50 protein-coding genes and 1 pseudogene (1 of these 51 cut by a window edge) are annotated in these 56,781 nt (G+C 71.1%); 18 read left to right on the top strand and 33 right to left on the bottom strand.

Going from position 1 to position 56,781, the window contains the following annotated elements; genetic code table 11:
* From ileS to HB662_RS01860, 6 genes are all read left to right on the top strand, one after another.
* Nucleotides 1-203 carry the 3' end of an isoleucine--tRNA ligase gene (gene ileS / locus HB662_RS01885; protein WP_168046561.1) on the top strand. 2,617 nt of this gene lie to the left of the window's left edge, so the window shows 203 of its 2,820 coding nt (coding positions 2,618-2,820); the start codon falls outside the window, past its left edge; its stop codon occupies nucleotides 201-203.
* 130 nt (nucleotides 204-333) lie between these two features.
* Nucleotides 334-831, top strand: coding sequence for a signal peptidase II (gene lspA, locus HB662_RS01880; RefSeq protein ID WP_168046559.1), 498 nt, complete (start codon nucleotides 334-336; stop codon nucleotides 829-831).
* Nucleotides 828-1,385 (top strand): DUF3035 domain-containing protein, encoded by a 558-nt coding sequence (locus HB662_RS01875; protein ID WP_168046557.1) that lies wholly within the window; start codon nucleotides 828-830, stop codon nucleotides 1,383-1,385. The genes lspA and HB662_RS01875 overlap by 4 nt, the downstream gene beginning before the upstream one ends.
* A 194-nt stretch (nucleotides 1,386-1,579) precedes the next feature.
* Nucleotides 1,580-2,566 carry an Hsp33 family molecular chaperone HslO gene (gene hslO, locus HB662_RS01870; protein ID WP_168046555.1) on the top strand — a complete coding sequence of 329 codons (987 nt, stop codon included), beginning with the start codon at nucleotides 1,580-1,582 and terminating at the stop codon, nucleotides 2,564-2,566.
* Nucleotides 2,567-2,645: 79 nt separating this feature from the next.
* Complete coding sequence (locus HB662_RS01865) at nucleotides 2,646-3,302, top strand: hypothetical protein (RefSeq protein ID WP_168046553.1); 657 nt, start codon at nucleotides 2,646-2,648, stop codon at nucleotides 3,300-3,302.
* Complete coding sequence (locus HB662_RS01860; protein ID WP_168046551.1) at nucleotides 3,299-3,685, top strand: RidA family protein; 387 nt, start codon at nucleotides 3,299-3,301, stop codon at nucleotides 3,683-3,685. The genes HB662_RS01865 and HB662_RS01860 overlap by 4 nt, the downstream gene beginning before the upstream one ends.
* Before the next feature lie 117 nt (nucleotides 3,686-3,802).
* Here the strand turns inward: HB662_RS01860 and folE are convergent, their stop codons facing one another.
* From folE to HB662_RS01835, 5 genes are all read right to left on the bottom strand, one after another.
* Nucleotides 3,803-4,444 (bottom strand): GTP cyclohydrolase I FolE, encoded by a 642-nt coding sequence (gene folE / locus HB662_RS01855; RefSeq protein WP_168046549.1) that lies wholly within the window; start codon nucleotides 4,442-4,444, stop codon nucleotides 3,803-3,805.
* A gap of 159 nt (nucleotides 4,445-4,603) precedes the next feature.
* The gene (locus tag HB662_RS01850) at nucleotides 4,604-5,389 is read right to left on the bottom strand and encodes a competence/damage-inducible protein A (RefSeq protein WP_168046547.1); all 786 of its coding nucleotides are present in this window, start codon (nucleotides 5,387-5,389) and stop codon (nucleotides 4,604-4,606) included.
* Nucleotides 5,390-5,429: 40 nt separating this feature from the next.
* Nucleotides 5,430-6,479 (bottom strand): bifunctional GNAT family N-acetyltransferase/(deoxy)nucleoside triphosphate pyrophosphohydrolase, encoded by a 1,050-nt coding sequence (locus HB662_RS29575; protein WP_168046545.1) that lies wholly within the window; start codon nucleotides 6,477-6,479, stop codon nucleotides 5,430-5,432.
* Entirely contained in the window at nucleotides 6,442-7,680 is a 1,239-nt protein-coding gene (argJ, locus tag HB662_RS01840; RefSeq protein WP_168046543.1) for a bifunctional glutamate N-acetyltransferase/amino-acid acetyltransferase ArgJ, read from the bottom strand. Before argJ ends, HB662_RS29575 begins: the two co-directional genes overlap by 38 nt.
* 14 nt (nucleotides 7,681-7,694) lie before the next feature.
* The gene (locus HB662_RS01835; protein ID WP_168046541.1) at nucleotides 7,695-8,615 is read right to left on the bottom strand and encodes a peptidylprolyl isomerase; all 921 of its coding nucleotides are present in this window, start codon (nucleotides 8,613-8,615) and stop codon (nucleotides 7,695-7,697) included.
* Nucleotides 8,616-8,848: 233 nt separating this feature from the next.
* Here HB662_RS01835 and secA point away from each other — a divergent pair, with 233 nt between their 5' ends.
* Nucleotides 8,849-11,596: a preprotein translocase subunit SecA gene (gene secA, locus HB662_RS01830; RefSeq protein ID WP_168046539.1), complete on the top strand. Its 2,748-nt coding sequence runs from the start codon at nucleotides 8,849-8,851 to the stop codon at nucleotides 11,594-11,596.
* A 221-nt stretch (nucleotides 11,597-11,817) separates the two neighbouring features.
* Entirely contained in the window at nucleotides 11,818-13,920 is a 2,103-nt protein-coding gene (locus tag HB662_RS01825; RefSeq protein ID WP_168046537.1) for a hybrid sensor histidine kinase/response regulator, read from the top strand.
* Nucleotides 13,921-13,926: 6 nt separating this feature from the next.
* Here the strand turns inward: HB662_RS01825 and HB662_RS01820 are convergent, their stop codons facing one another.
* The 3 genes from HB662_RS01820 to HB662_RS01810 form a co-directional block, all read right to left on the bottom strand.
* Nucleotides 13,927-15,492, bottom strand: coding sequence for an MFS transporter (locus tag HB662_RS01820; protein WP_168046535.1), 1,566 nt, complete (start codon nucleotides 15,490-15,492; stop codon nucleotides 13,927-13,929).
* Between the two features lie 30 nt (nucleotides 15,493-15,522).
* A complete protein-coding gene (locus HB662_RS01815) occupies nucleotides 15,523-16,479 on the bottom strand; it encodes an acetyl-CoA carboxylase carboxyltransferase subunit alpha (RefSeq protein ID WP_168046533.1) in 957 nt (318 codons plus the stop codon).
* 74 nt (nucleotides 16,480-16,553) lie between these two features.
* Entirely contained in the window at nucleotides 16,554-17,309 is a 756-nt protein-coding gene (locus HB662_RS01810) for a substrate-binding periplasmic protein (protein WP_168046531.1), read from the bottom strand.
* A gap of 325 nt (nucleotides 17,310-17,634) precedes the next feature.
* Between HB662_RS01810 and HB662_RS01805 the strand changes: the two genes are divergently transcribed.
* The gene (locus tag HB662_RS01805) at nucleotides 17,635-20,091 is read left to right on the top strand and encodes a hybrid sensor histidine kinase/response regulator (protein WP_168046529.1); all 2,457 of its coding nucleotides are present in this window, start codon (nucleotides 17,635-17,637) and stop codon (nucleotides 20,089-20,091) included.
* A gap of 1 nt (nucleotide 20,092) precedes the next feature.
* On the opposite strand, the gene HB662_RS01800 is transcribed toward HB662_RS01805, so the two are convergent.
* From HB662_RS01800 to HB662_RS01750, 11 genes are all read right to left on the bottom strand, one after another.
* On the bottom strand, nucleotides 20,093-20,833 hold the full coding sequence (locus tag HB662_RS01800) for a trypsin-like serine peptidase (RefSeq protein WP_168046527.1): 741 nt from the start codon (nucleotides 20,831-20,833) through the stop codon (nucleotides 20,093-20,095).
* On the bottom strand, nucleotides 20,830-21,951 hold the full coding sequence (locus HB662_RS01795) for an MFS transporter (protein ID WP_168046525.1): 1,122 nt from the start codon (nucleotides 21,949-21,951) through the stop codon (nucleotides 20,830-20,832). Before HB662_RS01795 ends, HB662_RS01800 begins: the two co-directional genes overlap by 4 nt.
* Before the next feature lie 43 nt (nucleotides 21,952-21,994).
* A complete protein-coding gene (locus HB662_RS01790) occupies nucleotides 21,995-22,468 on the bottom strand; it encodes a cupin domain-containing protein (RefSeq protein WP_168046523.1) in 474 nt (157 codons plus the stop codon).
* Between the two features lie 52 nt (nucleotides 22,469-22,520).
* A complete protein-coding gene (locus tag HB662_RS01785) occupies nucleotides 22,521-23,027 on the bottom strand; it encodes a copper chaperone PCu(A)C (RefSeq protein WP_168046521.1) in 507 nt (168 codons plus the stop codon).
* 10 nt (nucleotides 23,028-23,037) lie between these two features.
* Nucleotides 23,038-23,388 carry a hypothetical protein gene (locus HB662_RS01780; RefSeq protein ID WP_168046519.1) on the bottom strand — a complete coding sequence of 117 codons (351 nt, stop codon included), beginning with the start codon at nucleotides 23,386-23,388 and terminating at the stop codon, nucleotides 23,038-23,040.
* A 10-nt stretch (nucleotides 23,389-23,398) separates the two neighbouring features.
* Complete coding sequence (locus tag HB662_RS01775; protein WP_168046517.1) at nucleotides 23,399-23,908, bottom strand: YcnI family protein; 510 nt, start codon at nucleotides 23,906-23,908, stop codon at nucleotides 23,399-23,401.
* Nucleotides 23,909-23,947: 39 nt separating this feature from the next.
* On the bottom strand, nucleotides 23,948-24,334 hold the full coding sequence (locus HB662_RS01770; protein ID WP_168046515.1) for a DUF2946 family protein: 387 nt from the start codon (nucleotides 24,332-24,334) through the stop codon (nucleotides 23,948-23,950).
* Nucleotides 24,335-24,442: 108 nt separating this feature from the next.
* Nucleotides 24,443-25,246, bottom strand: coding sequence for a Bax inhibitor-1/YccA family protein (locus HB662_RS01765; protein WP_168046513.1), 804 nt, complete (start codon nucleotides 25,244-25,246; stop codon nucleotides 24,443-24,445).
* Between the two features lie 118 nt (nucleotides 25,247-25,364).
* Entirely contained in the window at nucleotides 25,365-25,871 is a 507-nt protein-coding gene (locus HB662_RS01760) for a nucleoside deaminase (RefSeq protein ID WP_168046511.1), read from the bottom strand.
* A gap of 21 nt (nucleotides 25,872-25,892) precedes the next feature.
* Nucleotides 25,893-28,409 carry an ABC transporter permease gene (locus HB662_RS01755; protein WP_168046508.1) on the bottom strand — a complete coding sequence of 839 codons (2,517 nt, stop codon included), beginning with the start codon at nucleotides 28,407-28,409 and terminating at the stop codon, nucleotides 25,893-25,895.
* Nucleotides 28,410-28,414: 5 nt separating this feature from the next.
* On the bottom strand, nucleotides 28,415-29,125 hold the full coding sequence (locus tag HB662_RS01750) for an ABC transporter ATP-binding protein (protein WP_456305461.1): 711 nt from the start codon (nucleotides 29,123-29,125) through the stop codon (nucleotides 28,415-28,417).
* A 94-nt stretch (nucleotides 29,126-29,219) separates the two neighbouring features.
* On the opposite strand from HB662_RS01750, the gene HB662_RS01745 reads away from it, so the two are divergent.
* Complete coding sequence (locus tag HB662_RS01745; RefSeq protein ID WP_245185376.1) at nucleotides 29,220-29,819, top strand: arylesterase; 600 nt, start codon at nucleotides 29,220-29,222, stop codon at nucleotides 29,817-29,819.
* Between the two features lie 30 nt (nucleotides 29,820-29,849).
* Nucleotides 29,850-30,386 (top strand): RNA 2',3'-cyclic phosphodiesterase, encoded by a 537-nt coding sequence (gene thpR, locus HB662_RS01740; RefSeq protein ID WP_168046502.1) that lies wholly within the window; start codon nucleotides 29,850-29,852, stop codon nucleotides 30,384-30,386.
* A gap of 60 nt (nucleotides 30,387-30,446) precedes the next feature.
* Here the strand turns inward: thpR and cysD are convergent, their stop codons facing one another.
* The 5 genes and pseudogenes from cysD to HB662_RS01715 form a co-directional block, all read right to left on the bottom strand.
* Nucleotides 30,447-31,367: a sulfate adenylyltransferase subunit CysD gene (cysD, locus tag HB662_RS01735; RefSeq protein ID WP_168046500.1), complete on the bottom strand. Its 921-nt coding sequence runs from the start codon at nucleotides 31,365-31,367 to the stop codon at nucleotides 30,447-30,449.
* Between the two features lie 87 nt (nucleotides 31,368-31,454).
* Complete coding sequence (locus HB662_RS01730; RefSeq protein ID WP_245185375.1) at nucleotides 31,455-32,246, bottom strand: CarD family transcriptional regulator; 792 nt, start codon at nucleotides 32,244-32,246, stop codon at nucleotides 31,455-31,457.
* Between the two features lie 341 nt (nucleotides 32,247-32,587).
* Entirely contained in the window at nucleotides 32,588-32,920 is a 333-nt protein-coding gene (gene fdxA / locus HB662_RS01725; RefSeq protein WP_168046498.1) for a ferredoxin FdxA, read from the bottom strand.
* 124 nt (nucleotides 32,921-33,044) lie between these two features.
* The gene (locus tag HB662_RS01720) at nucleotides 33,045-33,359 is read right to left on the bottom strand and encodes a S4 domain-containing protein (protein ID WP_168046496.1); all 315 of its coding nucleotides are present in this window, start codon (nucleotides 33,357-33,359) and stop codon (nucleotides 33,045-33,047) included.
* Between the two features lie 897 nt (nucleotides 33,360-34,256).
* Nucleotides 34,257-36,590, bottom strand: a pseudogene (locus HB662_RS01715) (helicase-related protein); the annotation flags it as partial.
* 174 nt (nucleotides 36,591-36,764) lie between these two features.
* On the opposite strand from HB662_RS01715, the gene HB662_RS01710 reads away from it, so the two are divergent.
* Together HB662_RS01710 and HB662_RS01705 are read left to right on the top strand one after the other, a co-directional pair.
* On the top strand, nucleotides 36,765-37,820 hold the full coding sequence (locus HB662_RS01710; protein ID WP_168046494.1) for a HAMP domain-containing protein: 1,056 nt from the start codon (nucleotides 36,765-36,767) through the stop codon (nucleotides 37,818-37,820).
* A 141-nt stretch (nucleotides 37,821-37,961) separates the two neighbouring features.
* Nucleotides 37,962-39,107, top strand: coding sequence for an MFS transporter (locus HB662_RS01705; protein WP_168046492.1), 1,146 nt, complete (start codon nucleotides 37,962-37,964; stop codon nucleotides 39,105-39,107).
* 1 nt (nucleotide 39,108) lies between these two features.
* Here the strand turns inward: HB662_RS01705 and HB662_RS01700 are convergent, their stop codons facing one another.
* From HB662_RS01700 to acnA, 3 genes are all read right to left on the bottom strand, one after another.
* Nucleotides 39,109-39,876, bottom strand: a complete 768-nt coding sequence (locus HB662_RS01700; RefSeq protein ID WP_168046490.1) for a metallophosphoesterase family protein — start codon at nucleotides 39,874-39,876, stop codon at nucleotides 39,109-39,111.
* Nucleotides 39,873-40,856, bottom strand: a complete 984-nt coding sequence (locus HB662_RS01695; RefSeq protein ID WP_168047571.1) for a diacylglycerol kinase family protein — start codon at nucleotides 40,854-40,856, stop codon at nucleotides 39,873-39,875. The genes HB662_RS01700 and HB662_RS01695 overlap by 4 nt, the downstream gene beginning before the upstream one ends.
* A 208-nt stretch (nucleotides 40,857-41,064) precedes the next feature.
* Nucleotides 41,065-43,761 (bottom strand): aconitate hydratase AcnA, encoded by a 2,697-nt coding sequence (gene acnA / locus HB662_RS01690; RefSeq protein WP_168046488.1) that lies wholly within the window; start codon nucleotides 43,759-43,761, stop codon nucleotides 41,065-41,067.
* A 274-nt stretch (nucleotides 43,762-44,035) separates the two neighbouring features.
* Here acnA and ccmA point away from each other — a divergent pair, with 274 nt between their 5' ends.
* Complete coding sequence (ccmA, locus tag HB662_RS01685; RefSeq protein ID WP_168046486.1) at nucleotides 44,036-44,626, top strand: heme ABC exporter ATP-binding protein CcmA; 591 nt, start codon at nucleotides 44,036-44,038, stop codon at nucleotides 44,624-44,626.
* Nucleotides 44,623-45,282: a heme exporter protein CcmB gene (ccmB, locus tag HB662_RS01680; RefSeq protein WP_168046484.1), complete on the top strand. Its 660-nt coding sequence runs from the start codon at nucleotides 44,623-44,625 to the stop codon at nucleotides 45,280-45,282. Before ccmA ends, ccmB begins: the two co-directional genes overlap by 4 nt.
* Nucleotides 45,283-45,288: 6 nt before the next feature.
* On the opposite strand, the gene HB662_RS01675 is transcribed toward ccmB, so the two are convergent.
* The 3 genes from HB662_RS01675 to trxB form a co-directional block, all read right to left on the bottom strand.
* Entirely contained in the window at nucleotides 45,289-47,646 is a 2,358-nt protein-coding gene (locus tag HB662_RS01675; protein WP_168046482.1) for a M10 family metallopeptidase C-terminal domain-containing protein, read from the bottom strand.
* Between the two features lie 412 nt (nucleotides 47,647-48,058).
* Nucleotides 48,059-48,967: a LysR family transcriptional regulator gene (locus HB662_RS01670; protein WP_171970199.1), complete on the bottom strand. Its 909-nt coding sequence runs from the start codon at nucleotides 48,965-48,967 to the stop codon at nucleotides 48,059-48,061.
* Nucleotides 48,968-49,110: 143 nt separating this feature from the next.
* Nucleotides 49,111-50,082 carry a thioredoxin-disulfide reductase gene (trxB, locus tag HB662_RS01665; protein ID WP_168046480.1) on the bottom strand — a complete coding sequence of 324 codons (972 nt, stop codon included), beginning with the start codon at nucleotides 50,080-50,082 and terminating at the stop codon, nucleotides 49,111-49,113.
* A 192-nt stretch (nucleotides 50,083-50,274) separates the two neighbouring features.
* Between trxB and HB662_RS01660 the strand changes: the two genes are divergently transcribed.
* Nucleotides 50,275-50,763, top strand: coding sequence for an Lrp/AsnC family transcriptional regulator (locus HB662_RS01660; protein WP_168046478.1), 489 nt, complete (start codon nucleotides 50,275-50,277; stop codon nucleotides 50,761-50,763).
* A 25-nt stretch (nucleotides 50,764-50,788) separates the two neighbouring features.
* A complete protein-coding gene (locus tag HB662_RS01655; protein ID WP_168046476.1) occupies nucleotides 50,789-52,129 on the top strand; it encodes a hypothetical protein in 1,341 nt (446 codons plus the stop codon).
* Here the strand turns inward: HB662_RS01655 and HB662_RS01650 are convergent.
* Nucleotides 52,116-52,808 (bottom strand): helix-turn-helix transcriptional regulator, encoded by a 693-nt coding sequence (locus HB662_RS01650; RefSeq protein ID WP_168046474.1) that lies wholly within the window; start codon nucleotides 52,806-52,808, stop codon nucleotides 52,116-52,118. The two genes, HB662_RS01655 and HB662_RS01650, sit on opposite strands and share 14 nt — an antisense overlap.
* Nucleotides 52,809-52,955: 147 nt before the next feature.
* Between HB662_RS01650 and HB662_RS28740 the strand changes: the two genes are divergently transcribed.
* On the top strand, nucleotides 52,956-54,938 hold the full coding sequence (locus HB662_RS28740; protein ID WP_209443060.1) for a vWA domain-containing protein: 1,983 nt from the start codon (nucleotides 52,956-52,958) through the stop codon (nucleotides 54,936-54,938).
* A gap of 4 nt (nucleotides 54,939-54,942) precedes the next feature.
* Here the strand turns inward: HB662_RS28740 and HB662_RS01640 are convergent, their stop codons facing one another.
* A complete protein-coding gene (locus tag HB662_RS01640) occupies nucleotides 54,943-56,181 on the bottom strand; it encodes a threonine ammonia-lyase (protein ID WP_245185374.1) in 1,239 nt (412 codons plus the stop codon).
* Between the two features lie 2 nt (nucleotides 56,182-56,183).
* Nucleotides 56,184-56,657 carry a transcription elongation factor GreA gene (gene greA, locus HB662_RS01635; protein WP_168046472.1) on the bottom strand — a complete coding sequence of 158 codons (474 nt, stop codon included), beginning with the start codon at nucleotides 56,655-56,657 and terminating at the stop codon, nucleotides 56,184-56,186.
* Nucleotides 56,658-56,781 lie beyond the last annotated feature (124 nt).

Genomic DNA, 56,781 nt, shown 5'->3' with positions numbered 1-56,781 from the left:
CAGCCAGTGTTCTTTCTGCGGAGAAATGGGCCGAGGTGCTGATCGTCTCTCAGGTCAGTCTGCGCGAAGGCGCGGAAACACTCAGTACTGTTGCACTGGCCGAAGGCCAGAAATGCGACCGCTGCTGGCGCGTGCTGCCGGAGGTCGGGCTCTCGCTCGCTCATCCGACGCTCTGCCGGCGCTGCGAGTCGGTGGTGGGCTGATGGCGCGCCTGCCCCCACCCCGACCCTCCCCCGCAATTGCGGGGGAGAGAGTCCTCGAGCGCTGTCCTATCTCCCTCCCCCGTGGCAACGGGGGAGGGTCGGGGTGGGGGCAAGGGCCGGACGACCGAACATGACCCGCATCGGCCTCGCCCTCGCTTTCGCCGTCCTCCTCCTCGACCAGGCGACGAAGCACTACATGCTGTTCATGCTGGACCTGCCCAGCATCGGGCATATCCCGCTGGTCGCCCTCGGCCCCTTGGGCTTTGACCTCACCATGGTCTGGAACCGCGGCGTCACCTTCGGGATGCTGGCCGGGGACAGCGCATGGTCGCAGGCCGCACTTGGGTTGCTGGCGCTGGGCATCGCCGGCTTCCTGCTGCGCTGGATGTCGCGGGCCGAGAACCGGCTGACGGCATTGGCGCTCGGCGCCGTGGTCGGCGGCGCGGTCGGCAACGTGATCGACCGCTTCCGCTTCGGCGCGGTGGCGGATTTCTTCGATGCCCATGCCTGGGGTTGGCACTGGTATGTGTTCAACCCCGCCGACGCCGCCATCGTGCTTGGGGTGGCGGCACTGATTGCCGATGCCTTGTTCCGGCCCTCACCCAAGGCTAAGGGTTCCACGCCATGACCCAGATCCGCCCATTCCTGCCCCGCGCCTTCCTGGTCGGCCTGCCTCTCCTCGCGGTGCTCGCGGGCTGCGGTGGCGATACCGCCCGCTCCCTCGGCTTCACCCGGGACCCGCCGGACGAATTCCAGGTCACCACCCGCGCGCCGCTCTCGGTGCCGCCGCGGCTGGCTGATCTGCCGGTGCCCACCCCCGGCACGCCCCGTCCGCAGGACCAGCGCCTGCCGGCCGCCGCCATCCTCGGCGGTACCGCGGCGCCGGCCGCCGCACCCTCCGGTGCCGAACGCGCGCTGCTGGCCCAGGCCGGCCAGCCGGTGGATGACAACATCCGCGCCCGCGTCGATGCCGAGAGCCTGCGGCTGGACCGCCCGGATCGCAGCGTCGTGGACCGCCTGATGTTCTGGCGCAACGATGCCACCCAGCCCGGCATCGCCGTGGATCCGCAGCGGGAAGCGCAGCGCCTGCGTGAGAACGCCGCCCTGGGGCGGGAAACCACGGAAGGCGTGACCCCGGTGGCCCAGCCGCCGCGCCGCAGCCTGTTCGACTGGCTGTTCTGACCACCTCGCGGGCATAAGCCGGCCGCCGGAAGGTGGTCGGCGGCGCCTGCAGTACCTATCTCTGCCATTCCGGCCGGGCGCCCTTCACGGCGCGCCCGGTTTCTTTCGTTTGCCATCCTCCTGCTGCCGGGACCTCGGCAGCTTCGCCGCGCATCGCCCCGGCCGTCCGAGCGGCACCAGGGCTGCGCCCAAGCATGGTTCCGCCCGTGACCGATCCGACGCTGCCCTCCGCCACCCCCGCCTTCCTCAACCATGACCGCCCGCCGGTGCCGGACCTCGTGGTGCCGCGCGGCGTGGTGCCCTTCCACCTGGACCAGCGCCCGGTGCGCGGCCGGCTGGTGAAGCTCGGCCCGCTGGCGGATGCGCTGATCGGCCGGCATTCCCAGCATCCTGCCGTGCTGCGCCTGATGGGGGAGGCGCTGGCATTGACCGCGGCGCTAGCCACGGCATTGAAATACAAGGGATCCTTCAGCCTGCAGGCGAAGGGCGATGGCCCCGTCTCCATGCTGCTGGCCGATTGCACGGATGGCGGCGCGCTGCGCGGCTACGCCAAGGCGGACCCGGAGAAGCTGGAGGCGCTGCTGGTGACGCATCCGCAGCCCACCGCCGCCCAGCTTCTAGGGGAGGGCTATTTCGCCTTCACCTGCGACCAGGGCGACGACATGGAGCGCTACCAGGGCATCGTCGCGATCGAGGGCGATACCCTGGCGCAGATGACCGACACCTATTTCCGCACCTCGGAGCAGTTGCAGACCGAGGTCCGCCTGGCCTGCGGCCGCAGCCTGGCCGGCTGGCGCGCCAGCGCCCTGGTGATCGAGCGAGTCGCGACCCAGGGCGGCATCGGCGAGCTGGATGAGGCGGAGCAGGACGATGCCTGGCGCACCGCCCAGGCGCTGGTCGGCACCCTGAAGGCGGAGGAGCTGCTGGACGACGAGCTGGCGGCGGAGCGCCTGCTGCACCGCCTGTTCCACGCGGAGGGGCTGGCCACCGACCGGCCCCGCGCGCTGTCCTATGGCTGCCGCTGCTCCCGCGCCCGGCTGGCCGCGGTGCTGGAGAATTTCGGGCCCGAGGATCTGGATCACATGGCGGAATCGGGGGCCATCACCATGACCTGCGAGTTCTGCGCCGTGGAATTCCGCTTCGAGCGCGACGAGGTGGACGGCAAGGCCGGCCGGGCCTGATCCGCCGGGCCTGATCTGGACGCTGGACCCGCGCCCCCGGCTGCATTACCGGGGATGCGGGCCGGAAGGGAAGATTGCCATGCCGAAACGCCGCCACCTGCTGAAGGCCCTGCCGCTGCTGGCCGCCGCCTGCGCCACCTCCGAACAGCCGCTGCCGCCGCTGCGCCCGCTGGTCACCGGCTACAGCCACCTGACTCCGCTACGGCTGAACGTGCTGGAGATCCGCATCGGGGAGCCGGTGCCGGGCGCCATCCAGGTGATCGAGCCGGCGCCGGTGCGGCCGGATGTGGAATTGCGGCGCATGGCGGAACAGCGGCTGGTGCCAATCGGCACGGAAGGCCGCGCCCGCTTCGTCATCACCAATGCCCGATTCGTCCGGCAATCCCTGCCGCAGCAGGGCGGGCTGAGCGGGATGTTCGCCGGCGAGCCGGGCGAGCGCCTGACCTGCGAACTGGCCTGCCGGGTGGAGATCCTGACCGGCGACGACACCCGCGTGGCCTTCGTCGAGGCGCAGGTGCAGCGCCTGCAGACGGTGGCCGACGGCGCCAGCCCCGCCACCCGTCGCCAGGCGGCAGAGGATGTGGTGCGCCAGGCGATGCAGGAGATGAACGTGGAATTCGAATACCAGCTTCGCCGCACCCTGCGCGCCTGGCTGGCGGAAGGTTCCACGCCGACCGCGCCGGCCCCGGTGCCGGTCGAACGCGAGGATCTGCCTGGAGCAACCCCCCGCACATGACCCTGACCTTCAGCAACCCGCCCGGCGTGCACGCGCCCGGCGCCCGCTACGCCCATTCCGCCGTGGTGGAAGGCCCCGGCCGGCGGCTGGTGATCTCCGGCCAGATCGGTGTCGCCCCCGATGGCACCGTGGCCGCGGGAGGCGCGGACCAGATCGCCCAGGCGTTCCGCAACCTGCGCGCGATCCTGGAGGCGCATGGCATGGCGCCGGAGCATATCGTGAAGCTCGGCGTGTTCCTGACAGACCGTGCGCTGATCCCGGCCTTCCGGGCGCAGCGGGATGCCGTGATGGGGCCGATCTGCCCGTGCAGCACCCTGCTGATCGTCGCCGGCCTGGCCGACCCGCGCTTCGTCTTCGAGGTGGAGGCGGAAGCCTTTGCTTGAGTAGCCTTGCCCTCAAGCGCCGGGCGGCCCCGCCGGGGCCTTGGCTCGCCTGATTGCAGGCGGGCCGCATTCGCGGCCTCGGCCGCCAATGGCGGCCGCAGGGCAGGAGGCTGCCGCTCAGGCCTCCGCGCTGGCGCGCGGTGCAGCGAGCATCGCCATGAATTCGCGCCGCGTCGCCGCATCGTCGCGGAAGGCGCCGAGCATGCGGCTGGTCACCATGGACACGCCGGGCTTGTGGATGCCGCGGGTCGTCATGCACTGGTGCTGCGCCTCGATCACCACGGCGACGCCCTTCGGCTTCAGCACCTGGTCGATGGTGTTCGCCACCTGCGCCGTCAGCTTTTCCTGGATCTGCAGGCGCTTGGCGTAGGATTCCAGCACCCGGGCGAGCTTCGAGATGCCGACGACGCGGCCATCGGGGATGTAGGCGATGTGCGCCTTGCCGATGATCGGCACCAGGTGGTGCTCGCAATGGCTTTCCAGGCGGATGTCGCGCAGCACCACCATCTCGTCGTAGCCGTCGGTCTCCTCGAAGGACCGCGCCAGCAGGTCCACCGGGTCCACCTCATAGCCCGAGAAGAACTCGCCATAGGCCCGGGCGACGCGGGCGGGGGTGTCCACCAGGCCTTCGCGCGTCGGATCGTCGCCGGCCCAGAGCAGCAGCGTGCGCACGGCGGCCTCGGCTTCCTCCCGCGTCGGGCGGGGCGTATTGCCGGGTTGGACGGGGCCGAGGCGGCTTGCGGGGGTCTGGATGTTCAAGGCTGGGTTCCTATCGGCATCTCGACGCGGCGGGGACGATCCCGCCCCCGCATCGTCGCGCCCTGTGGAGGGTCAGGAAGCTGGAAAGGCAGATGGGTGTGGTCGGAAATCTCGCAATGGTGTGTGCGCCGTCGGATCGAGCTGATTGGGCAGGCCGCCTCAGACCGGGGGTTCACCCTGCACCGGCTGGCTGCCCATGGCACGCAGCAGCACGGTGATGGCCCGCGCCGCCTCCTCCACCGCATCGGCATCCGACCCCTTGGCGACCAGCGCCACGCCGCCGCCGCCCATGCGGTAATAGGGATAGCTGCCGATATCCAGCTGCGGCCAGCGCGCCTGGATCGCCGCCAGCCCTTCCGCGATGCGGCCTTCCATCACGCCATCCGCATGCACCGCGCGCGACGCGATGGGCGGGCCGCCGGCCAGGGTGGGCGCCAGGGATTCGAACATCGCCTGCATGATCCGCGGCACCCCGGCCAGCACATGGACATTGCCGATGGTGAAGCCCGGCGCGATGGAGATGGCGTTGTCGATCAGCGTGGCGCCGCGCGGCATGGTCGCCATGCGCTGCCGGGCAGCGTTGAAATCGCCCGGCTTGTAGTGCCGTTCCATCCGCGCCCAGGCCTCCGGCTGCGGTTCCCAGGGCACGCCGAAGGCGGCGGCGACGCATTCGCTGGTGATGTCGTCATGCGTCGGGCCGATGCCGCCGGTGGTGAAGACGTGGTCGTATTTCTGCCGGACCTCGTTCAGCGTCTCGATGATGGTGGCGCGCACATCGGGAATGATGCGGACCTCGCGCAGGGGAATGCCGATCTCGCCCAGGCGGGTCGCCAGGAAGTTGATGTTGGCGTCCTTGGTGCGGCCGGACAGCACCTCGTTGCCTATCACCAGCAGGCAGCCAATGGGGTTGGGGCCGGGGTTGGGCACGGGATCGGGCGAGTTCATCGGCGGATGTCCCAGCGTGTGGCGGATGCAGGTTGGCCGGTTACAGGAAATCCCGCAGCAGCGCGACCAGCGGCTTGTCGGCGGGTGGCATGGCGTAGTCCGCCAGCTTGGCCGGACGCACCCAGGCCAGCGCCTGGCCCTCCAGCGGCTGCACCCGGCCTTCCCAGCGGCGGCACAGGTACAATGGCATCACCAGGTGGCGCTCGCCCAGCGGATGGCTGGCGAAGGTGAAGGGCGCGAGGCAGCTTTCCGCCACGTCGATCCCCAGCTCCTCCCGCAATTCGCGGATCAGCGCGGCCTCCGGCGTTTCCCCCGCATGCACCTTGCCGCCGGGGAATTCCCAAAGCCCGGCCATCGGCTTGCCTTCCGGCCGGCGGGCCAGCAGCACGCGGCCATCGGGGTCGATCAGCGCGCATGCAGCGACCAGCAGGATGTGGCGTGCCGGGCCTTCGAGAACCGGGGCGGCCTCGGCGATGGTGGCGGGCAGGTCGGCGCGGGTCATCTCGAACAGCTTGACGGGCATGGTGCCGCCGCGCGCCACGAAATCCCGCACGCCTTCCCCGGTTTCGCGGAAGCCGATGCGCTTCAGCACCGCCTGGCTGCGGGTGTTCTCGATCAGCGCGGAGGCGACCAGCCGGTCCAGCTCCAGATTGGCCAGCGCCCAGCTGGAAAGCCGCGCGGCGGCTTCTGGCCCGACGCCATGGCCCCAGTAGCGGCGGCCGATCCAGTAGCCGAGCTCCGCCTCCCGCTTCGTCGCGTGACGGGTCAGGCCGATGCAGCCCACCAGCACCTCCCGCTCCGCCGGTTCGCCGGCCTGCTCCAGGCCAGTGATGGCCAGGTGCCAGGCGCTGCCATCGGCCAGCTGCGCCTGGGTGGAGGCGATCCATTCATCGGCCAACGCACGCGGATAGGGGAAGGGCACCCGGGCGAGGGTCTTCGCCACTTCCCAGTCATTCACCAGGCGGTGCAGTTCCGCCGCATCCTCCGGCCGCAGCGGCCGCAGCGTCAGGCGGTCGGTTCGTAGCGGCGCGAAGGGCGTGTCTTTGCTGAAATCAGGAACGATACGCACCGTTGATGTCGATATAGCCATGCGTCAGGTCGCAGGTCCAAGCGGTCGCCTTGCCGCGTCCGAGCGCCAAATCCACCGCGATTTCCACCTCGCGCCCCTTCATATGGGCGATGACGGGCGTCTCGTCATAGCCCGGCACCACGCCACCTTCGCGCGCCATCCAGGTGCCGCCGATGCCGACCGAGAGCAGGTCGCGGTCGGCGGGTTCGCCGGCCTTGCCCACGGCCATGACGATGCGGCCCCAATTGGCGTCCTCGCCGGCGATCGCGGTCTTCACCAGCGGTGAATTGGCGATGCACATCGCGATGCGGTGCGCGGATTTGTTGGACACGGCGCCGGTCACGTCGATGCGGATCAGCTTCTGGGCGCCCTCGCCGTCGCGGGCCACCATCAGCGCCAGGTCCATCAGAACCTCATGCACCGCGCGGGTGAAATCCTTCAGCACCGGCCCGCCCTCGGCCGGCACGCGCTTGTGCTTCGCGCTTCCGGTGGCAAACAGCAGCACGGTGTCGCTGGTGGAGGTGTCGCTATCCACCGTCACGCAGTTGAAGGATTTCTGGCTGCCCTTGGCGAGGATCGCCTGCAGGGCGGCGGCCGGCACCTTGGCGTCGGTTGCCAGGAAGCACAGCATGGTCGCCATGTCGGGGGCGATCATGCCGCTGCCCTTGGCGATGCCGCTGACCGTCACCGTGGTGTCGCCGATCTGCGCCGTGCGGGTGGCGCCCTTCGGGAAGGTGTCGGTGGTCATGATGGCGCTGGCGGCGCCGGCCCAGCCATTGTCGTCCAGCTTGCCGAACAGCGGCGGCAGGGCGGCGACCAGCTTCTCGGTCGGCAGTTTTTCGCCAATGACGCCGGTGGAGGCCAGAAAGACCTCGTTCGGCTTGCAGCCGGCCAGTTCCGCCATCGCCTTCGCGGTGTCGCTGCAGGTCTGACGGCCGGCCTTGCCCGTGAAGACGTTGGAATTGCCGGCGGTGACCACCAGGGCGCGGGCCTTGCCGCCCTTCAGCGCGGCCCGGCACCAGTCGATCGGCGCGCCGGGGCATTTGTTCTTGGTGAAGACGCCGGCCACGCTGGTCCCCGCGGGGAAGACCATCATCGTCACATCCTCGCGCGCCTTGTAGCGGATTTCGGCGCGACCGGAGCCGAGGCGCACCCCGGCCACCGGGGGCATCTCCGGCAGCGGCAGAGCGAGCGGGGAGACGGGAAGATCCTTGCCAGCCATGGTCGGTGGTCTTTTCAGCGGCGGGGTTGAGCGGGGGCGGCGGGCGGTGCGGCGCCATCCAGCAGGGACGGTGCGGCCGGGGCGGGCAGGGGGCTGCCGTCCATGGCGAAGCGCTCGATGCTGGCGGCACCACGGATACGCTCCACCTCGGCGGTCACCGCTTCCTCGAAGGCGCGCTGGCGCAGGGCCTCGCGGGCTTCCTCGAAGGGCGGCGGCGGCGCGGCGCGGCGTTCCTCGACCTTGATGACATGCCAGCCGAACTGGGTCCGCACCGGAGCTTCCGAGATCTGGCCGGGCTGCATGGCGAAGGCGGCGGTGGCGAATTCCGGGATCATGTCGGCGCGCTTGAAGAAGCCCAGGTCGCCGCCTTCGCGGGACCCCGGGCCGGTGGAGCGGCGGCGGGCGACCTCGGCGAAATCGGCATCCGGGCGGCGCGCCTCGGCCAGCGCGGTGCGCGCCTCCGCCTCAGTGGGCACCAGGATGTGGCGGGCGCGCACCTCCTCCTCCGGCGGGCGGCCGGCGATCTCGGTCTGGTAGCGGGCGCGCAGCGCCTCCTCCGTCATCCGCGGCGCCACGGCGCGGGTGATCAGGGCCTGCTGCAGCGCCTCATCCTCCGCCCGGCGCAGGCGGGCCTGCACCTCCGGGTCGTTCGCCAGGCCCTGGGCGCGGGCCGCGGCGGTGATCGCCTTCTGGGTGATGAGCTGGTCCAGCAGCAGCGGCATCAGCATGGGCGCCGGCATGGCGCGCAATTCCTCCGGCAGGCGCTGCGCCTCGGATTGCAGCTCCGACATGCGGATCTCGGCACCGTCGACGCGGGCCAGCACCGGGTCGGAAACCGCGGGAGACGCGGGCGCGGCGGGCGCCTGGGCCAGCGCCGAGCCGGCCAGCGCCGTGGAAATCAGCAGGGTTGCAAGCAGCGAGGCCGGGCGGCGCATCGGGGGGATTCTCGTCATTGGCGCGCGAAGATGGCCGATGAAGGGGGGCGCCACAAGGCGGTGGAGCAGGCGCGGCGGGCAATCCGGCCGCTCTCGTTGACGCGGCAGGGCCGGGCGCCTATCTCTCCGGCCTCGCGCCCCAGCCCGAATTGGGCCTTGCGCCCCCGACGCCCGGGCGCGATCCCCGTGACGCTGCTGGTCTTCTCAGTGCGGGTCGGAGACAGCTTTCGCAGATGTTCCAACGCCTTGTCCGCGCCTTCATCGGCACCACCAATGACCGGGCGCTGAAGCGCTTCCAGGCGCGGGTTCCCTCCATCAATGCGCTGGAGCCCGCACTCGCCGCGCTGTCGGATGAGGCGTTGCGCGGCAAGACCGCGGAATTCCGCGCCCAGCTGGCCGCCGGCCGCACGCTGGACGACATCCTGCCGGAGGCCTTCGCCACGGTGCGGGAGGGTGCGAAGCGCATCCTCGGCATGCGGCATTTCGACGTGCAGATGATCGGCGGCATGGTGCTGCATGATGGCCGCATCGCCGAGATGAAGACCGGCGAGGGCAAGACCCTGGTCGCCACCCTGCCGGTGTACCTGAACGCGCTGCCCGCCAAGGGCGTGCATGTGGTGACCGTGAACGACTACCTGGCCAGCCGCGACGCGGAATGGATGGGCAAGCTGTACGGCTTCCTTGGCCTGAGCACCGGCACCATCATCCATGGCAAGTCGGATGAGGAACGCCGGGACGCCTATGCCTGCGACGTGACCTACGGCACCAACAACGAATTCGGCTTCGACTACCTGCGCGACAACATGAAGTACCGCCTGGAGGAGATGGTCCAGCGCGACTTCGCCTATGCCATCGTCGACGAGGTCGACAGCATCCTGGTGGATGAGGCGCGCACGCCGCTCATCATCTCCGGCCCGTCCGACGATAGCAGCGACCTGTATCAGCGCGTCGACGTGGTGATGAAGGAGCTGGTGAAGGACACCTCGCTTTACGAGAAGGACGAGAAGTTCAAGACCGTCCACATGATCGAGGCGGGGACGGAGGCGCTGGAGGCGGCGCTGACCGAGGCCGGGCTACTGACCGAGGGCGCGCTGTATGACAGCGCGAACGTGACCCTGGTGCACCACGCCAACCAGTCGCTGCGCGCGCATGTGCTGTTCACCAAGGATGTCGACTACATCGTCCGCCAGGACAAGGTCGTCATCATCGACGAGTTCACCGGCCGCATGATGGAAGGCCGCCGCTACTCGGAAGGCCTGCACCAGGCGCTGGAAGCCAAGGAAGGCGTCACGGTCCAGCCCGAGAACCAGACCCTCGCCTCCATCACCTTCCAGAACTACTTTCGCTTGTACCCCAAGCTGGCGGGCATGACCGGCACGGCCTCGACCGAGGCCGATGAGTTCGCCGAGATCTACAAGCTGGAAGTGGTGGAGATCCCGACCAACGTGCCGGTGGCGCGCCAGGATTCGGATGACGAGGTCTACAAATCCGCGCGCGAGAAGTACGAGGCGGTCGCCGCGCTGATCGCGGAAGCACGGGAACGTGGCCAGCCCACCCTGGTCGGCACCACCAGCATCGAGAAGTCGGAGCTGATCTCCGAACTGCTGAAGCAGAAGGGCGTGCCGCACCAGGTGCTGAACGCCCGCTTCCACGAACAGGAAGCCGGCATCGTGGCGCAGGCCGGCCGCCCCGGCTCCGTCACCATCGCCACCAACATGGCCGGCCGCGGTACCGACATCCAGCTCGGCGGCAATGCCGACATGCTGGCCCGCGCCGAGATCGGCAACAGCGACAGCCCGGAATACGAGGCCGCGCTGGCCCGCCACAAGGCGGAGGTCGAAGCCATCCGCCCCGCCGTGAAGGCCGCCGGCGGCCTGCTGGTGATCGGCACGGAACGGCATGAGAGCCGCCGCATCGACAACCAGCTGCGTGGCCGGTCCGGCCGCCAGGGCGACCCGGGCGCCAGCCGCTTCTTCCTGTCGCTCGAAGACGACCTGATGCGGATCTTCGGCAGCGACCGCATGGGCGGCATGTTGCAGAAGCTCGGCCTGAAGGAAGGGGAGGCGATCGTCCACCCCTGGATCAACAAGGCGCTGGAGAAGGCCCAGAAGAAGGTCGAGGCCCGCAACTTCGACACGCGGAAGAACCTGCTGAAATACGACGACGTCATGAACAACCAGCGCAAGGAGGTCTATGCCCAGCGCAAGGCCTTCATGATGGCGCCGGATGTGGCGGAGACGGTCGCCGAGATGCGGCGGGAGACGATCGGCAACCTGGTCGATACCGCGATCCCGGAAAACGCCTATCCCGAGCAATGGGACTTGGCCGGGCTGCAGGAGAAGGTGCTGAACATCCTCGGCCTCGACCTGCCGGTGGCCGATTGGGCGCGCGAGGAAGGCATCGACGAGACCCAGGTGCGCGAGCGCCTGATCAAGGCGGCGGAGGAAAGCTACGCCGCCCGCGTCGCCAATGTCGGTCCCGAGCTGATGCGGGTGGTCGAGAAATCCCTGCTGCTGCAGATCTTCGACGCGGTGTGGAAGGAACACCTGCTGGCGCTGGACCATCTGCGCCAGGGCATCGGCCTGCGCGCCTATGGGCAGCGCGACCCGCTGAACGAATACAAATCCGAAGCCTTCAACCTGTTCAACAGCATGCTGGAGGATCTGCGGGAGCGCACCACCACCGTGCTGATGCGCATCGACATTCGGCCCGACGCGCCGCCTCCGATGCCGGAGCCGGTGCAGGTGATGGATATGCGCCACCCCGACCCCTATGCCCCCATGGGCGGAATCGACGACCTGGAATACGCCGATGCCGGCCCGCCATCGGGCTATGGCGCCGCGACGCAGCCGCTGCGCCAGCCGCTGACCGCCCAGCAGGTCGACCCGAACGACCCCGCCACCTGGGCCGCGACGCCGCGCAACGCGCCGTGCCCCTGTGGCTCGGGGAAGAAATACAAGCACTGCCACGGGCGGGCCTGACGCGGCTCGGGCATCCCGGCGTTTTCAAAAGCACTGCGCGCCGAGCAAAGTGGGCACGCAGCGGCCAGGAAGCCCGTAGGCGACGAATGTGAGCTGCCGAAAGTCAGGCGGCAGGCAGGAACTACGCATCTGTGTGCGGGTTGGCAGAGAGGGCTGCGCCCTCCTCTGCCAACCCATCGGGTTTCTCCCTGTCAGTTCGCTCATTGCAAGGCTAGGCATCGATGCTCGATGAGACTTGCCTCGCGGAAGGTGGCGAGGCTGGCAGGCACCTGAGGGCCATCGACTGGGCCAGCAACCCGCTGGGTCCGGTACGCAATTGGCCGCTTTCCTTGCAGACAGCGGTTCGGATCGTGCTCAGCTCGGCGTTTCCGATGATGGTCCATTGGGGGCCGGAGCTGATCACCTTCTACAACGACGCCTACGCGCCCAGCCTGGGTCGCAAGCACCCCGGCAATCTCGGCCGCCCGGCCCGGGAATGGTGGTCCGAGATGTGGGACCAGCTGGTACCCATCTTCGACCAGGTGCTCTCCGGCCGGTCCTTCTCCGTCGAGAATGCCCGCTACACCCCCGACCGGGATGGGGCGCCGAGAGAGGCCTACTTCACCCATTGTCACAGCCCGCTCTGGGACGATCATGGCCGGATCGCCGGCATCTTCCTGGTCGTCACGGAGACGACACGCCAGGTCATCGCCGAGCGCGACCTGCTTCAGGCCAATGCGTCCCTCGCCGAGCAGAACACCACGCTGCGCGAGAGCGAGGCGCGGCTGCGTGCGGTGGTCAGCGCCTCCTCCGAAGTTCTGTACTCGATGACCGCAGACTGGAAGGAGATGCGCCAGCTGACCGGGGGCTCCTTCCTGGCCGATTCCATCTCGACCAACCCGGAGTGGCTCGCCCAGTACATCCCCGCGGATGAGCAACCGCGCGTACGGGCCGCCATAGAAGCGGCGATCCGGACGAAGGGCCTCTTCCAGCTGGAACACAGGGTCTATCGCGCCGATGGCAGCGTGGGCTGGACAGTGTCGCGGGCCGTGCCGCTGCTCGACGAGCAGGGCGACATCATCGAGTGGTTCGGCACGGCCAGCGACGTCACGGCACGACGCGACGCCGAAGCCGCCCTGCAGCGGCTGAATGAGACGCTGGAGGAACAGGTCGCCGCGCGCACGCGCGAACTCATGACCGCCGAGGAGGCATTGCGGCAGAGCCAGAAGATGGAGGCGGTGGGCCAGCTCACGGGCGGCGTGGCCCATGACTTCAACAACATGCTCACCATCATCCGGTCCTCGGTCGATTTCCTGCGCCGGCCTGGCCTGCCCGAGGACCGGCGCGCCCGTTACCTCGAGGCGGTTTCGGATACCGTGGAGCGCGCCTCCAGGATCACCGGCCAGCTCCTCGCCTTCGCGCGGCGCCAGACACTCACGCCGGAGGTCTTCGACGTCGGTACAACGCTCCAGGGCACCGTGGACATGCTCAGGACCGTCACCGGTTCGCGGATCCATGTGGAGCTGGAACTGCCTGAGCAGCCATGCTTCGTGCGCGCTGATCTGAGCCAGTTCGAGACGGCACTCGTCAACCTGGTGGTCAACGCCCGCGACGCAATGAACGGCGAGGGGCGCGTGATCCTGCGTCTTCATTGCGGCGCATCCCTGCCACCCATCCGGGGCCATGCGGGGTCATCCAGGCGGTTTGCCGCGGTGTCCGTCATCGATACCGGTGCGGGCATCCCGCCCCAGGTGATCGACCACATCTTCGAACCGTTCTTCACCACCAAGGACGTGGGCAAGGGCACGGGTCTCGGCCTGTCCCAGGTGATCGGCTTCACCAAGCAGTCCGGCGGTGACGTGGAAGTCCAGAGCGAGGTCGGGAAAGGTTCGACCTTCACCCTCTACCTGCCGAAGGTCAATCCCGCGCAACTTGCCGAGCGTCAGGACGCCTCGAGCATCGCGCCGACCGGCTTCGGCGAATCCGTGCTTGTGGTGGAGGACAATCTGGAAGTCGGCGGGTTCTGCACGCAGATCCTGGAGGACCTTGGCTACAAGGCCATCTGGGTGACCTCGGCCGAGGAGGCTCTGGAACGTCTCGGCCAGGATGGAGATGGCTTCCAGGCCGTTTTCTCGGACGTCGTCATGCCGGGTCTGGGAGGCGTGGAGCTTGCCCGCCTCCTGCGTAGCCAGCTTCCCGACCTGCCGGTGGTGCTGACCTCCGGCTACAGCCATGTCCTGGTCCAGGAGAACGATCACGGCTTCCCCCTGGTCCACAAGCCCTACTCGGCGGAGGAGGTGGGGCGCGTGTTGCGGCGCGTTCTGGGAGAACCATCCGGCCGGTGAAGGCGGTCACACCCGCCGCAGCGGCACCCGCGTGGACATCCAGGCGCCGAACAGGACCAGCGCGGCGGCCGTCGCGAAGCTGGCCCGGAAGGCCGTGGTCATCTGCCCCCGGAACACCGCTTCCGCCAGCGGATCCAGTGTGGCCAGCGCCGCCGGCCCCTGGTTCACCAGCGCCACGAACAGCCGCGTCGCCTCCTCGCCCTGCAGCGTCAGCGCGCCGAACAGCACCGCCCCCAGCAGCGCCGTGCCGGTCGCCGCGCCGAGCGAGCGGGTGAACTGCACGGAGGCGGTCGCAGACCCCAGCAGCTTCGGCCCGGCCGCCACCTGAACCGCCACCTGCACCATGGGGAAGGACATGCCGAAGCCCATCGAGACAAGGCCGAGCAGCCCCGCCATGGCGACCAGCGGCAACTGCCCGAGCCCCAGCGTCACCACCACCAGCAGCGTGCCCGACATGCTCAGCCCGATGCCCGGCCAGCGCATCAGATGCCCGGTGCGCGCCAGCAGCGTGCCGGAGGTGATGGCCCCGAAGCCGGCGCAGGCCGATAGCGGCAGCAGCGCCAGCCCCGCGGAGGCCGCGGACAGGCCGCGCACCGCGACGAAATAGATCGGCAGGAAGGCGATGGTGCCGACGAAGGCGCCGGCGACGCAGGAGGACATGAGGTTGGCGCGCCAGACCGTGGCGTTGCCCAGCAGGTTCAGCGGCAGCAGCGGGTGCGGCGCCCGGCGTTCCTGCCGCAGCAGCAGCCACAGCGCCAGGCCCGCCACCATGGCCAGCACCGCGGCCACCGCCAGCGGCCCGGCCGCAAGCCGCCTTGCCTGGTCCAGCGCCAGTAGGGCCGGGCCGACGAAGACGGCGAACAGCACCAGCCCCCACCAGTCGAAGCTGAAGCCCTTCGAGGATCCGCGCGCCGAATTGCCCAGCCGGGTCACCGCGAGCCACGCCGCCAGGCAGGAGAGTGGCAGTTGCAGCATGAAGATGCTGCGCCAGCCGAAATACTCCGCCATCACCCCGCCCAGCACCGGCCCGAGCGCGCTGGCGGTGGTGAAGACGGCAGCTATGTAGGCCTGGAAGCGCCCGCGTTCGCGCGCCGGCACCACCTCCGCGATCAGGGCGACGGACAGGCTGATCAGCCCGCCACCGCCGAAGCCCTGCACCACGCGGGCGGCCGCCAGGGTGGAAAGCGATCCGGCGAAGGCACACAGGGTGGCGCCGGTGGCATAGACGGCGAGCGCCACCAGCAGCATGCGCTGCCGCCCGAAGGCATCGCCGAGTCGCCCATAGACCGGCGCGGCGACGGTGTTGGCCACCAGGTACAGCACCACCACCCAGGAGATCCGCTCCACATCGCCCAGGCTGCGGGCGATGGCGGGCAGCGATGCAGCGACGATGGTCTGGTCCAGCGCGGCGCCGAACATCGCCAGCGCCACCGCGGGAAAGACACGGAAGAACAGCCGCCGCAGCTCCGCCGGCGAGACGGTCGTGGCGGGCGGCTGGGCGTCTGGCGGCTTGGCGCCGCTGGCGCCGCTGGCGCCGGGCGGCGGGGAACTGCTGTCGGGGGGAGGCGTCATCTGCCGGCGATCAAACCACCGGCCGGGCGGTCAGACGACCCCCGCGCGGCCCATCTCGAGGAACTTCTCGCGCCGACGTGCGCGCAGCGTGGCGCCATCCAGCGCCAGCAGCGGCTCCAGGCTGTCCCAGACCTGGCGGGATACGGCCGCCAGCATCGCCGGGGCATCGCGATGCGCGCCGCCCAGCGGCTCCGCCACCACGGCATCCACCAATGCCAGCTTGCGCAGATCCTCCGCCGTCAGGCGCAGCGCCTCGGCCGCCGTCGCCGCCTGGGCGGCGTCGCGCCACAGGATGCTGGCGCAGCCCTCCGGCGAGATCACGGAATAGATGGAATGCTCCAGCATCAGGACGCGGTCGGCCGCGGCCAGCGCGATGGCTCCGCCCGATCCGCCCTCGCCGATGATGGTGGCGATGAAGGGCACCGGGGCGTCGAGCCCGGCCTCGATGGCGCGGGCGATGGCTTCCGCCTGGCCGCGCGCCTCCGCCTCGATTCCCGGGAAGGCGCCGGCGGTATCGACGAAGGACAGGATCGGCAGGCCGAAGCGCCCGGCGAGTTCCATCAGCCGGCGCGCCTTGCGGTAGCCCTCCGGCCGCGCCATGCCGAAATTGTGCTTCACGCGGCTTTCGGTGTCGTGCCCGCGTTCCGTGCCGATCACCATCACCGCCCGGCCGCGGAACCGCCCCATGCCGCCGAGCACGGCCGAGTCATCGGCGAAGGCCCGGTCGCCGGCCAGCGGAAGAAAGTCCTCGATCAGGCCGGCGATGTAGTCGCTGGTGTGCGGGCGTTCCGGGTGGCGGGCGATCTGCGCCTTCTGCCAGGGCGTCAGCTTGGCATAGGTGGTCTGGAGCAGCTTGTGCGCCTTGTCGCGCAGCTTGCCGACCTCCTCGGCCACGTCGATGCCGCCGGCGTCCGTCGTGCGGCGCAGCTCCTCGATCTTGCCTTCGAGTTCGGCGATGGGTTTTTCGAAATCCAGGAATTGGCGCATGGCGAAGGCGGGTTAGCCCAAAAGCCGCCCCTGCGTAAGGGCGGCTGACATGTGGAGGGGCGCGAGGCCCCGGGTCACGGCAGCATGATGGCGGTCAGCCCATGCCGTTCCGCCGCGCGCGTCAGGTTGCCATCGACGCGGGTCCGCTCGAGGAAGGCGTTCACCTCGTTCAGCCACGCCTGGTCGTTGCGCGGCAGCGCATAGGCATAGAGCGTGTCGCCGAAGCGGCCGGGCGGGTCGATCACCCGCGCCCAGTCATGCATCAGCACCATCCGGCGGGTGTAGGGGTAGTCCGACATGAAGACATCGGCGCGGCCGGACAGGATCTCGCCTTCCCGGGTGCGCGGCGGCGCCACCACCATCAGCTCCGCATTGCGCAGCGTCTCGCGCATCAGCGGTTCCATCACCGTGCCGGCGGCGACCGCCACCACCGTCCCCGGCTGGTCGATGTCCCGCCAGGCCTGGATGCGGGTGTTGGTGCGGGTGGTCACCGCATAGACGGCGCTGGCCATGTAGGGCTTGGAGAAGGCGACTCGCAGGGCGCGCGCCGGCGTCACGCCCACCCCCATCATGGCGATGTCGCAGCTGCCATCCTCGATCCGGTCCATGAACGCACCGAAATTCGTCTCATGGAAGCCGAGCCCGACCTCGAGTCGGGTCGCCAGCGCCCGCGCCATGTCGATGTCGAGTCCCTCCATCTCCCCGTTGCGCGGGTTCCGGTAGGAGATGGCGAAATATTCCGGCCAGATACAGACCAGCAGTTCGCCGCGCGTCCGGATGGCCTGGAGGCGTCCCGTCTGGGTGGAAGGGAGAGTGAGCTGGACCCGCATCACGGGTGCTTCGTCCAACAAATTCGGGCGCGGATATGGAATTTGTGCCCGAGCCCCGTCTCCGCGCTCGCAAATTAAGACAAAAAAGACGATAAGCGCTGTCGAAAAGATGGTCCCTCGCATCACCCAACTCCGTTCCGCCTTGCGGCGTTCGCTCGGACTAGGCGCTCCGCGCCCGTCCGAGCCGCGTCCATGGCTGCTTTTTGCGGCCGCTGTCGGGCTAGTGGCCCTATGTCTCCTTGGCATCTACAGCATCCTCATGCACCGGGGCCAGCAGGACGCCTTATCGGATGCGGAACGTTTGACTCAAGGTGGTGCCGCCGGCTTGGCGGACCAGCTCACCCGCGCCATGCAGACAGTGGACCTCGTGCTGCTGGACGCCACCGACCGGCTGACGGAGCTGGATCCCGCCGCGGTCGCCCGTCAGGTGGCCAGCCGCATCCGTGACGTGCCGCAGATGCGCGCCCTGCTGGTGACGGATGCGCAGGGCTTCATCGTCTCCAGCTCGGTCGACGGGCTGCGGGAAGCCTCGGTGGCGGACCGCGAATGGTTCAGGCTGCTGCGCTTCGGCGGCCAGGCCGTGCGGCTCGGCGCGCCGGAGGCGGGGCGCTACCTCGGCCCCTCCGGGCGGGCGATCGGCCATGCCGGCGGCCTCTACGCGATTCCCTATGCCAGGGCGCTGCGCGGCGCGCGGGGCGAATTCCTCGGCACCGTGGTCGCCATCATCAACCCGGACTACCTGGTGGGCGTGGCCCGCCGGCATGCCGAGAGCTTCGGCGTCATCATCCGCATCCATTCCTTCCAGGGCCTGCTGCTGGCCCGCTCCGACGGCCGCGCGGATGGGGTGGGGGAGCTGAACTCCTCCTCCTGGATGTTCCGCGACTTCCTGCCGCGGCGGGAAAGCGGCACCTGGTCCGGCCTCGACCAGGACCGGGTGGAGGTCGTCGCCTCCTTCGCCGTCACCCGCCAGGGCGCCTTCGTGGTGGAGGTGGCCCGCAACCGGGAGGATGCGCTGGACAGCGCGCACCGACTGGGCGCCCTGCTGGCCGCCGGCGTCGCCGCCGCGGCAGTGGTCACGCTGGTGGCGCTGTGGCTGCTGGTGCGCCAGGCGCAGGCGCTGAAGCTGCAGGGCCAGCGGCTGGCCGAATCGGAACGCCACGCGGTGGCCGCCTCCCGCGCCAAGGAGGAATTCCTGGCCTCGATGAGCCATGAGATCCGCACGCCGATGAATGGCGTGATCGGCATGACCGGCCTGCTGCTGGATACGCGGCTGGATCCGCTGCAGCGCCGCTACGCGGAAACCATCCAGGGCTCCGCCGAGCACCTGATGATGGTGCTGAACGACATCCTCGACTTCTCCAAGCTGGAAGCCGGCGCGCTGCAGCTTGAAGCCGTGCCCTTCAACATCGAGGCCGAGATCGCCACGATCGTGGAGCTCTTCGCCCCGCGCGCCGCCGCCAAGGGGGTGGAGCTGGTCTGCGCGCTGTCGCCCGACCTGCCTTCGCGGGTGCTGGGCGACCCCGGCCGCATCCGGCAGATGCTGTTCAACCTGGTCGGCAATGCGGTGAAGTTCACCGAGACCGGCTGGATCCAGGTGGCGATCTCGGTGGAGGCGGAGCTGGATTACTGGCGGCTTCGCGCCTCCGTCTCCGATACCGGGATCGGCCTCGAGCGCGACAAGATCGCGCATCTGTTCGAGCGCTTCACCCAGGCCGATGCCTCGATCCGTCGCAAATACGGCGGCACCGGCCTGGGGCTCGCCATCTGCAAGCGGCTGGCGGAGGAGATGGGCGGCGGCATCGAGGCGGTGCCGCGGCTGGCCGGGGTCCGCAACGGCGGCGGCAGCGTGTTCCGCTTCACCGTCAAGATCGGCCGGGTGGAGGGCGACCAGCAGCCGCTGACCGGCCTCGCCGGTCGCCGCATCCTGGTGGTGGACGACCTGCCGCTGAACCGGGAGATCCTGGTGCGCCAGCTGGCCGGCATGGGGGCGGAGGCGGCGGCTGTCTCCGATGGTGGCACCGCGCTGGCCGCGCTGCGCGCCGCCGCCAGCCAGGGCCGGCCCTTCGAGGCCGCGGTCCTGGACGGGCAATTGCCGGATGGCGACGGCCTGGCCCTGGCGCGGCGCATCCGCCAGGAATGGGACGCCTTCGGCCAGCCGCGCCTGCTGCTGTGTGCCTCCGGCTCCGCCGATCCGCGTGCCGCCCAAGGCAGCACCCAGGGAAGTAGCCAGGCATCCGGCCAGGGGGTGCTGGATGGGCTGCTGCTGAAGCCGGCCCTGCCGACGCGGCTGCGCGACGCGCTGCTGCTGGCGCTGGCGCCGCGCCGCGCCGAACCGGTGCCGGCCGAGCCGCCGCCGGCGCCTGAGCCGGAGGGCCCGCAGGTCCGCATCCTGCTGGTGGAGGACAACCCGACCAACCAGCTGGTGATGCGGACCATCCTGTCCCGGGCCGGGGCGGCGGTGGATGTGGCCGGGGACGGCGCGCAGGCCGTCGCCGCCGGCCGGGGCGAGTTGTACGACTTCATCCTGATGGACCTGCAGATGCCGGTGATGGATGGGCTGGAGGCGACCCGCACCATCCGCGCCCAGCCCGGCCCCAACCGCAACGCCCGCATCATCGGCCTGACCGCCGCCGTCGGCCCGGAATTCGAACGGCAGTGCCGCGAGGCGGGGATGGATGACTACCTTGGCAAGCCGGTGCAGCGGGACACGCTGCTGCGGAAGCTGGGCCTGATCGGCCAGCAGCCCGCGGGAACCCATCCGGCCGGCACCCGCGCCGCCTGAGCTACTCGGTGCCCAGATTCGGGCCCAGATTCGGGCCCAGATCCAGGCCCAGATCCAAACCGGGTACCGCCACCGCCAGCCCGCCCCGTGCCCCGGACGTCGCGCCGACCGCCACGCCCATCACCGCCCAGCCTTCGCCCTGCCGGACGAGCAGCGGCCCGCCGGAGACGCCGCGCGTGGCGGCGCAGCCATGCCGCAGCAGCAGGCGGCCTTCCGCATCGCGCACCGCGCGCTGCACCTGGCATGCCGTATCGGCCAGCAGCGCATGGGCGCGGTCCTGCTGCCAGCCGCCCAGCATCGCCGCGCTGCCGGCAGCCGGAAGCTGCGTCGCCAGCGGCAGCACCGGGCCGGGCAGGGGGGTGGCGAGGCTCAGCACCGCCCAGTCGGCGCCGATCGGCCCGCTGGTCTCCGGCCGGAAGCCCGGGCCGATCCGCAGCGCGACGGCGGTCGCATGGGCCGAGAAGCTGCCACGGTCATAGCCGGCCAGCACATGCACCCGGCCCGGCTGCAGCATCCGCCGTGTCAGTCGCGCCACCAGGCAATGCGCCGCGGTCAGCACCCGGTCGGGCGCGATCAGAACGCCGGTGCAGCGGCCGCCGGCCTCGGATTGCACCCGCACCAGGCTGGACCAGGGCGCCTCCGCCACCGTCACGGGCCGGCGCGCCACGCTGTCGGCCACGCCCGGAAGCTGGGCCTGGGCCGGAAGCGCGGCCAGCAGCAGCAGGGCCAGGTGGCGGATCATCGCTTCACCGGCAACCGCCAGATCAGCCCGGCAACGCCCGCCGCCAGCACCGCCAGCAGCCAGGGTACCAGCGCCGCGCCGCCGAGATCGGCCGCCAGCCCCATCGCCGCCGGCACCACCGCCACGCCGAGCGTCGCGGCCGAGACCTGCAAGCCCACCGCCTGCACCGCCGCGGCGGCGCCGAGCCGCGCCGGGGTGCGGGCCATCAAGGTGGGGTAGATCGGCGCCAGCGCCACCGCCAGCAGCGCCAGCGCCGGAAGGTCGGCCACGCCACTGGCGAAGCCGAGCATGGCCAGCACTGCCACCGGCGCCAGCAGCCGCAGCAGGCGGTCCGGCCCGATCCGGTCCACCACGAAGCCGAGACCGATGCGCCCGCCGGTCAGCGCCGCGAAGAACAGCGTGGCCGCCGCCGCACCCTCCGCCGGGGTGGCGCCGCGCGCGGCGGTCAGGATGGTGGCGGCCCATTGGCCGGCGGCGGCTTCCAGCCCGGTGTAGAGAAAGAAGACCGCCACCTGCAGCCGTGCCAGCGGGTTCCGCAGCACGGTCCAGGCGTTGTGGCGCGGGCCATCGGCCGGGGCGCTGCCCTGCCAGCGCCGCCGGGTTGCCAGGAAGGCCAGGGTCAGCGCCGCCAGTGCCAGCCCCACCGCCAGGTAGCCCGCCTGCCAGCCGAAGCCCACCGCCAGCAGCGCCGCGGCGACGGCCGGGCCCAGCGTGGCGCCCACCCCCCAGAAGCCGTGCAGCCAGTTCATGTGGCGCGGCTGGAAGCGGGCCGCGGCGAAGGCGTTCATCGCCGCATCCACCGCGCCGCCGCCGGCACCCGCCAGCACCGCCAGCGCGACGAAGCCGGCGAAGGGCGGCGCGGCGGATTGCAGCAGCGCGGCGGCGGAGGTGGCTGCCAGGCTGGCCACCAGCAGCCAGCCGATGCCGAAGGCCTGCATCAGCTGCGCGGTGAACAGCCCGGCCAGCACATAGCCGCCGGCCGTCACCGCCAGGATCAGGCCGAGTCCCGCATTCGGCACATCGAAGAAGGGCCGCAGCTCCGGCCACAGGCTGCCCGGCATCGGGTCCGGCAGGCCGAGGCCGATGAAGGCCAGGAAGGCGAGGGCGAGGAGGGGCACGCCGCGGACCTACACCGGCCCGCGCCGCCCGGCCATCCGTGCCCTACCTTGAGGGCACCAGCGGCGTGCCGTCCTTGCGCGTGTACATGGCGGGCTGGTCGAAGGGCGGCGCCAGCATGTCGATGTCGCTGTAGGTGGCATCGTCGCCATCGATGCGGCTGCCGATCTCCAGCACCAGCGCCTCGGCGCCCGACAGGTTGCGGAGATGGTGGCCATCCGGGTCGCCGGCCTTGAAGCCCGCGGCGTCTCCGGCGCGCAGCACTTCCTCCCCGGCATCGGTCACCAGGGTCACCTCCCCCTGCACGACGAAGACGAATTCGTCCGAGCCCTTGTGCCAGTGCCGCTGGCTGGACCAGGCGCCGGGCGGCAGGCGCAGCAGGTTGACGCCGAACTGCGTCAGGCCGGCCGCGTCGCCGAGGCGCCGGCGTTCCCGCGCCCCGCAGGGCTCGTCATGCGGCACCGGGTAGGATGTGCCGATGAGCGGCAGGATGGTGGCGGGGTCGATGCGCTTGCCCATGCCGTGGCTTCCTTTCGATGAGGTCGCATCACAGCATGGGCAAGGCGCTTCGTCAGTGGCGGTGGCCGCCACCCGCCGCCGCGGGGCCGCGGGCGCCGGCGGATTGCACGGCGAGCTGCGCCTGAACCTCCCCGGCCTTCTCGAAGACCAGGGTGATGGGCACCGTATCGCCGCGGTTCAGCGGCTGCTGCAGGTCGATCAGCATGATGTGCAGCCCGCCCGGCTCCAGCGTCACCGCGCCATTGGCCGGCAGGTCGATCGCCTCCACCGGCCGCATCCGCATCACGCCGTTCTCATGGAGATGCGTATGCAGTTCCACCGTGCGGGCGATCTCGGCCCGGGCGGCGACCAGCCGGTCCGCCGCACCGCTGTTGCGCAGCGTGATGAACCCGGCGCCGACCCGGCCGGCGCCGGCGGCGCGGCTCCAGCCTGCCTCGGCCTGGATCGGGCCATGGTCGTGGCCCTGGGCCTGGGCCTGGGCCTGGGCGGGGGTCGCGCCGAGGCCGGCGCAAAGGCTGAGCAGCGCGCCGAGGCCGGCGCGGCGGGAGAATCCAGTCATCAGGCGCCCCTCAGCCCAGCATTTCGAGGCTGTCCGGGCTGACCCCGGCGCGGCCCTCGATGCGCCCGGCCAGGCGGGCCAGGTTGGCGGCGATACGCGCGCCGGCCACCGGGTCGCCCGTGGTGCAGGTGGCGTTGGCGATGGTCAGCGCGCGCTGCATCGCCATGGTCTCGGCCGGGGTGGCGTGCGGCATGGCGGCTTCCAGCGCCGCCCGCGCCGGGGCCAGCGCCCCGTCGCAGACGGCGGTGAGGTGCGCCTCCATCGCCTCCGCATCGCAGGCGGCGGCGCGGCGGGAGGAGAGCAGGCTGCCGGTGGCCACCGCAGCGGCGGCGAGGGGCAGGAATCGGCGGGTCTGGTTCATCGTCCGGTCCTCAGTTGCGCGGCAGCAGCCGCAGGGCGGGCGCGGGCATGCGGTAGTCGGTGATGCGGCGGCCGGGCTGCGGGATCTCGGTCCAGGCGGCCTGCTTGCCGTCCGGGCAATCCTGCACCACGGGGATGTAGAGCAACTCGCCTGGCGTGTTGGGCAGCCGCATGCGGACGACGAATTCGTCGTAATGCGCGCTTTCCAGGGAGCCGCCTTCCCAGATGATCTCGGCGAGCGGGGCGCTGGCGCCATGGCCGCCGGCGGCTTCCCCGCGCTGGGTCGTCCGCAGCGTCCAGCCCGGCTTCGGCATCGGCTGTGCCACCGTCACGCCTTCCGGCACCTGCACGGTGAAGCGGATGGTGGGGGCGCCTTCGCAGCCATGCGGGACGCGGAAGGTGGCGCGGTAGTAGCTGTTGGGAGCGGCCTGCTGCGATTCCAGCGTGACATGGGCGGCGGCCGGCAAGCCGGCGAGCGCCGTGCCGGCCGCCGCCAGCGCGGCCATCGTGATCTTGAACATGCGTATCTTCCTGAATCCATGGAGGGTCATCCGGTGGCTTCAGGAGGTCGGCGGGGCCCTCGGCGGTGGCTGGCAGCGCGGCGGAGGCGCCGGGTTGGGCGTGCTCGGCGTCTGCGGCGGCGCCGTCTGCACCAGCAGCAGGGGCGGCACCAGCGCGACCGGCGGCGGCGGCAGCGCCGCACCACCGACCCCACCGCAGAGCGGGCAGAGCATGCCGGCGGCATGGTCCTGCGGCGTCCGGTCATCCTGGTCCAGCACCAGGGACATGCTGCGCAGCCCCTCGGGCGTGCAGATATCCATGTGCAGCACGCCGCCCTGCACCCCGCCCTGGGGCGCGGCCAGCTTCAGGCAATGGCCGAAGGCTGTGCCCCACTGCAGCAGCAGCAGCAGGACCAGCAGCCGGGTAAGGGCGGGGCGGAGGCGCACGCTGCTTCCATACCACCGCCGGACCCCGGGACGGAAGCGTCCGAAACGGAAGCGGCGCGCAACCCTTCCGGATTGCGCGCCGCGTGGCTTGGTCTGGCTTGTCGCCCGTCAGTCGCTGTTCTGGCGCACGCCCATGAACTGCAGCAGCAGCTGGAACAGGTTGACGAAGTTCAGGTACAGGCCGAGCGCATCGAAGACGCTGCGCTTGCCGGCCTCATCCGAGCCTTCGGCGTAGGCGTGCTCGATGTAGTCGCCCTTGATCCGCTGCGTGTCGTAGGCGGTGAGGCCGACGAAGACGACGACGCCGATCACGCTGATGGCGAATTGCAGGGCGGAGCTCTGCAGGAACATGTTCACCAGGCCGGCGATGATGATGCCGATCAGGCCCATCAGCATGAAGCTGCCCAGCTTCGTCAGGTCCGCCTTCGTGGTGTAGCCGTACAGGCTGATCGCCGCGAACATGCCGGCCGTGATGAAGAAGGTGCTGGCGATGGAGGCGCCGGTGTAGATCGCGAAGATGTTGGACATCGACGCGCCCATCACGGCGCAGAACGCCCAGAACAAGGCCTGTGCGCTGGTCTTGCTCATCCGGTTGATGCCGAAGCTCAGCACCAGGATGAAGGCCAGCGGCGCGAACATCGCGGCCCAGCCCAGGATGGTCGGCGCTGTCGCGTTGCCGCGCGGCGTGCGGACCACCTGGTAGAACAGGCTGGCGATATCCGGGTTGGAGGCGATGAAATAGGCGACGATGCCGGTCAGCGCGAGGCCGGAAGCCATCCAGTTGTAGACCCGCAGCATGTAGGCGCGCAGGCCTGCATCCAGCGCGGCGGCGTCCACGCCCGCGGACCGCCCAGCGGGCTGGGTCCAGGCCGACGCGCCCGTCCGGAAGCGGTTGTCGGGACCGAGAGCCATGGTCAGAGAATCCTCCTGGCGGACGAGGGTGGAAAACGTCCGCGATGCCGCATCATATGGAGTTTCTGTAATCCGGATCAACCGGGCATCGGTGAAGAAGGCGTGGAAGATTGCGATCTCAGGCGGCGCCCTCGGTCCAATAGCCCTGGTGCGGGACCGCGCCTTCCGCCTCCAGCGCCGGGCCCACCACCTCCACCGCCTCCGCCGCCGTCTCCAGCACCGCGCGGCAGGACAGGCCGAGGCCCGCGGTGTGCGGCTGGGCGTTGCGCAGCTGCAGGATGGCGGCCGCGGACAGGCCGTAAACCACCCGGCCGATGCCGGTGTAGAAGATGGCCGCCGCGCACATCGCGCAGGGCTCGCCGGAGGAATAAATGGTGGCGCGCCGCAGCCGGGGCCGCGGCACACCGGCCGAGATCACCGCCTGGCAGGCATTCATCTCGCTATGCGCCAGCGTCCCGCCGCCGCCGCTGCCCTGGGTGGACAGGCCCTCCGCCAGGATGGTGCCGTCCTCCGCCACGATCACGGCGGAGAAGGGGCGGTCGCCGCGGGCGCGGGCCTCGCCGGCCAGCCGGAAGGCGTGGCGGAGGTGGTCTTCATCCTCGGGCAGCAGCATGTCGGTTTCCATGCCGCCCATCCAAGCCCGCCGCTACTCGTTGCGCAACAGTGGCGCGGGGCGGGCGCGGAGTGCGAGGGCGGTGCCGACATAGCCCAGCGCCAGGGTCAGCAGCACGCAGCCCAGCACGGTCAGCGCCAGGGTGCCGGGCAGGAAGATCCAGTCGGCGCGCATGACGAACCGCACCACCGCCCAGCTTGCGGCGGACCCGGCGGCAGCCGCCAGCAGCCCGGCGACCAGCCCGAGCAGGCCGAATTCCACCAGCCAGGCGCCGCGGATCTGCCGCCGCGTCGCGCCGATGGTCTTCAGCACCACCGCATCCCGCACCCGCGCCCGCTGCCCGGCCGCCACGGCGCCGGCCAGCACCAGCATCCCGGCCAGCAGCGTGACCGAGGAGGTCGCCTGCAGGGCCACGCCGATCCGCGTCAGCAGCCCGGCCACCGCCTCCAGCGCATCCCGCACCCGGATGCCGGAGATATTGGGGAAGGCATCCGTCAGCACCCGCAGCACGGCCGGTTCCACCGCCTCGGTGCTGCGGACGGTAGCGATATGGGTGTGCGGCGCCGCGGCCAGCAGGCCGGGGGAGGCGACCATGACGTAGTTGATGCCGAGCCCCCGCCACTGGATATCCCGCAGCGAGGCCACCTTCAGGTCGATGTCGCGGCCCAGCACGTTCACCGTGACGATGGAGCCGATTCCCATGCCCCAGCCGCGCGCCAGGTTGGCGTCGAAGGAGACCAGCGGCGGGCCGCTGTAATCCGCCGGCCACCACTGCCCCTCCGCCAGCCGCGTGCCCTCCGGCGGGGTTGCCGCATAGGTCAGGCCGCGATCGCCGCGCAGCGCCCAGCGGGTGTCTTCCGTCGCCTGCACCTGCTCCGCCGGCGTGCCATCCACCGCGACGATGCGGGCGCGGAGCGAGGGCACGGAACGAACCTCGGAGACACCGGGCTGCGCCGCGGCCAGGGCATTGAACTGCGCCGACTGGTCGGACTGGATGTCGATGAAGAAGAAACTCGGCGCCGCATTCGGCATCTGGTCCGAAAGCTGTCGGCGCAGATTGCCCTCGATTGTGGCGATCGCCGCCAGCGTGGTCAGGCCGATGCCGAGCGCCACCAGCATGGTCGGCGTCGGCGCGCCGGGGCGGTACAGATTGGCCAGGCCGAGCCGCAGCGTCGGCCGGCGGATGCCGCGCAGGCTGCGGGCCAGCGCCATCAGCCCGGTGGCGCCCAGCCGGAACAGCAGCAGGGTCAGCGCCGCGCCGGCGCAGAAGCCGAGTGCGAAGCGCGGCTGTTCCGCCGTGCCCACCACCAGCGCGACCAGCGCCAGCGCGGTGGCCGCATTCGCCACCAGGATGCCGCGGGAGGGCCAGCCGGGATTGGCGGTGACCAGGTCCCGGAACAGCGCGGCGCCGGGAATCCGCTGCGCCCGCCCAAGCGGCCAGAGCGAGAAGGTCAGCGCGGTCAGCAGCCCGTAGAGCGCGGCCAGCGCCAGCGGCGCCGGGTAGATGCCGAAGCGCGGCGGCACCGGCAGGGCTCCGGCCAGCGCCTGGGCACCGAGCCAGGTCAGCCCGAAGCCGGCGACCAGCCCGATGCCGATGCCGGCCAGCGCCAGCAGCACCACCTGGATAAGGTAGGTGGCCAGGATGGTGCCCGAAGGCGCGCCGAGGCAGCGGAGTGTCGCGATGGTGCGGCCGCGCGCCTCCAGCCAGGCGCGCACGCCGGTGGCAACCCCGATGCCGCCGACCAGCAGCGCGGTGAAGCCGGCCAGCACGAGGAAGGCGGTGGCGCGGTCCAGGAAGCGGTTCACCCCCGGCTCCGCCTGGTCCGCCGTGCGCACCCGCCAGCCGCCATCGCCCACGGCCTCGCGATACTGATCGGCGAATGCGCGCACATCGGTGCCGGGCGGCAGGCGCAGGCGGGTGTCGTAGGAGACCAGGCTGCCGGGCTGGATCAACGCGGTGGCGGGCAGGGCGGAGGCCAGGATCATGGCGCGCGGGCCGAGCACGGCGGGGCTCGCCACGCGGTCCGGTTCCTGAGCGATGGTGCCGGCGAAGACCAGGCTGGCCTCGCCGATGCGGATCCGGTCACCCGGGACCACGCCCAGTCGCTCCACCACCGAGGCCTCCAGCGCCACGCGGTGCTGCCCATCGGGGGCGGCGAGCGTCGCCTCAGGCGGGGCCAGCCGCAGCTCGCCATACAATGGATAGGCGGCATCGACGGATTTCAGCTCGACCAGCGCCCGCTCGCCGGAAGGGGCGACGGCCATGGCGCGCATCTCGATGACCTCGGAGGTGGCGGCGCCACGCTGCCGGGCCCAGTCCAGCGCCGCTTCCGGCAGCGGCTGGTAGTTCACCCGCACTTCGACATCGCCACCGAGCAGCCTGGCGCCATCGGCCAGCAGCCCGGCCTTCACGGCGCTCTGCAAGGTGCCGACCGCCGCAATGCTGGCCACGCCGAGCGCCAGGCAGGCCAGCACCAGCTGCAATTGGCGAAAACCGCCGCGCAATTCCCGCCGCGCCAGCCGCGCGCCGAGCACCAGATGCTGCATCATGGCGCTTATTCCGCCGCCAGCTTCAGGCCGGCGGTGTCGGAAACGATCCGCCCATCCTCCATCCGCACCTGCCGGCCGCAGCGCTCGGCCAAAGCCGGGTCGTGGGTGATCAGCAGCAAGGTGGTGCCGAGCCGGGCGCGCAGGCCGAACAGCAGATCCATCACCACCGTGCCGGTGGCGCGGTCCAGATTGCCGGTCGGTTCATCGGCGAGGATCAGGCGCGGTTCGGCCACCACGGCGCGGGCCAGCGCCACGCGCTGCTGCTCGCCGCCCGACATCTGGCCCGGGTAGTGGTCCAGCCGGTGGCCGAGGCCGACGGTCTTCAGCGCCTCCGCCGCCTTGTCGAAGGCGTCCCGCCGTCCGGCGAATTCCAGCGGCATGGCGACGTTCTCCAGCGCCGTCATGGTGGGCACCAGGTGGAAAGCCTGGAAGACGATCCCCACCTCGTCGCGGCGGAACCGGGCCAGCGCATCCTCGTCCAGCGCCCCCATATCCCGCCCGGCCACGGCAAGCCGCCCCGCACTCGGCGTCTCCAGCCCGGCCAGCAGCATGAGGAGCGATGTCTTGCCCGAGCCCGAAGGCCCCACGATGCCCACCGCCTCCCCGGCCGCGACCGAGAGGTCCACGCCGCGCAGCACATGCACCGGGCCGGAGGCCGCCTTGGCGGTGAAGACCAGCCCGGTGGCGGCGATCAGCGGCGATGCGGGTGTGCTCACGGGCGAAATATCCTGTTACGGCGATGTCATGCCATATGGGCGGCGTGCTGCGCTGCAAAAGGCGGCGCTTGGTTTCGGAGTATTGCTGGCCGGAATGAAGGGCGCCTCCGCCCAGGGGCGGCAGCTTCGCCTGCTGATGCTGGGTGACTCCATCACCGCCGGCTACGGCCTGGCCCGTTCCGAAGGGCCGCCGGCCCGGATCGAGGCGCTGCTGCGCGAGCGCGGCCGCGATGTGCGGGTGATCGATGCCGGTGTTTCGGGTGATACCACCGCGGGCGGCCGGGCGCGGCTGGAATGGGCGCTGGCGGACCAGCCGGATGCGGCGATCGTGGCGCTCGGCGGCAACGACGCGCTGCGCGGCCTGACCCCGGCGCAGATGCGGACGAACCTGACCGCGATCCTGGACGGGCTGGCGGCACGCAACATTCCGACCCTGCTGGCCGGGATGATGGCGCCACCCAATCTCGGCGCGGAGTATGGTCGCGAATTCTCGGCCGTGTTCAATGACTTGGCGGAGGCTCGGCCGGAGGTGGTGTTCTACCCCTTCCTGCTGGAGGGCGTAGCCGGCGACCCGGCGCTGAACCAGCCGGACCGCATCCACCCGAACCCGCGCGGCGCGCAGATCCTGGCGGAGCGGATGCTGCCTGCCATCGAAACGCTACTGGACCGCGCGGCCAATTCTCCTTCAGGCTGAGCAAGCCCCGGAGTCGCGGAGCGCACGCCCATGGTTCGCCTGTTCGTTGCCCTGGCCTTGCCTGATGAGGTGAAGGCCCAGCTTGCCGCCCTGGCCGGCGGCATTCCCGGTGCCCGCTGGGTGCCGCCGGAGAACTACCACCTCACGCTCCGCTTCATTGGCGAGATCGAGAGCTGGCAGGCGGAGGAGGTCGATGCGGCACTCGCCGCCATCCGCGCCCCGCGCTTCGAGCTGGCGCTGGCCGGGATCGGCACCTTCGAGAAGGGCGGCCGCATCCAGTCCATCCACATCACCGCCGAACGCAGCGAGGCGCTGACCAGGCTGCAGGCCAAGGTGGAGACGGCGTTGCAGCGCGTGGGGCTGGAACCCGAACGCCGCCGCTTCGCCCCGCATGTGACGCTGGCGCGGACCGACAAGGCGGAGACGCACAAGCTGATCGGCTTCATCCATGCCCACAGCCTGTTCCGGTCCCCGCCGGTGCCGATCGACAATTTCGTGCTGTTCTCCTCCTACCTGGGGAAGGAGGCGGCGCATTACGTGCCGGAGGTGGAGTACGAGCTGAGCTGACCAGACGCGGTCCCCCCAGGGTCCAGGCGCCCCGCCGTGTCACGAGGCAGCGGCAGCGTCCTAAAAATACCCTTCGCGCTTCTTGCGTTCCATGGAGGCGTCCTGGTCGGTGTCGATCAGGCGGCCCTGGCGTTCGCTGGTGCGGCTGTCGCGGATTTCGGCCAGTACCTGGTCCAGGGTTTCGGCGCGGCTTTCATGCGCGCCGGTCAGCGGCCAGTCGCCCATGGTGCGGAAGCGGACCCATAGGGTTTCCTCCTGCTCGCCCTGTTCCAGCGGCATGCGGGCATCGTCGCGCATGATGAGGGCGCCGCCGCGGCGCAGCATCGGGCGCGGCGCGGCGAAGTACAGCGGCACGACCGGGATGGATTCGGCCGCGATGTAGTCCCAGACGTCGAATTCGGTCCAGTTGGACAGCGGGAAGACGCGCATCTCCTCCCCCTGGTTGATGCGGGTGTTGTAGAGGCCCCACAGCTCCGGCCGCTGGCCGCGCGGGTCCCAGACATGGCCGGGGGCGCGGAAGGAGAAGATGCGTTCCTTGGCGCGGGCCTTTTCCTCGTCCCGTCGGGCGCCGCCGATGGCCGCATCGAAGCCGTGGGCGTCGAGCGCCTGTTTCAGGGCCTCGGTGCCCATGACCGACATATGAAGCTGCGAGCCGTGGGTGAGGGGCCCGATGCCGCGCGCCAGCCCGTCCGGGTTGGTGTGGACAATGCAGTCCAGCCCGAGCTCCGCCATGCGCCGGTCGCGGAAGTCGAGCATGGCCCGGAAATCCCAGCCGGTGGCGATGTGCAGCAGGCGGAATGGCGGCTTGCCGGGGGCGAAGGCCTTCATGGCCAGTTGCAGCACCACCGAGCTGTCCTTGCCGATGGAATACAGCAGCACCGGGTTGCGGAAGCTGGCCGCGGTTTCGCGGAGGATCCCGATGGCCTCCGCCTCCAGCCGCCGAAGATGTGGCGTCAGGCGGTGGGCGGTGGCGGTGGGCATGGTTCGTTGCGTCTCCGCGGCGTTGGGCGCCGCATGGCTGATGCCATGCAGGCGCCCCGGCGGGAAGTCTCTCAGGCTGCCTTGAGGTCAGGCGGCCTTGAGAAAGGTCAGCAGCTTCTCGGAGGCCGCGGCCTTGTCGGTGCGGTCGATGGCGGCGAGTTCCGCGGCCAGGCGATCCAGCGCCTGTTCGTAGATCTGCCGCTCGGAGAAGGACTGGTCGGGCTGGCCGGCGTTGCGGTGCAGGTCGCGCACGACCTCCGCGATGGCCAGCGGGTCGCCGGAGTTGATCTTCGCCTCATATTCCTGGGCGCGGCGGGACCACATGGTGCGCTTGATGCGGGCGCGGCCGCGCAGCACTTCCAGCGCTTCCGCCATGTGGTCGTCGGTGGCGAGCTTGCGCAGGCCTGAGGAGGCGGCCTTGTTCACCGGCACCCGCAGGGTCATGCGGTTTTCCTCGAAGGTGACGATGATCACCTTCAGGGACATGCCGGCCACGGGCATTTCCTCGATGCCCTGCACCTGGCCGACGCCATGGGTCGGGTAGACCACATGGTCGCCTGGCTTGAACTCGGGCGGCGGGCCCTTGGGGCGCGGTGGCGGCAGTGGCGTGCCATCCTCCGGGTCCTCGACCCGCGCGGCGCCGCCGCGCTGGGAGAACATCGGCGGACGCGGCGCATTGGCGGCCATCGAGCCGGGGCGGGGCGGCGGGCGGTGCGGCGGCGGCGGGCTGTCCTGGCGCGGCGGCGTCTGCGGCGTGCCGAACTTCACCGGCGCCTTTTCCGTCTTCACGGCATCCTTCACCGGGCGATCAGCCTCCGTCTTTCCGGCTTCGGTCTTCGCAGGAATGTCGCCGGTTTTCGCCTGGGCGGTTTGCTTCATTTGGCGACCCGATTCTGCATCCCGCACCAGATACCGACCCCAGGCCATCGGCTGGGGCGGCCCGGTCTGGGCATGTCATGGACCCGATGGGCAGAAAACCTGCGCGCTTCGCCGCAGTTTCCGATCCCATTGATAATATAATACAAACCCGCGCGGATTTCCACCCCGCGGGCGGAATCGGCATCCCGGGGGTGCTGGCGGCGCTTCCGGGGCCCACGGGGGCGTATATCAGGCCCCTGCCGGGGACCGGCGACAAAGCCCTGCCGGGGACCGGCGACAAAGCCCTGCCGGGGACCGGCGACAAAGCCCTGCCGGGGACCGGCCTTGCAGCAGGGCGGCGATCAGACCTTGCCGGGGGCGGGGTCGAACAGATCCTTCTTGCCGGGCTTGTCCTTCCACTCATCCGCATCCGCCGGCGCCTCGCCCTTGCGGGTGATGTTCGGCCACTGGCTGGCATAGGTGCGGTTCAGCTCGACCCAGGGCGTCGCCTTGTCGTCGCTGTCGGGCAGGATGGCTTCCGCGGGGCATTCCGGCTCGCAGACGCCGCAGTCGATGCATTCATCCGGGTGGATGACCAGCATGTTCTCGCCGACGTAGAAGCAGTCCACCGGACACACCTCCACGCAGTCCATGTATTTGCACTTGATGCAGTTCTCGGTGACGACGTAGGTCAACTGCGCCTCCGGCGGGGATGCGGGGCCGCGCCCATTGGCGGCTCCACCGCCGCACCCCTGCGGGGCCGCGGCACGCCCCAAATGGCCCAGCATCCCGCGCAAGGCAAGCGCCCGCACCGCAACATCACGGGGGCGCGCGCTCTGGCCCGGGGTCCGATGCAGGGTCCGAGAGGTCCTCGTACAGTCCGCGCGCCTCGCTGGCCGGCCCCCGGCGGGAGGCGAGCGCCAGCACCCGCCACACCCGCACGTCGCTGCCCATGCCGAAGGTCAGCACATCCCCCGGCCGCAGCTTGTAGTGCGGCTTGTCGGTGCGCTGGCTGTTGATGCGGACCCGCCCGGCGGCAACCTGCCGGGCACACTCCGTTCGCGTCTTCGCGGTGCGCGCGCACCAGAGCCAGAGGTCGAGCCGCTGCCAGGCGGTCTCTGCCTCCACAGCCACGCGTCAGTCCTTGCGGAGCTTCAGCTGCGCCAGCACCGCGAAGGGCGAATCCGGCTTGGGGCCGGAGGACCATTCGCGCGGCGCGCTACGGTCGCCACCCCGGTCCCCGCCCCGATCGCGATCCTGGCGCGGATAGCGGTCACCGCCGCCCGGCTTGCCACCGCGATCCGGACCACGGTTCGGGCCCCGATCCGGGCCCCGGTCGGGGCGCGGGCCACGATCATCACGGCGCGCTTCCTGCGGCGCGCCTTCGGGGCGTGGCGCACCGCCTTGCGGGCGGTCGTTCGGGCCGCGCGGCGGACCGCGACGCGGGCCCTCATGGCGCGGCCGATCCTGACCTGACCGATCTGGGCCCGACCGATCCGGGCGCTGTGCATCGGCGGCGGCTTCCGGCGGCGGGGACACGCCGGGCGGCAGGCCGTCCACGCGCCAGTCGCGGCGCGGGCCATGGTCCACACGTTCCCGCCGCGGAGCATCGCGACGCGGACCTTCCCGGCGCGGGCCTTCCGGCCGGGCCGGACGCAGCTCGGGCGGGATGGGCGGGCCGAAATAGACCGGGCGCGGGCCTTCCGGACGCGTACCCTCGGGCCGGGGCGCACGATCCGGGCGTGGACCGCGCGGAGCGCCACGTTCGCCCCGCGGCTGGTCGCCGCGCGACTCGTTCCGCTCCGGCCGGCCATCGCGGCGTGGGCCGCGCGGGCCGGCGCGATCCTGGCGCACCACGGAAATACGGGCCGGGAGCGGCGGGCCGAATTCACCCTCCTCCAGCGGCGGGGAGGGCATCAGCCGGAAGCCCATCGCCTCCAGCGCCATCGGCAGCGTGTCGCCCTTCACGCCGAGGCGCGACGCCAGGCCTTCCGGCACCGGGGCCGGGGCGCGGCGGGTCAGGTAGCCCAATTCGCCTGCGATCCGCTCCGCGACATCGAGCCGCAGCAGCACGCGCCCGGCCGGCAGCCAGCCGGCCATGATGGCGAAGCCCTGCGGCCAGCCTTCCGGCCCGCGCGGCGTATTGGGATCGGCCGCCGCATCCTCCGCCCCGCTTTCGGGCACGGTCTCGGGCAGGGTCACCGAAACCAGGCCCGGGTTCGGCAGCAGCGGCGTCGGGATGTTGCGGCGCAGCGCCCAGAGCTGGGCGCGCAGGCCCATGGCACGCGGCTTCAGCACATCCGGCAGGTACATGGCATAGCGCCCGGCGCGGATGCCGATGGCCTTCAGGCGCGCCCGCAGATCGGCCGGGATCTCCCGCTCCGTCGCGCCCGGGGCGAGGCCCATGGCCTCGCGCAGCCGGAAGGCCGGGCCGCGCAGGGTGTTGTCCTCCGCCGCCTTGGCCTCGATCGCCTCCAGCCCGCCGAGTTCCCGCTTCACCAGCGAGTCCAGCCAGGCGGCCAGGCGCACCCGGACGCGTTCGCGCTGGGCGTTGTCCAGGAATTCCGTGGCGATCACGTCAACATGCGGCTTCAGCGGTTCCGGGCCCGGCCGCAGGCGGGCGATCTCGGCCTCGTCCCACACCACGCGGTGCTGCGGCGTCAGGCGGAAAGCCTCGTCCTTCGCGGTTTCCAGCGCGGCCAGGCGGCGCGGGATTTCCTCGCGCAGCGCACGCCGCGCGGCGCGCAGGACCAGGCGCTTGTCTTCCTCCTTGGTCGCTTCCGGGTCCGGCTGGAAGTGGAAGCCGGTGACCTTGCCGACCGTGTGGCCCTCGACCACGACCTCGCCCTGGCGGGTCACGGCGGAGAGCAGCGTCTCCTCCGTATCGTCCAGGCGGCGGATCAGATGCGCGGCGCGGCGGTCGACGAAGCGGGCGATCAGGCGCTCATGCAGCGCGTCGGAGACCGCTTCCTCCGCCTTGCGGGCTTCCGCCTGCTGCGTCGCCGCATCGGAGATCCAGTCGGCGCGGGCGGCGATGTAGGACCAGATGCGGATGTTGGCGAGGCGGGCCATCAGCGTATCGAGGTCGCCCTCGACATTGCCGAGGGCGGCGATGTTGCCCGCCACCCAGTCGCTCGGCAGGCGGCCTTCGGTGGCGAGATGGCCGAAGATCTTGGCGCAGAGCCGGGTGTGGCTGTCATCCGCGATCTTGCGGAAATCCGGCACCTGGCAGGCTTCCCACAACAGCCGAACGCGGGCGCGGCCCTGGCCGAGCTGGCGGATTTCCTGCTCGCGGGACAGGGCATTCAGCGTGATGTGGTCGACCGCGTCGTTGCCCTTGGAGAGGCCCGGCGTGGGCGGGGTGGCGGCCAGGCTGTCCAGCAGCCCGTCGATGCTGGCGAAATCCAGGTCCGAGTTGCGCCAGGCGATCTGGGTCAGGGGTTCGAAGGCATGGCCCTCGATCTGCCGGGCCAGTTCCTCCGGCAGGGGAGGGCATTCGGCGGTGGTGCCGAAGGTGCCGTCGCGCATGCCGCGGCCGGCGCGGCCGGCGATCTGCGCGGCTTCCTGGGCGTTCAGCGCGCGGATCTGGTGCCCGTCGAATTTCTGCAGGTCGGCGAAGGCGATGTGGTCCACATCCATGTTGAGACCCATGCCGATGGCATCGGTCGCGACCAGGAAATCCACTTCGCGGTTCTGGTACAGCGCCACCTGGGCGTTGCGGGTGCGGGGCGACATGCGGCCCATCACCACCGCGCAACCGCCGCGGCGGCGACGGATCGCCTCCGCGATCGCATAGACCTCGGCCGCGCTGAAGGCGACCACCGCGCTGCGCGGCGGCAGCTTCGTCAGCTTGGCCGGCCCGGAATGGGTCAGCTGGGAAAGCCGGGGGCGCGTCTCGATCTCGGCCTGCGGCACCAGGCGCTGCAGCAGGGGCCGGATGGTCTCGGCGCCCAGGAACATGGTTTCCACCATGCCCCGCGCATGCAGCAGGCGATCCGTGAAGATATGGCCGCGATCGGCATCGGCGCAGAGCTGGATTTCATCCACCGCGACGAATTCGGCGCGACGGTCCAGCGGCATGGCTTCCACCGTGCAGGCGAACCAGCGGGCCTCGGGGGGGACGATCTTTTCCTCCCCGGTGATCAGCGCGACGTATTTCTCGCCCTTCGCCGCAACCATGCGGTCGTAGTTCTCGCGCGCCAGCAGGCGCAGCGGGAAGCCGATGATGCCGGAGGCATGCGCCAGCAGGCGAGTAATCGCCAGATGCGTCTTGCCGGTGTTGGTCGGGCCGAGCACCGCGCGAACGCGCGGGGCAAACATCTGGCCGTGGGAACTGTGATGGTCGGACATATTGGTATTCGGCATGGTCCGTGGGGGCAGCGGTTGCGTGGCACGGCGCCGCGCCCTTGGCAACTGCGGGCGGCCCTTGAAGGCCCCCCGGAGTGATCGTGCGCCTGGCAACGAAGCGTCAACCTTGCTGCTTCAGCCTGCCCTTCGTGGCCCATCCCCCCATGGCCACGCCCGGGCAGGAGGCCCTGCATGTCCGCCACGTTTCGCCACGGGCTGGATCGTATCCAGCCTCGCGCCGACATAATCGCGGCCCACCCAGAGCGGCAGGATGCGCGCTCGGGCCGCCTCGCCTGGTATGCCGGGCTGGGTGCGCTGGTCGCCCTCTGCCTTGCAGCCGCGCTGCTGCTGCCCCGCATGGCCATGCCGGGCGGCTCGCCCCCGACGGCGGAGGAGGCGCTCTCCCTGCTGTCGCCGCGGCCGCCGGAGCCGGCGACGCTGGGCGGGCTGGGCCGCGCCCTGACCGTTCTGGAACGCGACCTCGCCACCTGGCAGCGGCTGGTGGCGCCGGAAGGCGCGGTGGATCTCGGCAGCCTGCGGCAGCGTGCCGCACAGCTCACCACCCTGCGATCAAGCGCCGCCGCGACCCTTCCTGCGGCCGAGTCGCGCCCGGATATGCGTCCGGATGCCCGCGCCGAGGCGCGGCCGGAGCCCCGCGCCGAGGCGCGCACGGAGCCGATGGCCGATCCCAGCCAGGTGGCGCTTGTCACCCTGGCGGTGACGCTGGGCGGGGCGACGCTGCTGGCCGGCATCGTGGCGCTGATGATGGAACGGCTGCTGCTGGCGCCGTTCCGGGCACTGCGGAGCGTCGCCGCCGCCATGGCGGAAGGGCACCTGGACATCGCCGTGCCCGGCACCTGCCGCGACGATGAGGCCGGTGCCCTGGCCCGTGCCCTGGAACGCTTCCGGCTGGCGGCCCTGGCCGTGCGGCGCGAGGCCTGCCTCGATTCGATGACGCTGGAGGAGGCCGGCGACCGCATGCTGGCGGCCTCGGGCGAGATCGAGCGCATCGCCGCCACAGCCGCCGCCCGCGGCCTGGAAGCCAGCTTGGCAGGGCGCCGGAGCGAGGCGGAACACATTCAGGTGGCACAGGGTGCGCGCCAACTGGCCGAACAGGTGGTGACGATCCGCGACGCCACCGATGCCGCCAGCGCCGCGCTGGCCCGCATGACCCAGGGCGTGGCGCGGATCGACATGCCAGGCCCGCCGGACGCGACGCGGGAGAGGGTCGCGGTGATGGCGGGCTGAGTCAGCCCTGGCGCACCCCGGCAGCATCCCGACAATCAAGGTCGGCAGCGGGGCCAGGGCTGACCCCTTCCGGCACGGTCGCGGCCGATTGTCTGCGCCCGGCCCCTTGGCGGCGGCCGCCGCAGCGGCCAGCCTGGGGCGGTGAACCCCGCCTCCCGCTTCGTCCTGCTCTACAGCGCGCAATTCGTGGTTGTGGGCATCACCCTGCCTTTCCTGCCCTCCATCCTGGCGGCGCGCGGCCTGTCCCCGGCCGAGGTCGGCGTGCTGCTGGCGGTGGCCTCCGGCGTGCGGCTGCTGGCGGGGCCGGCGGGCGGGCGGCTGGCGGATGCACTGGGCGATGCGCGGGTGCTGCTGGTGGCCGGCGCCGCGCTGGCGGCGCTGGCCGCCTGCGGCTTCCTGCTGCCGGCGGGCTTCGGCCTGCTGCTGCTGGTGATGGCGCTGCACAGCGCCGCCTTCGCCCCGGTGGTGCCGCTGACCGATGCGCTGGCGCTCGCCGCCTCCCGCGCGCCGGGGGGCTTCGATTATGCCCGGGTGCGCGCGGCGGGCAGCATCGCCTTCATGCTGGCCGCCATTGTCGTCGGCCAGGCGGTGGCGCTGGCCGGCATCCAGGCGGCGGCCTGGCTGCTGGTCGGCGGGCTTGCCGCCACCTCGCTCGCCGCGCTGGCGCTGCCCCGCCTTGCGCCGCGCGCCGGCCGGGCGCCGGCGCGGGGCTGGGCGGGGTTCCTGGCGCCGCTGCGCATTCCCGCCGTGCGGCGGCTGATGCTGGTCTCGGCGCTGATCCAGGGCAGCCATGCGCTATATTACGGCTTCGGCACCCTGCATTGGCAGGCGGCGGGGCTGGGCGCCGGGCTGATCGGCGGGCTCTGGGCCGTCGGCGTGCTGGCGGAGGTGGCGTTGTTCCTGTGGGGGCGCGGGCTGGTGGCGCGGCTCGGGCCGGTCGGGCTTTCGCTGGCCGCGGCCGCGGCGGGGGTGCTGCGCTGGGGGATCACGGCGCTGACGGTCGATCCCTGGCTGCTGGTGCCGGCGCAGATGCTGCACGCGGCCACCTTCGGCATGCAGCATCTGGCCACCATGGCGGTGCTGGCCCGGGTGGTGCCCCCGGCCGAGGCCGGCACGGCGCAGACGCTGCATGCGGCGCTCGGCGTCGGGCTGTGGATGGGGCTGCTGGCGCTGGCCTGCGGGCCGCTCTACGCCGCGGCCGGTGGCGCCGGTTTCTGGGCCATGGCCGGGCTGTGCCTGCTGGCGCTGCCGGCCAGCCTCGCCCTGGGCCGCGCCCTGAAGCGATGAACTACTTCGCCGGCGGCAGGTCTTCCCAGCCCTCGCCGTGCCACTGCCGAGGCGTGACCCGCGCGCGGCCGTCCTCGACCAGGATGCGGTTATAGGCGTTGGGCGTGCCGCGCAGCCGGTGGGAGGTGGCGCTGCCCGCCTGGGCCACCACCAGCCCACCCTCCCGCACCGGCCGCACGTCGCCCAGATGCAGGTGGCCGGTCAGCACCAGGCGCACATCGTGCCGGGCGAAGGCAGCCAGTGCCGGCTCGGCATTGCCGACCAGCCGGGCGCCCGGCTTCAGCTCCGGCGCCAGGAAGGGGTGGTGCGCCACGACGATGCGGAACAGCCCGGGCGGCAGCGCCGCCAGCCGGCCTTCCGCCGCCGCCAGCCGCGTGCCGGAAACCCGGCCGCGCGCCCAGTTCAGGTAAAGCCCGGCGCGGCGGGCGGTGTTCATGCCGACCACCGCGATCTCGGCATCCTCGAACACCGGCTCCGTCACCTCCTGCACATGGCGGCGCCAGCGGCGATACGGGTCCGTGAAACGCTCCATCAGGTTGTAGGGGGACATGTCGTGGTTGCCGGGCACGATCAGCCGCGGTGCCGGCAGCCCTTCCAGGAACGCCATCGCCGCGATGAATTCCTCATGCCGCGCGCCCTGGGTCAGGTCGCCGGAGATGGCGATCAGGTCGGGCGCCCAATCCGCCAGCTCCTGTGCGAAGCTGGCCACCACCTTGGGGTCCTCGGCGCCGAAATGCAGGTCCGAAAGATGCGCGACGCGGCGCGTCATGCGACCGGCGGCACGGAGGAGGAAGGCACGGGATCGGTCTCGGCCGGCGGCGTTTCGGCCGGCGGGCCGGGCACGATCACGCGCAGCGCGCCGGGGTGGATGCGGTAGACCAGCGGCGGCGGCAGCAGCACCGCCTCCCCGTCATTCATCACCCGGATCGCCCTGCGCGCGGAGCCGATTGTCACTTCCTGCGCCGTGCGTTCCTGCACGAGGCGGGAGCCGCGCCAGGTTCCGAGGAACATGCCCGCCATCATCTTGACCCACCACCACGCCCCGTAGCGACGCGCGACGTACAGGGCGAGTTCCCCCGCATCCAGCCGTGGCCGGGCCATCATCAGGCCGAACCCCTCGGCATAGCGGTTGTTGGCCACCGCCAGCGCCCGGGTCCACAGCCGCACGGTGCGCCCTTCGCCCAGCCGCACGCTGAGCCGCATCGGCCGGTGCCGCCATTCGGAACGCAGCGCGGCAAGCGCGAACAGCAGCCGCGGCCGCCAGCCCACCTTGCCCCGCCCGCGTTCCCGGTGCCGGCCGAGCCAGGACGGGCTGCCGAGCACGGAGGAACACAGGAAGACATGGCCGTTCACATCCGCCACGTCGATGGCGCGGATGGTGCCATGGGCGAGTGCCGCCGCCGCCGCCTCCAGCTCCAGCGGAATGCCGAGATCCTTTGCCAGCAGGTTCATGGTGCCGAGCGGCAGGATGCCAAGTGCTGCCTCGCCGCCCATCAACCGTGCCGCGGCGGCGGCGATCGAGCCATCCCCGCCGCCAACCACCACGGCCTGCGCGCCCATCGCCACCGCCTGGTCCAGCCGGGCCAGCAGGCCGTCGGCATGTTCCGGCACCAGCACGGCCTCCACGCCTGCTTCCGCAAGGTGACGCGTGACCTCGGCCTCGATCGTGTCGCGGCCGAGGGCGGTGCCGGAGGCGGAGTTGATGACGACGGCGACCCGGCGTGGGGAGGGGCCGGCAGGGGGCGAAATCGGCAGGTTCGGGCTCCATTGATGTGGCGCGGTGAGAGCGGCGGGGAAGCGCGAAGGTTCCGTGATCGCGATGTTACACCAGTTCGCGCGGGTTGCGGCCTGAACCCTGACAGCCTCCGCGCCGGATCTGGTGTCGCGGCGCGGCCACGAAAAAGGGCGCGGCCCCTGCGGACCGCGCCCCTTCCGACCTGTTCCGGCGAAGGCCCGATCAGGCCGCCTTCGCCATCCCGCGCAGCACGTAGTTCAGGATGCCGCCGTTCTTGTAGTACTCGACCTCATCCGCCGTATCGACGCGGCAGAGCAGGCTGGTCTGGTGCGTCGTGCCATCCGGGCGATGGATCACCATGCCCACCTGCATGCGGGCCTTCAGATCCTCCAGCCCGATCAGGTCGATGGTCTCGGCGCCGGTGATGCCGAGCGACTTGCGGTCCTCGCCATTCTGGAAGACCAGCGGCAGCACGCCCATGCCGACCAGGTTCGAGCGATGGATGCGCTCGAAGCTCTCGGTGATCACGGCCTTCACGCCGAGCAGGAAGGTGCCCTTGGCCGCCCAGTCGCGGGAGGAGCCGGTGCCGTATTCCTTGCCGCCGAAGATCACCAGCGGCACGCCCTCCGCCTTGTACTTCATGGCGGCGTCGTAGATCGGCAGGATTTCGCCCGAGGGGTGGTGCTTGGTCATGCCACCCTCGATGCCCGGCACCAGCTCGTTGCGGATGCGGGTATTGGCGAAGGTGCCGCGCATCATGACTTCATGGTTGCCGCGGCGGGCGCCGTAGCTGTTGAAGTCGTGCTGGCGAACCTGGTGTTCCAGCAGGTAGTCACCCGCCGGGGACGCCTTCTTGATGGCACCGGCCGGGGAGATGTGGTCGGTGGTGATGCTGTCCGCCAACTCGGCCAGCACGCGCGCCCCGGTGATCGGCGGGATCGCCGGGATCTCCATCGTCATGCCGGTGAAGTAGGGCGGGTTCTGCACGTAGGTGGAGCCGCCATTCCAGCGATAGGTGTCGCTGTCCGTATCGACGCGGATCGCCTGCCACTGCGCCGGTCCCTTGAACACGTCACCGTAGCGCTGCATGAACATCTCGCGGGAGACGGCGGAGTGGACGGTGTCGTTCACTTCCTTCTGGCTCGGCCAGATGTCCTTCAGGAAGACCGGCTGGCCGTTGCTGCCGGTGCCGATCGGGTCCGTGGTCAGGTTCAGCTTCACCGTGCCGGCCAGCGCATAGGCGACCACCAGCGGCGGCGAGGCCAGGTAGTTGGCGCGGACGTTGGCGTGGACGCGGCCCTCGAAGTTGCGGTTGCCGGAGAGGACGCTGGAGACGACCAGCTTGTTGTCCTCGATCGCCTCCAGGATCGGGTCTTCCAGCGGGCCGGAATTTCCGATGCAGGTGGTGCAGCCATAGCCGACGGTCTGGAAGCCGAGCGCATCCAGGTCCGCCGTCAGCCCGGCCTTGTCGAGGTATTCGGTGACGACCTGGGACCCGGGGGCCAGCGAGGTCTTCACCCAGGCCTTCGGCTTCAGGCCGAGCGCCCGCGCCTTGCGCGCCACCAGGCCCGCCGCGACCATGACATAGGGGTTGGAGGTGTTGGTGCAGGAGGTGATCGCCGCGATCACCACGTCACCATGGCCGAGATCGTAGTTCTTGCCGGAAACCGGCACGCGCAGATCGGCCTTGTCGCCCGGCACGCCCATGGTGCCGGCAGCCAGGTCCTTGCCGAAGCTGGTGGAGACCTGGGTCAGCGGCACGCGGTCCTGCGGCCGCTTCGGGCCGGCCATCGAGGGCTCGACCGTCGACAGGTCGAGTTCCATCGTGTCGGTGAACACCGGGTCCGGCGTGGAGGCATCGCGCCACAGGCCCTGCGCCTTGGCATAGGCCTCGGTCAGCTTGATGCGGTGCTCGTCGCGGCCGGACAGGCGCAGGTAGTCGATGGTGGTCTGGTCCACCGGGAAGAAGCCGCAGGTCGCACCGTATTCGGGGGCCATGTTGCCGATGGTGGCACGGTCGGCGAGCGCCATGTCCTCCAGGCCCGGGCCGTAGAATTCGACGAACTTGCCGACGACGCCCTTCTTGCGGAGCATCTGCGTGACCGTGAGGACCATATCGGTGGCGGTAACGCCCTCACGGACCTTGCCGACGAGCCGAAAACCGATGACGTCCGGGATCAGCATGGCGATGGGCTGGCCGAGCATCGCGGCCTCGGCCTCGATCCCGCCGACGCCCCAGCCGAGCACGCCCAGGCCGTTCACCATGGTGGTGTGGCTGTCCGTGCCGTAGCAGCTATCCGGGAACACATAGGTGTCCGGGCCGTCCTGCGCGGTCCAGGCAACCTGCGCCAGGTATTCCAGGTTCACCTGGTGGCAGATGCCGGTGCCGGGCGGCACGACGCGGAAATTCGCGAAGGCGGACTGGCCCCAGCGCAGGAATTCATAACGCTCGCCGTTGCGCTCGAACTCCACATCGACGTTCTTCTGCAGCGCGTTGGCCGTGCCGGAGAAGTCCACCATCACCGAGTGGTCGATCACGAGGTCGACCGGAACCAGCGGGTTCACCTTCTTCGGATCGCCGCCCAGCTTGGACAGCGCATCGCGCATCGCGGCCAGGTCGACCACGGCCGGAACGCCGGTGAAATCCTGCAGCAGGATGCGGGCGGGGCGGAACGGCACTTCCTTGGTGGAGGAGCCCTTCTCGAGCCAGGCAACCACGGCCTTGGCGTCGTCCACCGTGTAGCTGCGGCCATCCTCGAAGCGCAGGACGTTCTCCAGCAGCACCTTCAGGCTGACCGGCAGCCGGCTGGGATCGCCGATGGCGGCGGCAGCCTCGGGCAGGCTGAAATAATGATAGTCCTTGCCGTCCACCTTGAGGGTACGGCGGGTCTTCAGGCTGTCCTGCCCGATCATCCGCATGGTCCGGGGTCCCCGTTCGCGTGGCGCCGGGTTGGGTGCCACCCCGGAAGCGGGGCGCCTCCGCCAAGCCTGGCGCGGTTCCGCCGTGCCGCTTTCGCGACCGCAGCAGGCGGCTTAAACCACAGCGACCCGGAGCGGTCCATCCGCTACAGGCCGTTATGGGTGGCGTGACGCAGGGTTGTATGGCGCGGCGCGGGGGTGCGCCGTCCGGATCAGGTCGGCCAGCCGGCCTTCCGGGTTGTTTTCGTGCGCGGGTGGGGTTGGGGAGAACAGGGTGCTTGAAGCGCGCGAACTGGCCTGCTGGCGGGGCGACCGCGCGATCTTTGCCGGATTGTCCTTCAGCCTGGAGGCGGGTGGCGCACTGCTGCTGCTCGGCGCCAACGGCGCCGGCAAATCCAGCCTGCTGCGCCTGCTGGCCGGCCTGATCCCGGCCGCCGAGGGCCAGTTGCTGTGGCAAAGCGAGGATGCGCTGGCCGATCGCGTCGCACATGCCGGCCGGCTGCGCTACCTCAGCCACCAGGATGCGCTGAAGCCGAGCCTGACGGCGCGGGAGAATCTTTCCTTCTATGCCCGCCTCTGGGGCGGCGACGTCGCCGCCGCGCTGGGCAGCGTGGGCCTGGCCGATCTGGCGGAGTTGCCGGCGCGGATGCTGTCCTCCGGCCAGAAGCGGCGGCTGGCGCTGGCCCGGCTGGCGCTGGCGCCGGCGCCGCTTTGGCTGCTGGATGAGCCGACGGTGGGGCTGGATGCGGCCTCCGTCACCCGGCTCGGCGGCCTGCTCGCCGCCCACCGGGCCGCCGGCGGCGCCGTGATCGCCGCCACCCACCTGCCGCTGCCCTTGCCTGGCGCGCGGGAGCTGACGCTGTGAGGGGCTTCGGCGCCGTGCTGGGGCGGGAAATCCGGCTGGCGCTGCGGCATCCGGCGGACAGCCTGGCCGCCGTGCTGTTCTTCGTGCTGGTCTGCGCGCTGTTCCCTTTCGGCATCGGCCCATCGCCCGAGATCCTGTCCCGCATCGCCCCCGGCGCGCTGCTGGCGGCGGCGCTGCTGGCCGCGCTGCTGCCGCTGGACCGGCTGTTCGGGGCGGAGGCGGAGGATGGCTCGCTGGACCAGCTTCTGCTGTCCGGCCTGCCGCCCGCGGCGCTGGCGGCGGCCAAGGCGCTGGGCCATTGGGTGGTCACCGGCCTGCCGCTGCTGGCCGCCACCCCGGTCGCGGCGGCCATGCTGAACCTGCCGGTGGAGGCCTGGGGGGCGGCGATGCTGGCACTCGGCCTGGCCACCGGCGTGCTGTCCCTGTTCGGCACGGCCGGCGCGGCGCTGACGTTGGGGGCGCGGCGTGGCGGCGTGCTGCTGCCGCTGCTGGTGCTGCCGCTGTCGATTCCCGCGGTGATCTTCGGCGCCGCGGCGATCGAGGCCGCGGCCGCCGGGCTGACCCCGCGGCCCTATCTGCTGCTGCTGGCCGCCCTGCTGGCCCTGGCCGCGCCGCTGGCGCCGCTGGCTGCCGGCGCGGCGCTGCGCGGGGATTGAACCGGCTCAGGCGGTCCAGACCGCCTGCGACATCTCCGGCGCCGCCTCCGTCTCGAAGCGGAAGCGATCCTCCGTCATCTCGGCCAGCGCGACGTTCCGCAGCAGCACGTCGCCGCCATTGCCCAGCACCAGCAGCGTGTGCCGCCCCTGGTCCAGCAGCGCCGCCAGCGCCGCGGTGGCATCGGCGAACAGGCCGTCGAGGTTCAGCCAATCCTCCACCACGTCGAAATCGCTGATCAGGCTGCGCCCGGTGCTGGCCTGGGAGAAGCCGAAGGTGTCGGCGCCCGCCCCGCCGAGCAGCGTGTCGTTGCCGGCGCCGCCGGAAAGCGCATCGTCGCCCGCCTCGCCCATTAGCCGGTCGTCGCCGGACTCGCCCTTCAGCGTGTCGTCGCCCGTACCGCCCAGCAGCGTGTCGTTGCCGGCCAGGCCGTTCAACTCATCATCGCCCTCGAGCCCGGACAGCCGATTATCCAGCAGATTGCCGCCGATCTCGTTGTCCTGCGCATTGCCCACCCCGCGCCGCGCCTGGCCGGTCAGGCTGAGGCCCTCAATGTAAGGCACGAGACGGAAATCGATGCCGGCGAGGACCAGGTCCTCACCCTCGCCCTCCCGCTCCAGCAGGCGGTCGCCGGGGTCGTCCACGAGGTAGGCGTCGTCGCCGGCGCCGCCGAACATGCGGTCCCGGCCGGTGCCGCCATCCAGGCGGTCATCGCCATCGCCGCCATAAAGCCGGTCGTCGCCCGCGCCGCCGATCAGGAAGTCGGCGCCGGCATTGCCATCCAGCCGGTCATCGCCGCCGCCGCCCGAGAGGTTGTCGTTGCCGTCGCCGCCGGTGAGGAAATTGGCGAAGCCGTTGCCGAGGATGCGGTTGTCGCTTGCGTTGCCATGGCCATGCGCGGCGCCGGCGGCCTCCGCCAGCAGCAAGGTCTCCAGCCCCTCCGGCAGCCGCCAGCCGACCGCGGCGATGGCGGTGTCGGTGCCTTCGCCCGCCAGTTCCAGGACCCGGTCGCCGGCGGTGTCGATCAGGTAGGTGTCGTTGCCGGTGCCACCCACCAGGCTGTCCGCCGCCGCGCCGCCATCCAGCGTGTCCGCGCCTTCCTGCCCCAGCAGCGTGTCCCGGCCATCGCCGCCGCGCAGGTGGTTGGCGGCGCGGTTGCCCAGCATGCGGTCGTCGCCGCTGCCGCCGATGACGTCCTCGATCAGCGCGCGGGGGTCATCCTCATGCAGGAAGGCATTGTAGAGATTGCGCTGCGCCAGGACGCTGCGGGGCGGAGCGGGGTCATTGGCGGGAGTGAGGTCCGCAAGCTGCCCGGCCGACAGCACGGAGCCCTCGCCCGGCGTCAGGTCGATGCGCAGGCCGGTGCCATAGGCCGCAAGATCATAGGTATCGCGGCCGCCGCCATCCCAGATGGTCAGCAGGATTCGGTTGGCCAGCGGCGCGCCCTGGCCCACCCCATCGACGAAGACCTCGCCGGTCAGCGGGTCGAAGCGGTAGGTGGTATCGCCGGAATGGGTCTCGTAATTGGCGCCGTACAGATGCTGCAGGGCGCGGATGTCATAGGTCATCCAGGTCTGCGGCAGGTCGTGGCTGCCGCGCACCGGCTGGTCGTCCTCGGTGCCGCCGGGATGCATCCGGTAGGCCATGTTGGTGAACTCGATCCCGTCCCGCTCCAGCGGCATGGGCTGGCGGGAGGAGCCGGGGTCGCCGGCCTCCGAATGCGGGTGGGACAGGCCGAGCGCGTGGCCCAGCTCATGCTGGATCACATGCCAGGCGACGCTGCCAGGCGTCGGGTCCAGCAGCCCGCCCGGCCCCGCGGCGAACTCCACGAGGGACAGCCAGGTGTCGCCGCCGCGCATGCCGGGGGCCAGCCCCGCGGCGATCTCCGGCTGGAATTGCGGAATGCCGGGGAAGGCGGCGAGGCCGAAGACGCCCGTCAGCTTCGCCGCCACGCCGAAGCGGATGGTCGCCTCCGCCGCATCCTCGGTCCGCTCCAGCGTCAGGCCGGTGAAGCTGGCCAGGGAGGTGAGGCGCTGCTGCGGACCGCCCGGCACATCCGTGCTGCCGGCCAGGATCAGGTCCAGCGCGCGGCCCAGCGCATCGGTCGGCGCAACGGCCTGGTCCGCCCTGGCGATCGGAAAGGCATCGCCCCAGGATTCGGGGTCCGGCAGGGCGTAGGCCAGGCGCGGGCCGGACCAGGCCGTGCCGGCCAGCAGCGAATCGAGGGTTGCGTCGCCCGTATAGGTCGTGAAGTCCCAGGACCGCGTGGGGCTGCCGGCAGCATCGGCGGTGGGCAGGGAAAGGCTGGCGTGCAGGGACGCAGCCTCCGTGTTCCGAAGGCCGATGCCCTCACAGATGACGCACATGCGGGACCCCGGATCTTCACACGGCACCCGATTCGGGCGCGGCGGGATCAGGCTAGGCTGCCGTGGCCCGACCGATACCCTGACGCATGCCTCTTGCGTTCAAATGCCAGTGAATCACCCTGGGCGGAGGGTGGGCCAAAAAAAAGGCCGCCAACCCGTTGGGGCAGCGGCCTAAGTCAAACAGGGAGGCTTCACGTCTGGGAGACGAAGGGGTTCGAGGCTCGCCTCGAATGACCCTGACCCGGCGTCGCCGCCGGGACACCCCCTACATAGTGTGCGCTGCATCATGATGGATGGGCGAATTAGGATGATCGGCCATGCGCCTGATGCATGGAGGGAAAATACAACCTCGTTATTCACGTAGCTCATCGAAGCGTGCGAATTCGGAGATCACTCCATCCGGGGTTGTGGGTCAGCCGGTCGCCTGCAACCGGCCGGGCATCGCCAGCTCCGCCACCAGGAAGTCGCGGAAGACCGCCACGCGCTTCGAATGGCGCAGTTCTTCGGGATAGACGAAATACGCCTCGATCCGCGGCGCCTTGAGGTCGGGCAGCACCTGCACCAGCCCGTCCAGCTCCTCGCCCATGTAGTCGGGCAGGGCGGCGATGCCGAGTCCGCTGCGGACGGCAGCCAGGATGCCCGGCAGGCTGTTCATCTCCAGCACCGCGCGGCGGGTGGAACCGGGCCGGCGTCCGGCTTCCTGCAGCCAGTTCACCGATTCGACCGGTGGGCGGTAATCGCCATAGACGATCATCCGGTGGGCATCGAGATCCTCGGCCCGCATCGGCATGCCGGCGGTCTTCAGGTAGTCCGGCGCGCCGCAGACGCGCCAGCCGAAGGTGCCGAGGTTGCGCTGGATGAGGTCCGGCTGCCGCGGCGGGTGCAGGCGGATCGCCACATCGGCCTCCCGCATCGCGAGGTCGAGATCGGCATCGTCCAGCACCACGGTCAGCGTGACATCCGGGTGCAGCGCCATGAAGCGGCGCAGCCGTGGTGCCAGCCAGACGCTGCCGAATCCGGTGGTTGTGGTGACCTTGAGCCGTCCGGTCGGGCGTTCCCGGCTTTCGGTGAGCAGGGCTTCCGTCATCGCCAGCTTGGCGAACACCTCCCGCACCGCGCGGTTCAGCGTCTCCCCCTGCTCGGTCAGGATCAGGCCGCGGGCGTGGCGGTGGAACAGCGGAACCTGCAGCGCCTCCTCCAGCGCCTGGATCTGGCGCGAGACGGCGGATTGGGAAAGATTCAGCGTCTCCCCGGCATGGGTGAAAGACCCCGCTTCGGCGACGGCGTGGAATACGCGCAGCTTGTCCCAATCCAACGGCATGCCTGCGCCCGATTCCCTGTTCCTGTTGCCCGCAAACTGACATGTACGGACATGATTTGAGTAGCATGCCAGTTGCTAACCGGGCGCTTTTTTCCCGGACATTGATGAAGCTAGCATTAGAAATCCCGAACCGGTGTCCGGTTTCAGGCCGCCTCGGTCTCCACCGCCGGCAGGTGGGCAAGGAATTTCTCCGCCTCCAGCGCCGCCATGCAGCCGGTGCCGGCGGCGGTGACCGCCTGGCGGTAGATCTTGTCCTGCACGTCGCCCGCGGCGAAGACGCCGGGAATGCTGGTCTGGGTGGTGCCGGGGGTGGTGCGGATATAGCCCTCCGCATCCATGCCCAGCTGGCCCTTGAACAGTGCGGTCGCCGGGTCGTGCCCGATCGCCACGAACAGGCCATGCACCGGCAATTCGCTGGTCGCGCCGGTCTTCAGGTTGCGCAGCGCCAGCCCGCGCGCCACCGCCACCCGGCCGCTGGAATCGGCCAGCACGGAGTCCACCGCGGTGTCCCAGATGACGGAGACGTTGGGCCGCTCGAACAGCCGGTGCTGCAGGATCTTCTCCGACCGCAGGCTGTCGCGCCGGTGGATCAGCGTGACGTGGCGCGCCAGGTTGGACAGGTACAGCGCCTCCTCCGTCGCGGAATTGCCGCCGCCGACCACGGCCACGTCCTTGCCGCGGTAGAAGAAGCCGTCGCAGGTGGCGCAGGCGGAGACGCCGAAGCCGGACAGTTCCTTCTCCCCGGGAATGCCGAGCCAGCGGGCCTGCGCGCCGGTGGCGATGACCAGCGACTCCGCCTCATACACCACGCCGGAATCGCCGGTGCACAGGAAGGGCCGGCGGCCGAGATCGACCTGCGTGATCACGTCCTGGATCACCTGCGCGCCGACATGCGCCGCCTGGGCCTGCATCTGCTCCATCAGCCACGGGCCCTGGATCGGCTCGGCGAAGCCCGGGAAATTCTCCACCTCCGTCGTGATGGTGAGCTGCCCACCCGGCTGCAGCCCGGCCACCACCAGCGGCTTCAGCCCGGCGCGGGCGGCATAGATCGCGGCGGTGTAGCCGGCGGGGCCGGCGCCGAGGATCAGCAGGCGGGTGCGTTGGGTCTGGGACACGGCGGCATCGATTCCGGCAGGGGAGGGGGAGGGGCTGGTCGCAGGGCTTCATATCGGCTGCGCGGGGCCGATGCTCAACCCGCAAGGCCGCCTCCGGCGCGGTTACGCAGGAAATGGCGGTCTGCGTCTTGTAGATCGCACAGGTCGAAAGGATATTGCGTCCGAACCCCAGCCCGGGACATGACAGACTAGATGACGGACGCCCTTCCGCCGGATATCGACGAGGTGGACCGCCAGATCCTGGCGGAACTCCAGGCCGATGGCCGGATGACCAATGTGGAACTCGCCCGCCGCGTCGGCCTTTCCGCCCCGCCCTGCCTGCGCCGCGTGCGGCGGCTGGAGGAACAGGGCGTGATCCGCGGCTACCATGCCGATCTCGACCCGCAGGTGCTGGGGTGGGAGATCACCTTCTTCGCCCTGGTGGGGCTGGAGACCCAGAAGCAGACCGTGCTGTCCGCCTTCGAGGCAATGGTCTGCGAATGGCCGGAGGTGCGCGAATGCCACATGATCCGCGGCGGCGGCGACTTCATGCTGCGCCTGGTGGCGCGCGACACGGCGCATGAGAATGCGCTGACCGCCAAGCTGACGGATGCGCCGAACGTGCTGCGCGTGCAGACCCTGCAGACCATCCGCACCACCAAGGACGCCAGCGGCGTGCCGGTGGAGGGCGTGCCGGCTTGAGAATCCGCGGCTTGGGGATGCCGGCGTGAGATCGGCTGGCTGGGGGCGCCTGTTGCGCGCCATCGGCCTCGCCGCCCTTGCGGTCGCCTTCATCGGCCCGGCCCCGGCCAGCGAGCCGCCCGCCCCGGCCGCCTGCCCACCCGGGCTGGTGGAGGGAACCCGGTGCCTGCGCGGCCGCGATGCCAATGGCGCCTGGCTGCTGCTGGCCCGCCCACCGGACTGGCATGGCGGGCTGGTCACCCACATCTTCGGCGGCCCGCGCATGGCCGCCCCCGGCCCCGACACCACCGATGAGGACCTGCTGCGCTACGCGGAATTCCTGCGCGCCGGCTGGGCCTGGGCCTCCACCAGCCGCCGCCGCGCCGGCTTCGGCATCGGCCGCGCGGCCGAGGATACGCTGGCGGTTCGCCGCATCGCCGAACAGCATCTCGGCCCGGTGCGCTTCAGCCTGCTGCATGGGCAATCCTGGGGCGCGGCCGTCGCGGCCAAGGCGATCGAGACGCTGAACGAGCCCGATGCGGAGGGGCGTCGCCCATTCCAGGCGGCGCTGCTGACCTCCGGCGTGCTGGCCGGACCGAGTCGCGCCTATGACATGCGGGTGGATCTGCGCGCAGCCTACCAGGCGATCTGCGGCACCCATCCACGGCCGGATGAGGCGCAATACCCGGTGACGCTCGGCCTGCCGCGCGGCGCGCAGATGGCGCGGGAGGAACTGATGGCCCGCTACCTGGCCTGCACCGGCGCCGACCTGGCGGCGGAAGCGCGCAGCCCGGCGCAGCGCCGGGCGCTGGCCGACCTGTCCGCCGCCAGCCGGATTCCCGAATGGGCCATCCCCGGGCACCTGGCCTGGGCCACCACCCAGTTCGCCGACATCGCCTGGCAGATGATGGAGGGCCGCAGCGCCTTCGGGAACGCCCATGTCCGCTATGCCGGCACGTCGGATGATGCGGGCCTCAACGCCCGCATCCCTCGCATCAGGCCGGATCCGGACGCCGCCGCGCGGCTGGCGGAGGATGGCGACCCGACCGGGCGCATCGCCATTCCCGTGCTGACGCTGCATGGGGTGGAGGACATGACGGTCTTCGTCGAGCACCAGGCCGCCTACCGCGAGACCCTGGCCCGCGCCGGCACCGGTCACCTGCTGGTGCAGGTCTTCACCGAGGAGATGGAGCATTCCAAGCTCTCTGGCCCGATCTACGCCGCCGCCGCCGCCGCGCTGCGCGACTGGGCGGAGCGGCGCCGGCGGCCGACCCCGGCCGATCTGCGTGGCCGCTGCGACACGTTGGCCGGCCCGGCGACGGGGGAATGCCGCATCCTGCCGGACTACCAGCCACAGCCCTGGACCAGCCGCGTCAATCCACGCTGAGGCGAATGGCGCCCCGCAGCGCCGCCTGCAGCAGCGCCTGGTCCCGGGTGCGGGCGCCCAGGCGCCGCCGGGCCGATTTCAGGTGCAGCTCCACGGTGACCGGGGCGATGCCCATGCGGTGCGCGATCTCCTTCGTCCGCAGCCCGGCGGCCAGCCATTCCAGGGCCTCCGCCTCCCGCTCCGACAGCGCCGGGGGCTTGCGCAGCCGGGCTTGCATCAGCCGCAGCGCGAGCGGCAGGCGCGGCCCCATGGCGCGGCGCAGTGCCGCCAGCTCCCGCGGGCGCAATCCGCTGCCGATGTTCCACGCCATGCCGCCGCGCGGTGCCAGCACCAGGGAGAAGCCGGCGCGGAACCCCGCCTCGCCCGCCTCCGCGATCAGGTCCTGCTGCCGCGGCGCCAGATGGCCCAGCCGGTCGAGATGCGCCGCGCCGGTGGCGACGGAGGCGGCGGGATCCAGGCAATGCTCGAAGAACGGGTCGATCGCGGCATAGCCCCGCGCCTGGTAGTGCCGCAGCCAATCCGGCGCGAAGGTCGTCCACAGGCCGGGGGAGGGGGCGCCGAGGTCATACAGGATCAGGCGGTCCAGCCCATGATCGCCGAGAAAGCCCCCGAAGCGCGTCCACGCCTCCGCGTCATCCGGCGTGCGCAGCAGGTCCGGCAGGGCCTCCAGGTCGAGCATGCGTGCCGGTCTCCCCATGGTTTTCCGTAGCTAGCCATAACCTTACCGTAGCGTTCATCTCGGGTGCCAACCGGTCAGGCCAAGCCGGATGGCCGTTCACGCGGCTGTCATGCGGCCGCGGCGGGACCACACCGGAGGACACGCCCGATGCCATTGCGACCGCCACGCCCCTTCGCCAGTACCCTGGCGCTGCTCTGCCTCGCCGCCGCCCCGGCCGCGGCGGAACGGGTGGGCGTGCTGGTCTTCGATGCCTCCGGCTCCATGTGGAACCGGGTCGAGGGCGCGCGCACCCGGATCGAGGTGGCCCGCGACGTGGTGGGGCAGTATTTCACCAGCCGGGATGCGGCGACGCCGCTCGCCGTGCTCGCCTATGGCCACAACCGGCGCGGCGATTGCCGGGATATCGAGGTGATCGCGCCGATGGGCCGCGCCCCGGGTGCCGCGCTGGCCGACCGGCTGCGCCGCCTGGTGCCGCGCGGCATGACGCCGCTGATCGAAAGCCTGCGCCAGGGTCGCGCCCAGGTGCCGGATACGGCGGAGGCGGCGGACATCATCCTGGTGACCGATGGCCTGGAGACCTGCGACGGCGACCCCTGCGCGCTCGCCGCGCAATTCGCCGCGGAGGGCATCAAGATCCGCGCCCATGTGGTGGGCTTCGGCCTGAGCCGGACGGAGGTGCAGGCGCTGTCCTGCATCACCGAACAGACCGGCGGCCGGCTGTTCGAGACCAATTCCGGCGCCGAGCTGGCCGCGGCCCTGCGCGAGGTCAGCGCCACCGTCCCCGCCCCGGCCGTGGCGCCGCCAAGCCCTGAGCCCGCGCGCGAGGCGGCCTTTGACATCGAGGACAAGGCCGAGGCCGGCTTCACCTACCGGATCCGCTGGCGAGGCGAAGCGCGGCATGTGGATTACATGGGCTTCGTACCGCGCGGCGCCGCGCGGGGCGCGACGGGCCCCGGCTACGGCGTGATCGGCGGCACCGGCCAGCGGCCGAACAACCCGGCCGGGCGCCAGGCACCTTCTGAGCCCGGCACATATGACCTGATCATCCGCACCGCGCGCGGCACGGTCATCGCCCGCCAGGCGGTGGAGGTGGTGGCGCCGAATATGGGCTTCGAGCCGGTCGGCTCGGTCGAACCGGGCAGCCGCGTGGTGTTCCAGTTCCGCGGCCCGAACCGGCTGCAGGAACGGGTTGTGATCGCAAGGCCCGGCGATCCGCCGGACCAGTACGGCCCGAGCTGGGCCTTCGCGATGGCCAGCAACGGCCGCCGCGGCCTGCGCGTGCCGGCCGAGCCCGGCGAATACGAGGTGCGCTACATCAACGCCCGCCGGACCGAGGTGATGTTCGCGCGCCGCTTCGGCGTCGGCGTGCCCTTTGCCGATGCGGACACCACGCGCGTCGCGGCACTCGCCGCCCGGGCTGCCGCCGCCACCCGCGCCGCGCCCGCCCAGGACGCCATGCCGGAAGTCGAGGCGACCTTCCGCCTGCCGGATGGCGTGCCGCCCGGCCCGGTCACCTGGTCCGCCGTGCCGCTCGATGCCGACCTGCCGCCCGAGGCCTGGGCGCCGCAGGAGGCCAGCGTGCAGGGGCGTGGCCGCTTCCTGCCCGGCCGCTACCGGGTGACCGCCACCGCGCCCGGCGAGGTGGTGTTCGAGGCGGAGGTCACCATCGCCCCCGGCGGCCCGGCCAGCTTCACCATCCCGGCCGTGCCGGTGGCGGAGGAGCGCCATGGCGCGACGCTGACCGGCCCCTGGCAGGTCTTCCTGATCACGCCGCACAACGTGCCGCAATCGCCCGTGCCGATGCTCGGGCTGCAATTGGCGCGTACGGCGAACGGGCCGGTGACCGGCAGCTGGACCACCCGCGCCGCCCTGCTCGGCGCGCAGCGTGCCGGGGAGACGGGGCCGCTGCAGACCGGCACGCTGGCGGAGGATGGGCTGCTGCGGCTGACCTTCAGCCCGCCGGCGCCTCCGGGTGGCGAATTCATCCTGTCCGTCCGGCCCTATGGCATCGGCTATGCCGGGTCGATGTCCGCGGGCGGGCAGGGGGTGCGGGTGGCGCTATGGCCGGCGGATCACGACCTGCCGGAGCTTGGCCCGCTGCGTACGGCGCTGCACGGGGCGGCGCCGTAAGTCGCTAGCCGCGCCGCACCACGTAGTCGGCGGCCTGCAGAGCGGCGATGATGGCGTTGCCCTGGGTGCCGTCGCGGACCTCCACCATCAGGTACAGCTCGGTGCTCTGCACGGTGGGGGCGCCGAAAAGCTGCTGGTGGTTGACCTCGATGACGTTGCCGCCGAGCGCCGAGATCCGGGCGGCGATGTCGGCCAGCATGCCGGGGCGGTCCGGGATATCGAAATGCAGGCGCAGGATGCGGCCATCGCGCAGTAGCTGGCGCAGCAGCACGTTGGACAGGGCGCGCGCATCGATGTTGCCGCCGCAGATCGGGATGCCGATGTTCTGGCCCGCGAAACGCTCGGGATGCGCCAGCAGCGCGGCGAGGCCGGCGGCGCCGGCGCCTTCCGCGACTACCTTGGCGCCCTCGGCCAGCAGGGCGATGGCCTGTTCGACGCTGCGTTCGGGGGCCAGCAGGACCTCGATCCCCATCCGCTGCAGCCAGGCGAAGGGCACTTCGCCGACATCGCGCACGGCGATGCCCTCCGCCACCGTCGGGCCGCCGACGGAAACGGGCAGGCCGGCCAGGCGCTGGTGCATGGCCGGGTAGCCCTCGACCTCCACGCCGACCACGGTGATGCCGGGCTTGAGTTCGCGCGCGGCGGCGGCGCAGCCGGTCAGCAGTCCGCCGCCGCCGACCGGGACGATCAGCGTGTCGAGCTCGGGGAAATCCTCCAGCATCTCAAGCGCGGCGGTGCCCTGGCCGGCGATGACGGCGACGTCGTCATAGGGGTGGACGAAGGTCAGCCCGTGCCGGAGCGCCAGTTCATGTGCATGCGCCGCGGCTTCCGCCAGGGTTTCCCCATGCAGCACCACGCGGGCGCCCCAGCCCTCGGTGCGCGTCACCTTGGTGGCCGGGGTGAAGCGCGGCATGACGATTGTGGCGGCGATGCCTGCCAGGGATGCATGGCGCGCCACGGCCTGGGCGTGGTTGCCGGCGGACATGGCGATGACGCCTGCCTCCCGCTCCCGCGCCGTCAGCAGGGCGATGCGGTTGGCGGCGCCGCGTTCCTTGAAGGCACCGGTGGCCTGGAGGTTATCCAGCTTGAGGTGGACCCGCGCCCCGGTCGCCCGCGACAGCGCATCCGAATAGATCGTCGGCGTCCGCAGCACGGCGCCGCGGATGCGGGTGGCGGCGGCGCGCACATCCGCGAGCGTGATGGAAGGCGCATCCATCGCCCGCAGGCTTTCGAGCGGTGACATGATCAGACGAAGCGGACGCCGGCGATCTCATACACCTTGGCGCCGCCCGGGGCCGGAACCTCGACGCTGTCGCCGACCTTCTTGCCGATCAGCGCCTTGGCGAGCGGGGAGGAGTTGGAGATCGACCCATTCTTCATGTCGGCTTCGTACTGGCCGACGATCCGGTAGGTCTTCTCCTGCTCCGTCTCCTCATCCACCACGGTGACATGGGCGCCGAACAGCACCTTGTTGCCGCTGAAGCTGGTGGAATCGATGACCTCGACGGAGGGGATGACGGATTCCAGCTCCGCGATGCGGCCCTCGATGAAGGATTGGCGTTCCCGGGCCGCGTGGTATTCGGCGTTTTCGGACAGGTCGCCATGCGCGCGGGCTTCCGCGATGGCGCGGATCACGGCAGGTCGTTCCTCGACCTTGAGCTCACGCAGCTCCTCCGTCAGTCGAGCCAGGCCTTCCGCGGTCATGGGGAACTTCTGCACGTCGCGTCCTTCCTCCGGGCATCCCGCGCCCGGTCCTGCCTTTGGCCCAGTGTCCCGGATGGGGCTGGGTTTTTGCAAGCGGATCGCGGGGCGCGCTGAAACAGGCGAGGCGGGAAAGGGGTGC

The sequence above is a fragment of the Falsiroseomonas frigidaquae genome, from assembly GCF_012163145.1.
GTDB classification, from domain to species: domain Bacteria; phylum Pseudomonadota; class Alphaproteobacteria; order Acetobacterales; family Acetobacteraceae; genus Falsiroseomonas; species Falsiroseomonas frigidaquae.
The sequence above is the reverse complement of the archived record's forward strand: the minus strand, read 5'-3'. Positions and strand labels throughout refer to the sequence as shown.

Excerpts from the sequence above, each read along its gene's own strand:
- HB662_RS29575 (WP_168046545.1), bottom strand. The coding sequence starts at position 6,479 with ATGGCTATATCGACATCAACGGTGCGTATCGTTCCTGATTTCAGCAAA.
- HB662_RS01675 (WP_168046482.1), bottom strand. The coding sequence starts at position 47,646 with ATGTGCGTCATCTGTGAGGGCATCGGCCTTCGGAACACGGAGGCTGCG.
- HB662_RS01700 (WP_168046490.1), bottom strand. The coding sequence starts at position 39,876 with ATGACGCGCCGCGTCGCGCATCTTTCGGACCTGCATTTCGGCGCCGAG.
- HB662_RS01810 (WP_168046531.1), bottom strand. The coding sequence starts at position 17,309 with ATGCGGGTCCAGCTCACTCTCCCTTCCACCCAGACGGGACGCCTCCAG.
- HB662_RS01765 (WP_168046513.1), bottom strand. The coding sequence starts at position 25,246 with ATGGCTCTCGGTCCCGACAACCGCTTCCGGACGGGCGCGTCGGCCTGG.
- HB662_RS01730 (WP_245185375.1), bottom strand. The coding sequence starts at position 32,246 with ATGAAGCAAACCGCCCAGGCGAAAACCGGCGACATTCCTGCGAAGACC.
- HB662_RS01860 (WP_168046551.1), top strand. The coding sequence starts at position 3,299 with ATGACCCTGACCTTCAGCAACCCGCCCGGCGTGCACGCGCCCGGCGCC.
- HB662_RS01825 (WP_168046537.1), top strand. The coding sequence starts at position 11,818 with ATGCTCGATGAGACTTGCCTCGCGGAAGGTGGCGAGGCTGGCAGGCAC.
- secA (WP_168046539.1), top strand. The coding sequence starts at position 8,849 with ATGTTCCAACGCCTTGTCCGCGCCTTCATCGGCACCACCAATGACCGG.
- HB662_RS01815 (WP_168046533.1), bottom strand. The coding sequence starts at position 16,479 with ATGCGCCAATTCCTGGATTTCGAAAAACCCATCGCCGAACTCGAAGGC.
- HB662_RS01640 (WP_245185374.1), bottom strand. The coding sequence starts at position 56,181 with ATGTCACCGCTCGAAAGCCTGCGGGCGATGGATGCGCCTTCCATCACG.
- HB662_RS01780 (WP_168046519.1), bottom strand. The coding sequence starts at position 23,388 with ATGAACCAGACCCGCCGATTCCTGCCCCTCGCCGCCGCTGCGGTGGCC.
- HB662_RS01710 (WP_168046494.1), top strand. The coding sequence starts at position 36,765 with ATGTCCGCCACGTTTCGCCACGGGCTGGATCGTATCCAGCCTCGCGCC.
- HB662_RS01660 (WP_168046478.1), top strand. The coding sequence starts at position 50,275 with ATGACGGACGCCCTTCCGCCGGATATCGACGAGGTGGACCGCCAGATC.
- HB662_RS01775 (WP_168046517.1), bottom strand. The coding sequence starts at position 23,908 with ATGTTCAAGATCACGATGGCCGCGCTGGCGGCGGCCGGCACGGCGCTC.
- thpR (WP_168046502.1), top strand. The coding sequence starts at position 29,850 with ATGGTTCGCCTGTTCGTTGCCCTGGCCTTGCCTGATGAGGTGAAGGCC.
- cysD (WP_168046500.1), bottom strand. The coding sequence starts at position 31,367 with ATGCCCACCGCCACCGCCCACCGCCTGACGCCACATCTTCGGCGGCTG.
- HB662_RS28740 (WP_209443060.1), top strand. The coding sequence starts at position 52,956 with ATGCCATTGCGACCGCCACGCCCCTTCGCCAGTACCCTGGCGCTGCTC.
- HB662_RS01650 (WP_168046474.1), bottom strand. The coding sequence starts at position 52,808 with ATGCTCGACCTGGAGGCCCTGCCGGACCTGCTGCGCACGCCGGATGAC.
- hslO (WP_168046555.1), top strand. The coding sequence starts at position 1,580 with ATGGTTCCGCCCGTGACCGATCCGACGCTGCCCTCCGCCACCCCCGCC.
- acnA (WP_168046488.1), bottom strand. The coding sequence starts at position 43,761 with ATGCGGATGATCGGGCAGGACAGCCTGAAGACCCGCCGTACCCTCAAG.
- HB662_RS01875 (WP_168046557.1), top strand. The coding sequence starts at position 828 with ATGACCCAGATCCGCCCATTCCTGCCCCGCGCCTTCCTGGTCGGCCTG.
- HB662_RS01800 (WP_168046527.1), bottom strand. The coding sequence starts at position 20,833 with ATGATCCGCCACCTGGCCCTGCTGCTGCTGGCCGCGCTTCCGGCCCAG.
- HB662_RS01820 (WP_168046535.1), bottom strand. The coding sequence starts at position 15,492 with ATGACGCCTCCCCCCGACAGCAGTTCCCCGCCGCCCGGCGCCAGCGGC.
- HB662_RS01670 (WP_171970199.1), bottom strand. The coding sequence starts at position 48,967 with ATGCCGTTGGATTGGGACAAGCTGCGCGTATTCCACGCCGTCGCCGAA.
- argJ (WP_168046543.1), bottom strand. The coding sequence starts at position 7,680 with ATGGCTGGCAAGGATCTTCCCGTCTCCCCGCTCGCTCTGCCGCTGCCG.
- HB662_RS01755 (WP_168046508.1), bottom strand. The coding sequence starts at position 28,409 with ATGATGCAGCATCTGGTGCTCGGCGCGCGGCTGGCGCGGCGGGAATTG.
- HB662_RS01865 (WP_168046553.1), top strand. The coding sequence starts at position 2,646 with ATGCCGAAACGCCGCCACCTGCTGAAGGCCCTGCCGCTGCTGGCCGCC.
- HB662_RS01790 (WP_168046523.1), bottom strand. The coding sequence starts at position 22,468 with ATGGGCAAGCGCATCGACCCCGCCACCATCCTGCCGCTCATCGGCACA.
- lspA (WP_168046559.1), top strand. The coding sequence starts at position 334 with ATGACCCGCATCGGCCTCGCCCTCGCTTTCGCCGTCCTCCTCCTCGAC.
- HB662_RS01835 (WP_168046541.1), bottom strand. The coding sequence starts at position 8,615 with ATGCGCCGCCCGGCCTCGCTGCTTGCAACCCTGCTGATTTCCACGGCG.
- HB662_RS01745 (WP_245185376.1), top strand. The coding sequence starts at position 29,220 with ATGAAGGGCGCCTCCGCCCAGGGGCGGCAGCTTCGCCTGCTGATGCTG.
- HB662_RS01850 (WP_168046547.1), bottom strand. The coding sequence starts at position 5,389 with ATGAACTCGCCCGATCCCGTGCCCAACCCCGGCCCCAACCCCATTGGC.
- HB662_RS01785 (WP_168046521.1), bottom strand. The coding sequence starts at position 23,027 with ATGACTGGATTCTCCCGCCGCGCCGGCCTCGGCGCGCTGCTCAGCCTT.
- HB662_RS01760 (WP_168046511.1), bottom strand. The coding sequence starts at position 25,871 with ATGGAAACCGACATGCTGCTGCCCGAGGATGAAGACCACCTCCGCCAC.